Consider the following 56,845-nt stretch of genomic DNA (forward strand, 5'->3'; position numbering starts at 1 on the left):
GCGGGACCAGCACACAGCGGGCCGCGCCGCCGTCGGTGACCGGCGTGAGTACCTCGGGTACGGCGCCGTCGACGGTGAGCTGCCAGCGGCTGAGGTGCCGGGCGTCCCGTACGAACAAGCCGTCCGGGGAGCCGCTGCCCCGGACCCCGCTGATGTCGCCCCGGTCGCCCACGGCGGCGAACGTCGCCCCGCGCACGAGCAGATGGTGCCGGTCCGTCATTCCCGGTCGCCTCCTTCGTTACTTGTGTCGAACGTGCCGGTGGCCGCCTCGGACACGCCCCCGCGGGCGCCCTTGACAAGGTCTTGGTGCAGCTCGTGGTGCAGGTCGAGGGCGAGCGCGGCGGTCCAGCCGAAGCCGGTCGCGCCGCAGGCCTCGCCGGTGCGGGGGTCGACGTACTCCGCGAAACCGGTGGCTTCGGCGAGGTGCAGCACGGCCGCGCGCAGTGCGTCGGCCCGCTCCCGCTCGCCGTGCACGCGCAGTCCCCGTTCCAGCAGCCAGTTCGTGTTGAACCAGGCCGGGCCGCGCCAGTACCGGTGCGGTTCGAAGGCCTCGCCGAGGAGGTCGTAGCTGGGGACGAGCCGGGTGCGGTCGCCGAGCCCGAAGTGCGGCCCGCACAGGGTGCCGACGAGCGCGGTGACGATCTCGCGCGGCAGGCCGGGGAGGATGAGCGGCACCAGCCCGGAGACACTCCGCTCGGGGATCAGCCCGAAGGCACCGGGTCCGTGGGGCGGTGCGGGGTGGTGTGCTTGGGGGGCCGGGCCGGGGCCGTGTGCCTGCCGGGCCGGTCCGCGGCCGTCGGCCGCGCCGTCTCCTGTGCGGACCGGGCTCCCGCCCCGCGCGGCGGCCCGCAGGTCCCGGCACAGGAACATGCCGGCCGCCGGGTCCCACAGCCGCTCCACCAGCGCCGCCGTCAGCCGTTCGGCGCGCGCGTGCCGCGCGGTGCCGGCCGCGCCCAGCTCCTCGGCGATCCGGGCCAGCGCGTACTCGGAGGCGATGAGCAGGGCGTTGAAGGCGGGGTCCTCGACCGTGAACTCCCCGCCGCCGTCGGCGTACCCCGCGTCCCGGTAGTCGGCGGCCAGCCGCACATACCGTCCGTAGTCCAGATCCGTCGGCCGGTCCTCCGGTGCGCCGTGGTCGAGGTCGGCCCGCCGGAAGGAGCGGGCCGGGGCGGGGGTGATCCGGGCGAGCGGGGCGTCCCAGCAGGGGCTGTTGTCCATGCCCTGCTCCCACGGGTGGACGACCGACACCAGCCCCGCGCCGCCCAGGTCCCGCCGGTGCAGCAGATAGCGGTGCCAGGCGGCCAGCCGCGGGTGGACCCGGGCCAGGAAGCCGCGCGCCCGGGACAGGCCGGGGTCGGCGCGGTGCACCAGCCAGGCCGCCAGCGCGTGCACCGGTGGCTGCACGATGCCCGAGGTCTGTACGGTGCGCGGGGCGCCGGCGGTGCGGCCGGCGGTGGCCGAGCGCCAGAAGTCGGGGCTGGGGAAGTAGGCGTCGAGCGGTACGGAGGGATTGAACACGATGTGCGGGACGCGCCCGTCGGCCCACTGGGCGGCCAGCAGCGTCTCCAGCTCGGTCTGGGCCCGCAGCGGTGAGAGGTGCCGCAGCCCGATCGCGATGAACGCGCTGTCCCAGGACCACTGGTGCGGATACAGGTTCCGGGAGGGGACCGTCGAGCGGCCCGTCCAGTTCTCGTCGAGCACCCGGGCCGCCGCGACCTGCAGCGGCGTGCCCGCGGACGGGGGGCCGTACGCGCTCTCGTACTCCGTGGGACGTGCGGTGAGCTGCGTGCTGCGATCCACTCGGGGCTCCCCGAAGACGAAGACGCCCGGCCGGCCCGGCCGGGTTCGGTGGCAACGACCGTAGAGTTACGTCTATTTAACACGCAAAACTCACTATGTAATGCAGTCTTGGGAAACACAAGGGGGTGCGCATGACCGGACGTCCGGGAAGGACCGCCAGAGCCGGCGGCCAGGCCGGCGCGGGAGAGCTGCTCGAACTGGTCCGCAGTGGACGGGCCGTGACGCGCGGTGCGCTCCAGCAGGCGACCGGACTGTCCCGTGCGACCGTCGGCCAGCGCCTGGACCGGCTGTTCCGGGCCGGCTGGCTGCGCGAGGGCGCCGGCGGTCCGGTCGACTCGCCGCTCGGCGGCCGCCCCTCCATCACCCTGGAGTTCGACGGCTCCCATGCCGTCGTCCTCGCCGGCGACCTGGACACCCGGCACGCCCGCGCGGCCGTCCTCACCCTGACCGGCGAGATCCTGGCCGAGCACTCCGGCACGCTGGTCGTCGAGGACGGACCGGAGGCCGTACTCGGTGAACTCGGCCGCTGGTTCGGCGCGTTGCTGGAGAAGGCGGGCCACGCGGCAGCGGACGTCTGCGGCATCGGGCTCGCCGTACCCGGCCCGGTGGACAGCGCGACCGGCCGGGTGGTGCAGCCGCCGATGATGCCGGGCTGGGACGGCTACGACATACGGGGCCGGCTCTCCCGCGCCTTCACCGAGCACACCGGCGCCGGCCCGGCCCCGGTCCTGGTGGACAACGACGCCAACCTGATGGCCTACGCCGAACAGCGCGCCGGGCACCCCGACTGCGCGGCCTTCGTGCTGGTCAAGGTGTCCACGGGCATCGGCGCCGGGGTGGTCGTGGACGGCGCGATCTACCGGGGGGTCGACGGCGGTGCGGGCGACATCGGGCACATCCGGGTCGGCACGGACGCCCTGTGCCGCTGCGGTGCGCACGGCTGTCTCGCCGCCGTCGCGAGCGGGGGCGCCGTGGCCCGGCGGCTGACGGAGAGCGGGGTGCCGGCCGCCTCCGGCGCGGACGTACGGGACCTGCTGGCCGCCGGGCATCCGGGGGCGGCGGCGCTGGCCCGGGAGGCGGGCCGGCAGGTGGGGGACGTCTTGGCGACCGTCGTCACGCTGCTCAACCCGGGTGTGCTGATGATCGCGGGTGATCTGGCCGGAACCCCGTTCCTCACCGGGGTGCGCGAGCTGCTCTACCAGCGGGCGCTGCCGCGCTCCACGGCCCACCTGGACGTCGTCACCTCCCGGCTGGGGGAGCGGGCCGCGCTCATCGGAGCGGGGGCGCTGGTCGTGGAACACCTCTACGCGCCGGAGCGGGTCGAGGAGCGGCTCCTGGCGCTGGGCGTGTGACGTCGGCGTTTCCGGGCCGGCCGGAGTCCGCATGGTGAAATCCGGCGCGCTGTGGCAGCGTGATTCTCGCCACCCTTGATAAGGGTTGCGCTCAGATGAGCGGATCATGAGCGGCTGCACTTCTCCAAGGGGTGGCACTGGGTGCCACCCCTTGATCGTTCATCGATCGAAATCAGGCGTGCCGATGCCCGCTCATCTGAGCGGAAAACCCGCCCCCTGGGAGGTGGATGCGTTCAAGAAGTGAAAACATGTGCCTCGCTCGGCTTGCCAAGCTTTGACTTTCGATCCGCTGGCGGACGAGTGGTTACAGGCGCATGACGCGCAAGTGGACGTACCCATGTGCCTTCGATCTGGGTATGTTCCTGGCCGTCAGGGCAGCCACCGTGGCCTCAAGGAGTCGAGACCCGTGTCGGAAAACAAAGAACCCCACGTAGTGAAGTTCGTTTACGACTTCACCGAGGGCAACAAGGACCTCAAGGACCTCCTCGGCGGCAAGGGCGCCAACCTCGCCGAGATGACCAACCTCGGTCTGCCGGTCCCTCCTGGCTTCACCATCACCACCGAGGCCTGCAAGGTCTACCTGGAGAGCGGTGCGGAGCCCGTGGCACTGCGTGACGAGGTGAGTGCGCACCTCGACGCGCTGGAGTCCCGCATGGGCAAGAAGCTCGGCCAGCCCGACAACCCCCTGCTGGTCTCCGTCCGCTCGGGCGCCAAGTTCTCCATGCCCGGCATGATGGACACGGTCCTGAACATCGGCCTCTCCGACAAGTCGGTGCAGGGCCTGGCCAAGCAGGCCGGCGACGACCGCTTCGCCTGGGACTCCTACCGCCGCCTCATCCAGATGTTCGGCAAGACCGTCCTCGGCGTCGACGGCGACCTCTTCGAGGAGGCCCTCGACAAGGCGAAGGAGGCCAAGAAGGTCACGGTCGACACCGACCTGGAGGCCGCCGACCTGAAGAAGCTGGTCACCACCTTCAAGAAGATCGTCAAGAAGGAGGCCGGCCGGGACTTCCCGCAGGACCCGCGCGAGCAGATGGACCTCGCCATCAAGGCGGTCTTCGACTCGTGGAACGGCGACCGCGCCAAGCTCTACCGCCGCCAGGAGCGCATCCCGCACGACCTGGGCACGGCCGTCAACGTCTGCTCGATGGTCTTCGGCAACCTGGGCCCGGACTCCGGCACCGGCGTGGCCTTCACCCGTGACCCCGCCTCCGGCCACCAGGGCGTCTACGGCGACTACCTGCAGAACGCCCAGGGCGAGGACGTGGTCGCGGGCATCCGCAACACCGTCCCGCTGGCGGAGCTGGAGTCGATCGACAAGAAGTCGTACGACCAGCTCATGCAGATCATGGAGACCCTGGAGAACCACTACAAGGATCTCTGCGACATCGAGTTCACCATCGAGCGCGGCCAGCTGTGGATGCTCCAGACCCGCGTCGGCAAGCGCACGGCGGGCGCCGCCTTCCGTATCGCGACCCAGCTGGTCGACCAGGGCCTGATCGACGAGACGGAGGCGCTCCAGCGCGTCACCGGCGCCCAGCTGGCCCAGCTGATGTTCCCGCGCTTCGACGAGCAGGCGAAGGTCGACAAGGTCGCGCGCGGCATCGCCGCATCTCCGGGCGCCGCGGTGGGCAGGGCGGTCTTCGACTCCTACACGGCCGTGAAGTGGTCCCGCTCGGGCGAGAAGGTCATCCTGGTCCGCCGCGAGACGAACCCCGACGACCTGGACGGCATGATCGCGGCCGAGGGCATCCTGACCTCCCGCGGCGGCAAGACGTCCCACGCGGCCGTGGTCGCGCGCGGCATGGGCAAGACCTGCGTGTGCGGCGCGGAGGAGCTGGAGGTCGACACCAAGCGCCGCAGGATGACGGTGCCGGGTGGTCACGTGGTCGAGGAAGGCGACGTGATCTCGATCGACGGCTCGTCGGGCAAGGTCTACCTGGGCGAGGTCCCGGTCGTCCCCTCCCCGGTCGTCGAGTACTTCGAGGGCCGCATGCACCCGGGCGCCGACGACGCGGACGAGCTGGTCGAGGCCGTCCACCGCATGATGGCCTTCGCCGACCGCAAGCGCCGCCTGCGGGTGCGCGCCAACGCCGACAACGCCGAGGACGCGCTGCGGGCGAGGAGGTTCGGCGCCCAGGGCATCGGCCTGTGCCGCACGGAGCACATGTTCCTCGGCGACCGCCGCGAGCTGGTCGAGCGCCTGATCCTGGCGGACACGGAGGAGGAGCGCGAGGAGTCCCTGAAGGCCCTCCTTCCCCTCCAGAAGAAGGACTTCGTGGAGCTCTTCGAGGCCATGGACGGCCTCCCGGTGACGATCCGCCTCCTGGACCCCCCGCTGCACGAGTTCCTCCCCGACATCACGGAACTCTCGGTCCGCGTGGCCCTGGCCGAGTCCCGCCAGGAGCCGCACGAGAACGACCTGCGCCTGCTCCAGGCGGTGCACCGCCTGCACGAGCAGAACCCGATGCTGGGCCTGCGCGGCGTACGCCTCGGCCTGGTCATCCCCGGCCTGTTCACCATGCAGGTCCGCGCGATCGCCGAGGCGGCCGCGTCCCGCAAGGCGGCGAAGGGCGACCCGCGGGCGGAGATCATGATCCCGCTGGTCGGCACGGTCCAGGAGCTGGAGATCGTCCGCGAGGAGGCCGACAAGGTCATCGCGGAGGTAGAGGCGGCGACGGGCACTTCGCTGAAGCTGGCGATCGGCACGATGATCGAACTCCCGCGTGCCGCCCTGACGGCCGGCCAGATCGCCGAGGCGGCGGAGTTCTTCTCCTTCGGCACGAACGACCTGACGCAGACGGTGTGGGGCTTCAGCCGGGACGACGTCGAAGCGAGCTTCTTCACCGCATACCTGGAAAAGGGCATCTTCGGCGTCAGCCCCTTCGAGACGATCGACAAGGACGGCGTCGGCTCCCTGGTGAAGTCGGCGGCGGAGGCGGGCCGGCGTACCCGTCCCGACCTGAAGCTCGGCGTCTGCGGCGAGCACGGCGGCGACCCCGAGTCCGTCCACTTCTTCCACGAGGTCGGCCTGGACTACGTCTCCTGCTCCCCGTTCCGCATCCCGGTCGCCCGCCTCGAAGCGGGCCGCGCGGCGACGAACTCGGCGGGCAGCGACCACCGCTAGGCCCTCCGGGCCCTTGACCCCGGAGCCGCCGCTGGTCCCCGACCCTCACCGATCGGCGACGGCTCCGGCGCACGAAAGAGGAGAGGCGGCACCCTGTGCGGGGGTGCCGCCTCTCCGTGCATCGTCCGTGGAGACTGTCAAGCTACGTCCCTGACCAGGCAAAGTGACGTTTGCTGACATTGGCTGCCGTTGCACCCGCGCGAAGCCGTTGTGCCCTCGTTGCACCCTCCGGGTGCGGCACCCCGCACCGGGCCTACCGGTAGAACACCGCTACGCCGCCGTGGTGCGAGCAGGCGCCCTGGTGGTGAGCGGCGTACGAGTACGTACCGTCGTTGCAGAGCGCGGTTGCACCGTTCCCGGCGCCGCTGGAGCCGCCCGACGAGCTGGAGCCGCTACTCCCGGACGACCCGCCCGACGAACTCCCGCCGTTCCCCGAATCCGCGGCTGCCGCATGCGCGGTCACGGTCACCTTCACCTTGACCGTCTTCGTCGCCGTCACCGTAGGAGCCGGCTTCGGCTTCGCGGTCTCCGTGGCCGTTGCCGTCGCGGTGACCGTCGCCGTCGGCTTCACCTTGTCCGCCGTCGGCTTCGCATCGGTCCCGTTGTTCTGGCCGCTGCCGCCGGCACCGACACCGAGGAAGAAGGCGAGACCGATTGCAGGCAGCACGTACCGCTTCCGCGCCCATTTCGGGGCCGTTCGTATGGGCGGCTGCGGCGGCATGGTGTACGGGTTACTCATGTGTCCCCCCAGGGCGCGTTGGAGGGAAGACCGTAGCGCCAGATGTGAAGCCGATGTGAAGTTTCCGTGCAGTAGTCACCTATTCGTGACCGCTCCAGCGGTATTCACCGGGGGCGGGCGGCCGTGGCCGTCTCGGACCGCGCCGCGCCGCCGCTGTCCGCTGTCGTTGATGTCAGCGCTGGACGCCACCCGACACCGGCTGGCGTCACTTGCGACGCTTGCGTGTCTTCGCATTGCGTTCGGTGGCGCATCCCGCCTTACGGTGGCGCCATGAGCGATCACTCGGAAGCGCCTGTCATGCCCGTCGAGGCCTACGAACCCCCCTACTACGTGGCCGTCTTCACTACGGTGCGAACCCAGGACCAGAGCGGCTACAGCGAGACCAGCGCACGCATGGAAGACCTGGTCAAGGACGTCCCCGGGTTCCTGGGGATGGACCACGCGCAGACTCCTGGCGGGCTGGGCATCACGGTCGGGTACTTCCGCGACGCCGACGCCCTCGCGGAGTGGCGGAGCGACGCCGAGCACCGCGCGGCGCAAAAGCGTGGGCAAGCCGAGTGGTACCGGAGCTACACGCTGCACGTGGCGAAAGTGGAGCGGAGCCACGGGTTTACCCGAGCGTAGGTCGCGCGGAGCCCGACAGCAGGCTGATCAGCCCAACTCACCCCCTGGGCCGGCAAGCGCCGTCCCTCCAGGCTGTCCGGTGGCGAAGAAGACGGGTGGACCGTGCCCCCACCGGCGAAGCCTGGTGGGGGCACGTCGAGGAGGAGTGGTTACTTTCGGCCGGTGTCTGGTTGTCGATCACCTGATGTGGTGGTGATGAGGTGGGCAGATCGTTTCTTTGCGCTTTCATGGCGTTACATTCCGTGATCGTGCGGTGGCTGTCCGAGCTGCCGGTGATGACGGAGGTATCGGGATGAAGAAGGCGCTGGTGGGCCTGGCGGCGGCCGGTCTGATGCTCACGGCTGCGGGGACGGCGGCTGCGGCTTGGTCCGCGATTCCTGTGCTCAGGTCAGGAGGCGTCGAGTTCGCGGAGAGCCAGTACACCTTCAACCGCGCAGAGGTGAACCACGGCGCCTTCGAGTGGTCCGGCAAGCTCCGCGACGCGAGCAGCAGCGACGGCCACAACGTCTACATGCAGGTCCGCGTTGAGGGCCACGACTGGGTCCGCTACTACGGCAAGCAGAAGCAGTCGGTGTGGATGCACCACTCCAACTGGGACGGTGCTGAGCGCTACACCATGGACGCGTACATGCGCGCGTGCCGCGACCGGGGAAGCCTCCGTCCGGACAACTGCTCTCCCGAGCAGCACTTCGCCAACCACTAGGACTCTTCTGTACATCCAGAGCCCGGACCCCCGCGTTCGGGCTCGCGCCCTCCCTAGGGGAACGCCATCAATACGTCAGAAGTCCTGTCCGCCGCGGGCGTCGACCTCTTCTACGGTGACACTCCCGCGGTACGGAACGCGAAGATCTCCCTCCGTCGCGGTGAGGTCGCCGCGATCACCGGGCAGAGCGGCTCGGGCAAGTCGTCGCTGCTGTATTGCCTGGCCGGAGTGCTGCCCGTCGCCCGCGGCGAGGTCCGATTCGAGGGGCGTGTCCTCGCTGAGCTGCCCGACGAGGAACTCAGTGCCCTCCGCCGCGAGCGGTTCGGGTTCGTCTTCCAGTACGGCGAACTGCTGCCAGAGCTGACCATCGAGGAGAACACCGCCCTGCCGCTCCGCCTTGCCGGACAACGCAAGGCACCCGCGCTCGCCGCGGCGGGCGAGGTGCTCGGTCGGCTCGGCCTCGCGGATCTGCGGCGCAGCCGGCCCTCGCAGGTGTCCGGGGGACAGAGCCAACGCGTCGCCGTCGCCCGTGCGTTGGTCCACCAGCCGGCCGTTGTGTTCGCCGACGAGCCCACCGGCTCCCTCGACAGCGCCAACGCCACGGCCGTACTGGAGGAGTTCCTGGCGCTGGCGCGGTCCCAGGGGACGGCCGTGGTGCTCGTTACGCACGACCAGCAGGTGGCGGCCCGAGCGGACACCCACTACATGATGCGGGACGGTGCTCTCGCCACGCACGCCCGGGAGGCGACGTGAGAGAACTGCTCCTGGGGCTGCGCCTGCTCCTGGGCAGCGGGCGGGGAAACCGGGTGAGGTTCCTCCTCATGACCCTGGGCAGCGCGATCGGCGTGAGCTGCCTCGCCGTGGTCCTGACCATCCCGGGGATCCTGGCAGCCCAGGACGCCCGCATGGCCGCGCGCCAGCCGACCTGCGCCAGGGACTCACAGGGGCACTGCGCGGACGCCAAGGGAGCCCCACGGCAACTGACCAGGACTGACCCGCTCGGCTCGCGCCCCATGACCCGCGTCTTCATCGCAGCCGGAACCAAACACATCGAACCGCCACTTGGGCTGGTGGCAGTCCCGCGACCGGGTGAGATCTTCCTGTCTCCGCGGTTGCACGAGGCGCTCCACAGGGAGCCAGGGCTCGCCCAACTCCTCCCAGGACGGGAACGAGGACTCATCGGCGCCCAAGGCCTTGCCCGTCCTGATGAGTTGTACGCGTACATCGGCGTCCCCCCGCACACGCTCAGGGACGCCGACGTCGTCACGCTCTTCGGCGAGCCCTATCCGCCGAGCCCCACAGTGGAGAAGTCGACCCTCGACATCGTGCGGTACACCCTGGCCGGTGTCGTACTGCTGCCCCTGGCGGTCTTCCTCTCCGTGTGCGCCAGGCTCTCCGCGGCCGCCCGAGTACGGCGGTTGGCCGCGCTGCGCCTTCTCGGCTTGAGTACGAAGGCGGTTCAGCGGGTCAATGCGGCCGAGACGGTGGCTGCCCTGCTGCTCGGTGCCGTGCTCGGCCTCGGAATCTATGAGTTGGTCAACCAAATGATCAGCCGTGCGGGCCTCCCCGGCTTCAAGTGGTATCCGAGCGACGGCACCCTCAGCCTCTCGACGATCCTCGTCTGTCTGCTCGGCTGCCCCGCCCTCGCCTGGTTCGTGGGACGGGCGAGTGCTCGGAAGGCGGCGGCGAACCCGCTGGCCGTACGGCGCAGTGCCGTGCAGAAACCGCCCGGCAAGTGGGGGCTGCTCCCGCTCGTTCCCGGGCTGGGCATCGTCGCCGGGTACTGCGTGGCGGGCGCGACGGGTCATGCGCCGCGGGACACCCACGTGTCCGCCGTCCTCATGCCACTCTCCGTCGTACTGGTCGGTGCCGGACTGGTAGCGGCGCTACCGCTCCTCTCGCAGGTCCTCGCCGGCCGGGTGGCCCGGTCGAGCGGCTCGCTGTCCTTGGGCCTGGCCATGCGGCGCAACGAGGCGGAACCCGGCGGCGCCCTCCGCGTGGCGACGGGCCTGGTCCTGTTGGTGTACGCGGCTTCGCTCGTCCAAGGCGTCCTGATCGAACTCGACCAGGTTTCCCGGCACGACTCACCTGTGCAGATCTACAACATCGGGCTCGACGGTGTGACCGCCGAGGAACAGCACGCTTTGGAGAGCATCAGCGGCGTTCGGGGGCATGGCGTCCGACTGCGCTCATGGACGGATCTCCGCGTCGACACGTACCAACCCGCTCTTGAGGCGGTGATCGCCACATGCGGCCAGCTGCGGGAGTCGGTGCCGAAGGTCGACGGCTGCGTCGACGGCCGTCCCGTCCGGCTGCTGGATGTGGCCAACGGATATCCTCACGACGACGTCAGGCCGGGAGCAACCTTCCCGTTCCACTTCTGGAAAGGCGGACACCGTCGCGTCCAGCGACTGAAAGTGCCACAGGAAATCCTTCGGTACCGCGACTGGGATGACATCCAGGCGATGGACGCGGACCTCCTCCTGCCACCGTCCTTCCTCCCCGCCGGTTACCGTCCCGACGGCGCCAGCCTGATCCTGATCAGTGGCTCGGACCCCGCAACCGTGCGAAACGTATTGGACGGAATCGGCGCCGTCGATCCCACCATCGCCGTAGACCCCTACGGCATCAACGTAACCGCCCTCCAGCAGATCGCCGTCGTCAAGACCCTGCTCGCCATCGGCATGGTGCTCGGTCTGATCATCGGCGTGGCCGCCTACCTGGTCGCGGCCACCGACCGGGCCATGGAACGGAAGCCGCAGGTCACGGCACTGGCCTTGCTCGGCGCGCGGCCGCGCACCCTGCGGGCCGCGCAGGTGGCGCAGGTCGTGGTGCCGTTGACCGTGGGGCTGGTGTTGGCAGTCGTCACCGGGAAGGCCGCCGAGTCCAGTTACCTCGTCACCGGGGGCGGTGCGATCTTCTGGGACGGGAAGGGCGTGCCGCTGCTGCTCGCCTGTGCGCTCGGGGCCGTTGTCGTCGCTGCCCTCGGGTCGTTGCCGTTGGCCGGGCGGCGGATCGATCCGGAGTTGATTCGGCGGGACTGAGCGCCGACAGCAGCGTGGGGCGGTGCCCGGTGCGGGTGCCGCCCCGGGGTGTTGTGGTCGGTCCGCGGTCGACAGGAGGCCGTCCAGCAGGGCGCGGAGGCCGAGGGCGTACGTGTCCTCGGCGGTCAGAGCGGCCCGGCGGCCGGCGTGTCCGCCAGGCGCCCGCTGCGCGACCGCTGGGATCCGATGTCGGTCGCCCGTCGGCGTGGCTCACGTCGGGAGGAGCGCACCGGTTCCGGTATCTGAACCGCACCGCCGGGAGGTGCGAGGGGCGGCCCCCGTCCCGGCCGGCCGCCCCTTCGGCTTCCTCGTCTCCTCCTCAGAAGTTGCCCTGCACATTCACCGGGCCGACCTGGAAGACGCCGGAGCACGTCTGCCAGGGGGCCGGGAGGAGGGCCGCGGTGTGCGAGGCCGGCGGGTAGATCCGCAGGTAGGTGCCGGTGCGCAGGCACGGCCCGCCCACCGGTCCGTTGGTGGTGCGCGCGATCGCCGACGCCGAGTGGGCGGGGGCGAGCGTGACGGTGCCGTAGGGGCTGCCGCTGTGGGTGGCGGCCGGGCCGATCTGGTGGTGCGCGGTGTCCAGGACGCTGACGCCCGGATAGCCGCGCAGGGTGCAGCCGGTCGTACTGGTGTTGGTGAACCGGATCGACCAGTACAGCGACCCCGCCGCGCCCTCCTTGCGGCCCATGGAGAGGTAGAGGTCGCTCGTGGTGCAGGTTCGGACGGCGGTCGAGGCCCGGGCCGCCGCCGCGGGTGCCGTCGGGGTCGCACTCCGCGCGGCTCCCGCGGCTGTCAGTCCGAGCAGGGCGGCGGTCAGTACGGCGGTCGCGCCTCGCGCAGATGCAAACATGTCGTATCCGCCTCCATCGGGCGAATCGGTGGACGAGTGTCACTGTGTTGGATGCACCCGGGGCCGGAAAAGTTGTGCGTCGCCGCCCGGCGGGGCGCCGTCCCGCTCGCCGTCCCCGGGTGTCCCTTCCCGCGTTCCCCGACACACAGCCGCAACCCCTCTTTCGTAATCGGCGTGCAGGGTTGATCGTTGGACCGTGCATCGATGACGAGGATGACCGACGTCAGGGGGCACCGACGATGACGATCAGCCGCAGAGCACTGCTGGCCGCGGGAGCCGGGGCGGCCGGTGCCGGACTACTCGCCGGCTGCGGGTCCGACACCGGGCGCGGGGGCGGGGGCGGGACGGAGCTGTCGCAGTGGTACCACCAGTATGGTGAGGCCGGCACCGAGCAGGCCGTCGAGCGGTACGCCGCCGCCTACAAGAAGGCACGGGTCACGGTGCAGTGGCGGCCCGGGAACTACGACCAGCAGACCGCCGCCGCCCTGCTCACCGGCTCCGGGCCGGACGTCTTCGAGGTGAACGGGCCCACGCTCGACCAGATCCGGGGCGGTCAGGTCGTCGACCTCACCGAGCTGGTCAAGGACGTCCGGGACGACTTCAACCCGGCCGTCCTCGCGCCGAAGACGTACGACGGCCGGGTCTGGGGCATTCCGCAGGTCATCGACATGCAGATGCTCTACTACCGCAAGAGCATGCTGAAGGACGCCGGGGTCGAGCCGCCCGCCACGCTCGACGCCCTCGTGGACGCCGCGAGGAAGCTCACCGGCAGCAAGGTCAAGGGGCTGTTCCTGGGCAACGACGGGGGAGCCGGTGTGCTCGGCGGTACGCCCCTGTACGCCGCCGGGCTCCAACTCGTCACCGAGGACGGCAAGGTGGGCTTCGACGACCCCGCCGCCGCCCGCACCCTCGGCAAGCTGCACCAGCTGTACGCCGGCAAGTCCCTGCTCCTCGGCGCGCCCGCCGACTGGTCCGACCCCTCCGCCTTCATCCAGGGGCTGACCGCGATGCAGTGGTCCGGGCTGTGGGCGCTGCCGCAGATCGAGAAGGAACTCGGCGACGACTTCGGCGTGCTGCCGTTCCCCGGGGACGGCAGCCAGGGGAAGCCCTCCGTGCCCGTCGGAGCCTACGGCGCCGCCGTCAGCGCGCGCGGCAGGCACCAGCAGGCCGCCAAGGATTTCGTGAAGTGGCTGTGGGTCGAACGGACCGACTACCAGGAGGACTTCGCGCTGTCCTACGGCTTCCACATCCCGGCCCGGACCTCCCTCGCCAGGAAGGCGGCCGCGCTGCGCTCGGGTGCCGCGGCCGACGCCGTACGCTTCACCACCGACCACGGCTACGCCCAGCCCCTGCTGTGGACGCCCGCCTCGCAGACCGCCTACCAGGACGCGCTCAGCCGGATCATCACGAGCGGGGCCGATCCGGCGGGCGAACTGCGGGCCGTCGTACGGAAGGTGACCGGCGAGCTCGCCCGGGTGAAGAAGACGTCGTGAGGCGCCGCGGAGCACTCTGGTTCTGGGTGTTCGTGGGGCCGTTCGCGCTCGGGCTGGCGCTGTTCACCTACGTTCCGCTGCTGTGGAGCGTGGGCCTCAGCTTCTTCGACGCCCGCAACACGGTCACGCCGACGCACTTCGTGGGGCTGGACAACTACACGGCGATGGTGCGGGATGACGCCTTTCTCGGCAGTCTGCGGACCTTCCTCCTCTTCACCGCCTTCATCGTGCCGGTCACCTACGTGTGCTCGCTCTCCCTCGCCCTGATGGTGAACCGGCTGCGGCGCGCCCGCGCGTTCTTCCGGTCGGTCTTCTTCCTCCCGGCCGCGTGCAGTTATGTCGTCGCCGCGCTGGTGTGGAAGATGTCGATCTTCAACGGGGTGCGGTTCGGGCTGGCGAACACCGTCCTCGGGTGGTTCGGGGGCGATCCCGTCGCCTGGCTGGCCGGCACCGATCCGCCCTGGTACTGGCTGGTCATCGTCACGGTACGGCTGTGGCTGCAGGCCGGGTTCTACATGGTCCTGTTCCTGGCCGGGCTGCAGCGGATCGATCCGGTGCTGTACGAGGCGGCCGCCGTGGACGGGGCCCGGCCGGGATGGACCGTGCTGCGGCACATCACCCTGCCCCAGCTGCGGGCCACCTCGGTCGCGGTGGTGCTGCTGCTCGTCATCAACGCCTTCCAGGCCTTCGACGAGTTCTACAACCTGCTGTCCGATGCGCGCGGGTATCCGCCGTACGCCCGGCCGCCGCTCGTCTACCTCTACTACACCGCCCTCGGCCAGGGGCAGGACCTGGGGCTCGGCAGTGCGGGCGCGGTGATCCTCGCGCTGGTCATCGCGGTCGTCACGGTGGGGCAGGCGCGATGGCTGAGGCTGGGAAGGACGGACGCCGATGGATGACGCCCTGGTGCGCGCCGGGCGGGCGCTGCGGCTGGTGCTGCTCGTCGTGCTCGCTCTGCTCTTCCTCATTCCCTTCTATCTGCTGGTGCGCAACGGGCTGTCCAGCGAACAGGACATCACCTCGCCCGAATGGACCTTCTTCCCCGGCGAGTTGAGGTGGGGGAACATCCGGGAGCTGTTCGACGACCCGTCCGTTCCGTTCGCCCGCTCGCTGCTCAACTCCGCGCTGATCGCCGTCGCGACGACCCTGGGCACCCTGTTCCTCGCGTCCCTCGCGGGCTACGGCCTCGCCCGCATCCCGTACCGGCACGCGAACAAGGTCTTCTACGGCATCCTCGGCACCTTGCTGGTCCCGGCCGCCGTCACCTTCGTGCCGAGTTTCGTGCTGGTGTCGTCGCTGGGCTGGATCTCCACCCTGCGCGGGCTGATCGTCCCGACGCTGTTCCCGGCGTTCGCCTGTTTCGTCTTCCGGCAGTACTTCCTGGGCTTTCCACGGGAGTTGGAGGACGCTGCGCAGGTCGACGGGCTCGGGTACTGGCGCACGTACTGGCGGGTGGTCGTGCCGAACGCGCGGCCGGTGTTCGCGGCGGTGGGCACGGTCGTCTTCCTCGGCGCGTGGAACTCCTTCCTGTGGCCGCTGGTGATCGGGCAGGACCGGAGCGCCTGGACGGTGCAGGTGGCGTTGTCGTCGTTCACGACGTCCCAGGTGATCCGGCTGCACGAGCTGTTCGTCGCGGCCGTGGTGTCCGTCCTTCCGCTGCTGCTGGTGTTCCTGTGCTTCCAGCGCTGGATCGTGGCGGGGGTGGAGCGGTCCGGGATCGACTGAACCGGGTCAGGCCGTCGAGCCGCCGTCCACCACCAGGTCGGTGCCGACGACCGAGGCCGCGTCGTCCGAGGCCAGGTAGAGCACGGCGGCGGCGACCTCCTCGACCGTGGAGACCCGGCCGAGCGGGGCCTCGGCGCGCATCCGGGCCGCCCGGTCGGCCTCCGTCTCGCCGGGCTTGAAGGACATGTCCGTGGCGGTGGGGCCGGGGCTGACGGCGTTGATGCGCACACCGTCGGCGATGTGGTCCAGCGCGGCGCCGCGGCTGAGCACCGACACGGCCGCCTTGGTGACGGCGTAGCCGGTGGTGCCGCGCAGCCGGCTGTGGACGCCGATCCGGGAGGCGATGTTCACGATGGCCCCGCCGTTCGGCTGGGTCCGCATCTGGGCGACCTCGGCCTGGAGGGCGAGGAGCACGCCGGTGACGTTGATGTCGAGCATCGTCCGCCAGTCCTCCTCGGGCAGGTCCGCAGCGAGCCGCCCGCGTCCGGTCATGACGCCGGCGTTGTTCACCGCCACGTCCAGGGAGCCGAACCGGTCCACGGCGGCGGACACCAGGTCCCGCAGGTCACCGGCGCTGGTGACGTCCGCGGGGACGGCCAGTGCCTTGCCGCCCGCCCGCTCGACGAGCTCCGCCGTCTCCCGCAGCGGCTGCTCGCGGCGCCCGGCGACGACCACGTGCGCGCCCTCGCGGGCGAAGGCGAGCGCGATGCCTCGGCCGATGCCGCTGCCGGCGCCGGTGACGAGGGCGGTGCGGCCGGTGAAGCGATGCGTCATGGTGGTCCCCCGGTTTTTTAACCGATCGGTTCAGTATGAGATGCGAAAGAAGGCGCTGCCGGCCGTGGGTTCTCAGTCGAGCAGCGCCAGTGCCTGCTCCGCCGCGTCCCGCACCCTGGCCGGGTCGGTGGCGGCCTTGCCGACCACCCGCAGGCCCTGGAGCAGGACGAGCAGCATGCGGGCGAGGGCGAGCGGGTCGCGGCCTCCGGGCAGCTCGCCCTGGGCGCGGGCGCGGACCAGCGCGGAGTGCAGCAGCGTCTCCAGGCCGTCCCAGCTCTGCTGCACGCGGCGGGCGGCGGCCGGGTCGTGCGGGGCCAGTTCGACGGCCGTGTTGGTGACCAGGCAGCCCTGCTCCCGGGTGGCCTCCGCCGCGGCCTCGGCGGCGAACCGCCGGACCAGCCCGCGGACGGCCGGCAGGACCGGGCCGGGCGGGGACAGCTCCCGGGTCAGCAGCGGGTTCTGGGCCTGCCCGTACCGGTCCAGCGCCCTCAGGTACAGCTCGTGCTTGCTGCCGAACGTCGCGTACAGGCTCGCCCTGCCGATCCCCAGGTGGGCGACCAGGTCGGCCATCGAGGTCGCCTCGTAGCCGCGCCGCCAGAACAGCTCCAGGGCTGACTGCAGCGCGGCGTCCGGGTCGAATTCCTTGGTCCTGGCCACGTGACGCAGCCTAGGCTTTTCTGAAACGATCGGTCAAGACCGGAGGTTACGCCGTCCGTACCTCGTAGGCGGCCACCCGGACCGCCTCGTCGTCCAGGCACTGCCCGCTGACCAGGTCGAAGCGCTGCTTCAGCAGCGGCGAGGCCACGAACGGGCGGTCCTGGTGGGTGCCGGTCAGACCGCGGGAGAGGACGGCCGCGCCGGTGAAGGGGTCGCGGTTGTCCACGGCGTACAGCCGGTCGGCGCGGTCGCGGAAGAGGGCCACCTGACGGCCGTCCGGCAGCAGGGCGGCCACCCCGCGGCCGGGGATGAGCGTGCTCAGGTCGCAGGCCGTGAACCAGTCGTCGCCGGCGAGCCGGAGCTGGACCTTCAGGTCGGTGGTCTCGACAGCCAGGGTCATCGGGCGCTTCCTTCCAGGACGTCGTCGGCGGGCCGCGTACCGATGGACAGCAGCGGCAGGTCGGGCTTGATCTGGTCGCGCTCGGGGACGAAGGCGACGACCGGGTCCGGGGTGTCCGGGGCGTTCACGAAGGACACGAACCGGGCGAGCTTCTCGGGGTCGTCGATGGTCTCGGCCCACTCGTCGCGGTAGTGGGCGACGTGCGCCCGCATCAGCTGCTCCAGCTCGTCGCAGATGCCGAGCGAGTCGTGCACCACCACGTCCCGTACGTGGTCCAGGCCGCCGGGGATCCGCTCCAGCCAGGTGCTCGTGCGCTCCAGGCGGTCGGCGGTGCGGATGTAGAACATCAGGAACCGGTCGATGAGGCGCACGAGTTCGGCGTCGGACAGGTCCTGGGCGAGCAGGTCCGCGTGGCGCGGGGTGGCACCGCCGTTGCCGCCGACGTACAGGTTCCAGCCGTTGGAGGTGGCGATGACCCCGAAGTCCTTCGACTGGGCCTCGGCGCACTCGCGGGCGCACCCGGAGACGGCGGACTTGAGCTTGTGCGGCGACCTCAGGCCCCGGTAGCGCAGCTCCAGGTCGATCGCCATCCTGACGGAGTCCTGGACGCCGTACCGGCACCAGGTGGAGCCCACGCAGGACTTCACCGTGCGCAGCGCCTTGCCGTAGGCGTGCCCGGACTCGAAGCCGGCGTCCACCAGCCGGGCCCAGATCAGCGGCAGCTGCTCGACGCGCGCGCCGAACATGTCGATCCGCTGGCCGCCGGTGATCTTCGTGTAGAGGCCGAAGTCCCGGGCGATCTCGCCGATCACGATCAGCTTCTCGGGGGCGATCTCACCGCCGGGGATGCGCGGCACGACCGAGTACGAGCCGTTCTTCTGCAGGTTGGCGAGGAAGTGGTCGTTGGTGTCCTGCAGGGCGGCCTGCTCGCCGTCCAGGACATAGCCGCTCGCGCCGATCGTCGGGGCGAGGGAGGCGATGATCGAGCCCACGGCCGGCTTGCAGGTCTCGCAGCCGTCACCGCCCCGGGCGCCCTCGCGGCCGTAGCGGTCCAGCAGTTCCTGGTACGACGTGATGCGCAGCGCGAGGACGATCTCGTACAGCTCCTCGCGGGTCTGGGCGAAGCAGCCGCACAGGCCCTTGTCGACCTCGATGCCGGACGCCTCCAGCTCGGCGTCGACCAGCTGGCCGAGCACCTTGACGCAGGAGCCGCAGCCGGTACCGGCCTTGGTGCACTTCTTCACCTCGGGCACCGAGGTGCACTTGTGCTCGGTGACCGCGCCGCGGATCGTGCCCTTGCTGACGTTGTGGCAGGAGCAGATGACCGCCTCGTCCGGCAGCGCGGACGGGCCGAGCTGGGCCCCCGAGTCGGCTCCGGCGGGCAGGACGAGCGACTCGGGGGAGACGGGAGGTACCGAGCCGGTGAGCGCGCGCAGGGTGCCGTACGCCTCCGCGTCACCGACCAGGATGCCGCCGAGCAGCGTGTCGTCCGCGCCGATGACCAGCTTCTTGTACAGGCCGGCGCGGGAGTCGGAGTAGACGACGTCCAGGCAGCCCTCGGTGGTGCCGTGCGCGTCGCCGAAGGAGGCCACGTCCACGCCGAGCAGCTTCAGCTTGGTGGACAGGTCGGCGCCGGTGAAGGCGGCCTCGTCCCCGGCGATGGTGGCCGCGGCCGTCTCCGCCTGCTCGTAGCCGGGCGCCACCAGGCCGTACACCCGGCCGTCCGCCGCCAGCGCGCACTCGCCGATCGCGAACACGTGCGGGTCGCCGACCGTACGGCACTGCTCGTCGACCGTGATGCCGCCGCGCTCGCCGACCGCGAGGCCGCAGTCCCGGGCCAGCTGGTCGCGGGGGCGGACACCGGCGCTGAACACCACCAGGTCGGTGGCCAGTTCGGAACCGTCGGACAGCTTCATGCCGCTGACCGAGCCGTCCGCGCCGGTGACGATCTCCTGCGTGCCCACGCCCGTGTGCACGGTCAGGCCCATGCCCTCGATGGTCCGCAGCAGCGCCGCGCCGCCGCCCTCGTCGACCTGCACCGGCATCAGGCGCGGCGCGAACTCCACGATGTGCGCGGTCAGTCCGAGGCCCTTCAGCGCGCCGGCCGCCTCCAGGCCGAGCAGGCCGCCGCCGACCACGGCGCCGGTGGTCGCCTTCGTCTTCGCGTACTCCTCGATGGCGAGCAGGTCCTCGATGGTCCGGTAGACGAAACAGCCCTCGGCGTCCCTGTTCGGCACCGGCGGCACGAAGGGGTACGAGCCGGTGGCCAGGACCAGGGTGTCGTACGCGAAGACCCGGCCGGACCGGGCCGTGACCTTCTTCGCCCCGCGGTCGATCGTCTCCGCGGGGTCGCCGACGTACAGCTCGATGCCGTGCGTGTCGATGAACTCCATGTCGGTCATGGAGAGGTCCTCGGGCGTCCTGCCCGAGAAGTACGAGGTGAGGGCGACGCGGTCGTACGCCGGACGCGGCTCCTCGCACAGCACGACCACGCGGTGCGTGGCGGTCAGGCCGCGCTCGGCGAGCGCTTCGAGGAAGCGCTGGCCGACCATGCCGTGGCCGACGAGCACGATCGTGGGGGTGTCCGTGCGGGTGTCCGTGGACATCAGGAGCCTCCGTCATGGGTGAGCAGGTGGAGCAGGGGGCCGTCGTCGGGGAGCGGCTCTGCTCCCTCCCAGGCGCGGGCGAGCGCGCCGACGGTGCCGAGTTCGCCGACGAGGACCCCGCCGACCAGGCGGTCGTCGCGGACGACGACCTTGCGGTAGGTGCCGCGGGTGGCGTCCGCGAGCCGTACGACGTCGTCGCCGGGGCGCGCCTCGGTCTCGCCGAACGCGGCCAGGTCGAAGGGGGAGCCCGGACCGGTGAGGGTCAGCCGGGTCAGGGAACGGGTGCCGGAGTACCGGGCACCGGGGTTGCCCGCGAGCAGTTCGGCGAGCGCGTCGGCCTGTTCCAGCGCCGGTGCGGCCAGTCCGTAGACCGTGCCGTCGTGCTGGACGCAGTCGCCGACGGCGCGGATGTGCGGGTCGGAGGTGCGCAGTTCGTCGTCGACGAGGATGCCCTTGCGCACGGCGAGACCGGCCTGTTCGGCGAGCCCGGTGCGCGGCCGTACCCCGCAGGCGAGGACCACGAGATCCGCGTCGAGGGCGTAGCCGTCGGCCATCTCCACCGAGCGGACCGCGCCCGCGACCGAGCGCACGTCCCGCACCCGGCACTCGGTGTGCACCTCGACGCCCAGCTCGGTGAGGTGCCGCAGCACCAGCCGGGAGGCGTCCGGGTCGAGCTGGCGCTCCATGAGCCGTTCGGCCTGCTGGGCGAGGACCACCTGTGCGCCGCGCACGGCGAGCGCGCGGGCGGCGGAGACGCCGAGCAGCCCGCCGCCGATGACCACCGCGCGCACGCCCGGCCGGACCGCCTCGGCCAGCCCCAGGCAGTCGTCCATCGTGCGGAAGGCGTGGACGCCCTCGGGAAGCCGGTGGCCGGGGGTGAACAGCCCGCGCAGCGGCGGCAGCACCGGATTCGACCCGGTGGCGAGGACCAGCGTGTCGTATGCGATCGAGGAGCCGTCGGCGCACTCGACGGTCCGGGCGTCCCGGTCGATCCCGGTGACCCGGGCCCGGAGCAGCCCCGCCGGTGCCGGGAGGCCGATCACCTCCGGGGCGTAGCGGCCGGCCAGCACCTCGGCGAGCAGCACCCGGTTGTACGGCGGGTGCTCCTCCTCGCCGACGAGCAGCGCGGGCGTGCCCAGCTCACCGAGCCGCCGGGCGAGCCGTACGCCCGCGAGGCCGGCGCCGATCACCACCACACGCGTATTCGAGGTCATGCCCTGAGCGTGCGGTCCCGACGTTACCCGGCCGCATCACCTCTGTTTCCCGTGAGGAACGCTGCCCTCAGCTGCCGCTGCGGGGGTGTGTGAGGTCGGTCCGTCGTCCGGCTGCGGCGCTAACGGCTGCCCGTCAGATGCGCGAACACCACGACGTTGCCCTGGTAGCCGGTGGCCTTCGAGTAGCCGCCGCCGCAGGTGATGACCCGGAGCTCGGGGCGGGGAGCCGCGCCGTACACCTTGTCGTCGGGGAAGTCGCGGGCCTCGTACACCTCCACCGCGTCCACGGTGAACACGGCCACGCTGCCGTCCCGGCGGTCCACCTCGATGCGGGCGCCCCGCTTGAGCGCGCCCAGGTCGTAGAAGACGGCGGGGCCCTCCGTGTTGTCGACGTGCCCGGCGACGATCGCGGTGCCCGTCTCACCGGGCATGGTGCCGGACTCGTACCAGCCGGCCAGGTTCTTCTCCCGGGCGGGCGGCACGTCGAGGCTGCCGGACGGGGTGAGGGACAGGCCCATCAGCGGGGCGTTCACGCGGATCGCGGGGATGCGGATGCGCAGGGGCGGGGACGGCGCGAGCGCGGGGGCCGTGAGGCGTTCCCCGCCCGGGTCCGGGCGGCCCTCGGCGGCGGCCGGCTGCGGCGGCGAGTCGGCCCCGGCACCGCAGCCGAGCAGCCACACCCCGCAACCGAGGGCCACGACGGTGAGCGCAGCTATCGCGGTGTCACCGAGCCGGTCACGCCGGGCGCTCCTGCGCATACGAATCCCTCTCCCGGGGGCGCGACCCCCGACTCCCGGAGCCGAACTCTGAATCCGGGGCAATCCGAACCCCGGGTCCCGGAGACGGACCTCGGACACGGATCCCGAACCCTGGACACGGACCCCGAACCCCCGGGTACGGACCCCGAAGGTCCCTTCCCCCTCCGGGCCGCGAGGGGCATCGGACCCGGAGGGGGAGGGGCATGCGGTACCGGATGACGGACAGCGGAGGGTGTCCGTCAGATCCCGTCGCCTCTCGCCCGGCGATGCAGGAGCCAGGTACCGCCCGCGGCGGCGACGGCCAGTGCCGCCACACCCGCCGTGGTCTGCACGGGGCCGGGGCCGAGTGCGCCGCCGACCCCCGTCTTCACACTTCCCCGCGGCTGCACCTGCTCGGGCGCCGCGCTCAACGCCACCACCAGATCACCCTTGACCTGCCGGTCGCCCACCGCACAGGTGGCGACGATCTCGTACGTCCCCGGCTGTGCGCTCGGCGGCACCTGGAACTGGCCGATCGCCTCGCCCTCGTGCGAGCTGGGCGCCAGCGTGAAGGTGCCGGCACCGACCGCGCCGGCGTCCCCGGTGGCCGAGCCCTTGTCCCCGCACGCGGCGGTGTTCACCGTGACCTGGCTGCCGGGAGTCACGGTGGAGGGGTACACGTCCAGGCTGCCGGTGCCGACGGCGTGGGCGGGTGCCGCGGCTGCCACGACGAGCGCGGTACCGGTCAGCAGACGGGCGGTGCGGCGCATGGTGCTCCCCGGGGCTTCGGGTCTCGGTCCGTTCGTTACCGAGGTAAGTCGCAGTCCGGGAGTTCCGCTCCCTGAAGGGCCGTCAGAAATGCGGTGAACGGGTGTCGCCCCCGCCCCCACACGGCCTAGCCCGCGCGATGTCAGAGCAGGTCACAGGCGTGTGCCGGCCCGTCCGAGAGCACGGTGCGAAGAGAACACGAATGGACGAGAGGGCCGGTGCCCGGCCAGGCACCGGCCCTCTCCCGGTTCACGCCGCTCAGTTCACTTCGGCGGCACTCAGTTCACGTTGACGGCGCTCCAGGCCGCCGCCACCGCGTTGTACTCCGTGCTGCCCGCGCCGTACAGGTCCTTCGCGGCGTTGAGGGTGGCCGTGCGGGCCCCGGCGTAGTTCGTCGAGGAGGTCATGTAGACCGTCAGCGCCCGGTACCAGATCTTGCCGACCTTGTCGTGGCCGATGCCGGTGACCGTGGAGCCGTTGTACGTCGGCGAGTTGTAGCTGACGCCGTTGATCGTCTTCGGTCCGCTGCCCTCCGCCAGCAGATAGGCGAAGTGGTTGGCGACGCCGGAGGAGTAGTGGACGTCGAGGTTGCCGACCGAACTGCTCCAGTAGTCCGCCGAGTTGCCGTCCTTGGACGGCTTGTCCATGAAGCGCAGGGCGGGCTTGCCGAAGCCTGGCTTCACGATCTTCTCGCCGATGAGGTAGTCGCCGGGGTCGGAGGGGTTGTTCGCGTACCACTCGACCATCGTGCCGAGGATGTCCGAGGTGGCCTCGTTGAGCCCGCCGGACTCGCCCGAGTAGGTCAGCGCGGCCGTCTTGGACGTCACGCCGTGCGTCATCTCGTGGCCTGCCACGTCCAGCGCCACCAGTGGCCCGAAGGTGGTCCCGTCACCGTCGCCGTACGTCATGCAGAAGCAACTGTCGTCCCAGAAGGCGTTGTTGTAGTTGCTGCCGTAGTGCACGCGGTTGTACGAGCCCTTGCCGTCGCCCGCGATGCCGCTTCGCCCCTGGACGTTCTTGTAGTAGTCCCAGGTCTCGTTGGTGCCGTACTGGGCGTCGACGGCGGCCGAGGCGCGGTCGGCGGTGGTGCCGCTGCCCCAGTGGTTGTCGGCGTCCGTGAACAGCGTCGCGGGCGCCCGGCTGAAGCAGATGCCGAAGAAGCACAGGTCGGTCTTGCCTTCCGCGTCACCGGTGTAGGTGTTGCCGCGGGTCGGGTCCTTGAGCTGGTACGACGATCCCGACTGGGTCGTCTCCAGCGGCACCGTCCCGCTGTAGAGCGACTTGCCGTCACCGGCGGCGGTCTCGATGCTGTCCCAGGCGTCGATCTGGTGGCCGGTGCGGGCGTCGGTCAGCACGGTCCGGGCGACCGGGTTGCCGAGCGAGTCCCGGCCGGCGGCGTTGGTGCGCCAGGCGAGCCTCGGGGTGCCGTGCAGGGCGTCGACGATCAGCTCGGGCTTGGCCTTGACCTGCTTGAGCGCGTTGCCGAGGTGGGCGGCGCGCAGGGCGTTCACGGCGAGGTCGGCGGCCTTGGGCGCTGAGACCTCCGGGACGACCGAGCTGAGCGATATCGGGCTGCGGGTCGCCCGGTTCGCGCTGCGGTAGGCGCCGTCCCGGGCCAGGTGGACCACGAAGTCGCCGCCCAGTACGGGCAGTCCGTGGTACGTGCGGTCGTAGCGGACGTGCTGGGTGCCGTCCTTGTCCACGATCACGTCGCGGACGCTGGTGTGCTCGGCGGAGGTCAGGCCCAGGCTCGTGGCGTGGGCCAGGAGCGCCGACGCCGCGTTCTGGATCGCGGTGGCCCGGGTCGGTCTGGTGTCGGCGTGGGCGGCGGGGGAGAGGGCGACGGTCAGCAGGGTCGCGGTGGTGAGGGCGACGCCGGCGGTGGTGGTGAGACGACGGGTACCTCGGACGTGCTGGCGTATCCGGCTCATCTGTCTCCTCGGGGAGGCGCCGATCTAGGCGTGGGGGTGGCGCTGATGTCCCCAGAGATTTAAGGAGCCATGACATGTCATGTCCATAGCCCCGTCATGGAGATGTGTGAGGAGCCGAAGGGGGTACAGAATCGTTTCCGTGATCACTGAGGAGCCCGAGCGGTCCGGGACCCCGCTGCCGCCCCCGCTGCCGTTCTTCGTCTACGGCACGCTCCGCCCCGGCGAGGCCAACCACGACCTGTTCCTGCGGGGCCGCACCGCCTCGCAGGAACCGGCCCGGCTGCCCGGCGCGGCGCTCTACGACGGCCCCGGCTACCCCTACGCCGTCGAGCGGCCCGGCGGCGGGATCCGGGGTGAACTGGTCACCGCCCGGCCGGAGGCCTACCCCGGGCTGCTCGCCGCCCTGGACCGCCTGGAGGAGTACGTGCCGGGCGACCCCCGCAACCTGTACGAGCGGGTCGTCCGGCAGGCCGTACGCACCACCGACGGGACGCCCGTCCCCGCCTGGGTCTATCTGGCCGCCCCGCGCGTCGCCGGCGCTCTGCGCACCGGGGGAAGGCTGATCGAGGGCGGGGACTGGCTGTCCCGGCGCTGAGTCAGCCCAGCAGCGCCAGCCCCTCGGGCACGGCGATCCCGAACTCCTCCTGAGCCACGCGGCGTGCCTCCGCCTCGTCCGTGAGCGTGCGCCCGGTCACCGTGCCGTCGGCGCGGGTCTCGGTCAACCGGGCGCCGTCCAGGGAGAGATGGCGCTCGGCGGTGGTGCGCTGGAGGTAGGGGCGGCGGGTGAAGGGGGAACGCGGGCTGGTGCCGACGAACCAGTTGAAGACCTCGAAGTCCGGTGCGGCGAACGGCTCCAGCGTGAAGGCGTACTGACCGACCCACTCCCGCGCCCGGCGGTCGTACGCCTGCAACTCCCACAGCTCCAGCGGGCCCTCGTGCGGCAGCGGCACCAGCCGGTGCCGGCGCCCGCCGCCCTCGGACTCCTCGCCGGTCACCAGCGGCACCGGCACGAGCAGCGCACCCTCCGCACCGAAGCCGACGTCCGCGAGATACGTCAGCTCCTCGCCCGGCACCGAGACCCGCAGCATCGCATGGGTGCGCGGCCGGCTCTCGGGCGTCTCGGCACCCAGCACCACCCGCCCGGCCAGTGGTGTCACCCCGAAACCCAGCCCCTGAAGCGCCAGCCGGAGCAGGGTGTTGTGCTCGTAGCAGTAGCCACCGCGCCGGCCGTGGACCATCTTGGCCATCAGATCGGCCGGGGCGAGCGAGGGGGCCCGCCCGGACACGGCGTCCAGGTTCTCGAAGGGCAGGGACAGCGCGTGCGCCAGATGCACACCCCGCAGCGTCTCCAGGCCGGCCCGCCGGCCGCCCCACCAGCCGATGCGGTCCAGATAGGCGTCGAGGTCGAACTGTTCGAAGTCGGACATACGCCGAACCTACGCGAGTGCGGGCCGCCCCAACGCGTCCCCCGGCCCGATCCGCGCTACTCCCGTGGCCCTACGACCTCGACCCGCACCGCGCACGACTTGAACTCCGGCATCCGGGAGGCCGGGTCGAGGGCCGGGTTGGTGAGGGTGTTGGCGCGGCCCTCGCCCGGCCAGTGGAACGGCATGAAGACGGTGTCGGGGCGGATGGCCGAGGTGATGCGGGCCGGGGCCACGGCTCGGCCCCGCCGGGAGACCACCGTGACCGGGTCGCCCTCGGCCGCGCCGATGCGGGCCGCGAGGCGGGGGTGCAGTTCCACGAAGGGGCCGGGAGCGGCGGCGTTCAGCTCGGCGACCCGCCGCGTCTGCGCCCCCGACTGGTACTGCGACACCACCCGGCCGGTGGTCAGCACCAGCGGAAACTCGGCATCGGTCTCCTCCGCCGCCGCCCGGTGGACCACGGCGGCGAACCGGGCCCGGCCGTCCGCGGTGGCGAACCGGTCGAGGAAGAGGCGCGGCGTTCCCGGATGGACCGCGGGCAGAGCACGCTCGGAGGACACGGCGGCCTCGGTGTCCGGGGCTGGGTCGTCGGAGGGGGTGGGATCCGGGGGCATGGGGGTCTGGGGGTTCGGGGCCGGATCGTCGGCGAGGGCGGGATCCGGGGACACCGCGGCCTCGGTGTCCCGGGCCGGATCGTCGGGCAGGGCGTCGAGCAGCGCGTCCTCGCCGTCCTCGCCGTCTTCGGCGGTCTCCCGCCCGCCGCCGGTCCCGCCGTCGCTCCACGGGGCGCCGTCCATCGGACGGGTGGTCTCGCCGTCGCTCCGCGGGGCGCCGTCCATCGGACGGGCGGTCCTTCCGTCGCTCCGCGGGGCGCCGCCCGTCGGACGGGTGATCCCTCCGTCGCTCCACGGGGCGCCGCCCGTCGGACGGGTGGTCTCGCCGTTGGTCCGCGGGGCGCCGCCCGTCGGACGGCCGGCCGCTCCCGCACGGCCCCCGCCGCCACCCCGCGCAGCCGGCCCGGCTCCGTCGTCGGCGTGTTCGGCCACAGGCTCCGGACACGGCCAGAACACGCCGTTCTCCTCCGCCAGGCGGCGGTAGGTGATGCCCGAGTAGTCGGCGGGGCCGCCCGCGCTTGCCCGGCGCAGTTCCTCGAAGACCTCCTCGGGGTCCGTCGGGAAGCCCTTCTCCACGCCGAGGCGGGCCGCCAGCTCGTGCAGGACGTACAGGTCGCTGTGGACCCCGGGCGGCGGGGCGACCGCCCGGCGGCGCAGCAGGACCCTGCCCTCCAGGCTGGTCGTGGTGCCCGTCTCCTCCGCCCACTGGGTGACCGGCAGCACGACGTCCGCCAGCTCGGCCGTCTCGGACAGGACGACGTCGGCCACCGCCAGGAAGTCCAGCGAGCGCAGCCGTTCCTCGACGTGGGCCGCGCGCGGCGCCGACACCACCGGGTTGGAGCCCATCAGCAGCAGCGCCCGTATGTCCGTGCCGAGGGCGTCGAGGAGCTCGTACGCGCTGCGCCCGGGGCCGGGAAGGGAATCCGGGTCCACGCCCCACACGCCCGCCACGTGCGCCCGCGCCGCAGGGTCGTCCAGCTTGCGGTAGCCGGGCAACTGGTCGGCCTTCTGCCCGTGTTCGCGCCCGCCCTGCCCGTTGCCCTGCCCGGTCAGGCACCCGTACCCGGACAGCGGGCGGCCCGCCCGGCCGGTCGCCAGGCACAGGTTGATCCACGCGCCCACCGTGTCCGTCCCCTTGGACTGCTGCTCCGGCCCGCGCGCCGTGAGGACCATCGCCGACTCCGGCTCGCAGAACAGCCGTACCGCCTCGCGGAGCTGGGGAACGGACACCCCCGTGATCCGCTCCACCTGCTCCGGCCAGTGCGCCATCGCCGCCGCCCGTGCCTCCTCCCAGCCGGTGGTCCGCTCCCGGATGTACTCCTCGTCCGTCCGCCCCTCGGCCACCACCAGGTGCAACAGGCCCAGAGCGAGGGCGAGGTCCGTGCCCGGGCGGGGGGCCAGGTGCAGGTCCGCCTGCTCCGCCGTCCGCGTCCGGCGCGGGTCGACGACGATCAACGTGCCGCCGTTCTCGCGCAGTTCGGTGAAGAAGCGCAGGGAAGGCGGCATGGTCTCCGCGAGGTTCGACCCGACGAGGATCACGCACCCCGTCTTCGGGATGTCCTCCAGCGGGAACGGCAGCCCCCGGTCGAGCCCGAACGCCCTCGTCCCGGCCGCCGCGGCCGACGACATGCAGAACCGGCCGTTGTAGTCGATCTGCGAGGTGCCCAGCACCACCCGGGCGAACTTCCCGAGCGTGTACGCCTTCTCGTTCGTCAGCCCGCCCCCGCCGAACACCCCCAGCGCGTCCGCGCCGTACTCCCGCCGCGTGCTCCCGAGCCGCTCGGCGATCAGGTCCAGCGCCTCCGCCCAGCCCGCCTCGGCCAGCCGGCCCCCGGACCGCACCAGCGGCGAGGTCAGCCGCACCGCGGGTGACAGCACCTCGGCCGCCGTACGGCCCTTGCCGCACAGCGCGCCCCGGTTCACCGGGAAGTCCGTCCGTTCGGTCACCTCGACGCCCCCCTGCGGCAGGGGCGTGACGTTCATCCCGCACTGCAGGGCGCAGTACGGGCAGTGGGTGGGCGTCGAGGCGATCGTTTCCATGCCGCCAGCGTGCGTCGGCCGTGTTACGGACCCGGGCCGCTTCCGGTTACACGCCCGGCACGGCGACCTCCCCGCCGGGCCGGTGACGCGGTGAGGTCCCTACTGCCGGCTCAGCGAGCGGCTGACGCCCGCCGCGATCGTCGTCGCCAGCACCCAGCCGGTGACGATCAGCAGATACGACAGCCACTGGTACCACCCCACCGGCGCGTACGCCCCCTCCTGGCCGAAGTCGATGATCGGCAGCAGCAGGTCCAGGGTGTAGAAGAGCGGGTTGAACGCGGGTGCCTCGGACGGCTTGAGCGCGGGCGGATGGTGCAGGGCGAAGGCGAGCGTGCCGGTGCACAGCAGGAGCAGCAACCAGCCCGCGGCCCGCATCGGGCGGAAGCCGTAGCCGACGGCCGCGTCCTGCAGCCAGCCCCACAGCCGGGCGTACGGCGGCAGGGTGCGGCGGTGCCGGCGGAGCTTGGCCAGCTGCACGGTGCGCGCGGCGGCGTCGTCGCCGACGGTGCGGTAGGCCGTGGTCAGCTGCTCGTAGGGGTAGGGAAGATAGCCGTCGGCCTCGCGCTCCAGCAGCGGCAGCCGCTGCTCGGCGGGCAGGTGCGGCGCCAGGACGCGATAGCCGAGCCCGTCGGTCTGCACGCGCTGGGGCCACACCTCGGGCGGCACGTGCAGCAGCTCCACCTGGGCGCGGCGCAGATTCACGGATCCCTCGATCGGCGCGGCCTCCCGCAGCCACAGCTCGCCGATGACACCGCTGCTGGCGCGCAGGGCCACTCCGTCCGGATGGGACAGGCGGGCGTAGGCCAGGTTGAGCTGGTGGGGAATCCGGGCGCCGCGCAGATTGCACCGCCCGTGGGTGCGCAGCCGCATCCCCCGCAGGTCGGTGCCGACCGACAGGGTCTCGGCGTCCAGCGCCGTGCCGCCGGGGTTCCGCAGCACGGCGTCGTCGAGGTTCACCTGCCCGCCCACGGTGGTCCCCTTCAGCCGGACCTCGCCGTGCGCGTCGAGCCCGACGGCCAGCACGTCCGCGCCCACCTCGGCGTGGCTCAGGTGGAGGACGGGTTCCTCGCAGACCCGGTCGGGGCGGCCGAGCCTCGCCTGGTTGGCGAAGACCGCGCCGGAGATCTTCGCGCCCGCCAGCCGTACCGGACCCGCGATGCGGCAGCAGGTGATCCGCAGCACCCCGTCGACGCGGAGGGTGCCCGCGGTGAGCCCCGGCAGGACCGAATCCGTCAGCACCAGGGCGGGGATGCTCGCCCCGTACAGGTTCGGGGCCTCGTCGAAGTGGCAGGCCCGCAACCGGACCGGGTGGCCGACCGTCCCGTACATCAGATGCAGCACCCCGGTGATCCGAGCGCCCCACACCTTCAGCCCGGCGATCCGCCCCTCCCGTACCGGCCCGCGCAGCAGCAGTTCCCGCAGCACCTCCGCCCGCAGCGTGCGCTCCGGACCCCATGCGGCGCCCTGCTCCGGGTCCTCGTCCTCGCTCTCCCGGAAGTCGACCCCCTCGCCGAGCGGGAAGGCGTCCCACACACGGCGCTCGGCGGGCGTCAGGTCCGTGATCTCCATGCTCAGTCCCGCGCCCCCGCCAGCGCCTCGGTGACCCCGTGCTCCCGCGGCCCGAGGAACGTCGGATCGGGGCGGAACACGGCGTCCAGCACCGCCTTGCCCGCCGCGAACACCTCGCGTGTCCCGCCGTAGTACCAGGTCACATCGTGCTTGTCGGCGACACCGACCCCGTACGAATCCACCCCCGCCGCCTCGCACAGCGCCACCGCCCGCCGGATGTGGAAGCCCTGGCTGATCAGCACGGCCCGGTCCACCCCGAAGATCTTCTTGGCCCGCACACACGAGTCCCAGGTGTCGAACCCGGCGTAGTCGCTGACGATCCGCCGCTCCGGCACCCCGTGCCGGGTCAGGTACGCACGCATGGCGTCGGGCTCGTCGTAGTCCTTGCGGCTGTTGTCGCCGGTGACCAGGACGACCTCGACCCGCCCGGCCCGGTACAGCTTCGCCGCCGCGTCCAGCCGGTGGGCGAGATACGGCGACGGCTCCCCGTTCCACAGCCCGGCCCCGAACACCACGGCGACCTGCGCCCGCGGGGCGTCCGCCGTCGTCCGCAGCCGGTCCGCCGTGGACACGTACAGCCAGGTCACCGGCAGCAGAGCCAGCACGCACACGGCCATCACGGCCTGCACCAGCCGGCGCTGCCCCGTGCGGCTGCGCGGCAGCCGCGGTCGACGGATCTTCACAAGGCCCCCAGGGATCGGTTCCGACCGGTTCCGACCATGGAGGACGTCACCGGCAGCCGTCCGGTTCGCCTCACATCGCGCATCCGTACGACGTGAAGCCACGGAAAACGCCCGTGACGGCTCGGCAACGGCCCCGCAATCCGACCCCGGCAGGATCCTTTCATGACGGCGTCGCACCTTCCCAGCTCCGAGTCCCGCGTCCACCTCGACAGCACGGCGCACCTCATGAACAGCATCAGCAGCCAGCTCGTCGGCCGGCTCCGGCTGGTCTCCCCGCTCGGCCACCGCCGCGCCGCCCCGCCCGCCCTCGTCCTGGTCGGCCACGGCAGCCGGGACCCGCGTGCGCTGGAGACCGTACGGGCCCTGCGGGACCGGGTACGCGAACTGCGCCCCGGCCTCCCCGTCCACCTGGGCCACATCGAGCTGAACGCCCCCCTGCTCCCGGACACCCTCGCCGCACTCGGCGACACCCCCGCCGTCCTGGTCCCGCTGCTCCTCTCCCGCGGCTACCACGTCAAGCGGGACATCCCGGAGATGGCCGCCGCGGCGAAGTCGAGCACGCGGGTGGCCGCCCCGCTGGGGCCGCACCCGCTCCTGGTGGAGACCCTCCACGACCGCCTGACCGAGGCCGGCTGGCCCACGGCGATGGACGCGGCCACCCGCCGCGCGAGCGCGGTCGTCCTGGCCGCCGCCGGCTCCCGCGACCCCGACTCGGCCACCGACACCCGCCGCACGGCCCGCCACCTCGCCGACCGCCTGGGCGTGCCGGTGGTCCCCGCCTACGCCTCGGCGGCGACCCCGACCGTCCCGACAGCGGTACGGGCTCTGGCGGCGAGGGGTCGGCACCGGGTGGCGATCGCTTCGTACTTCATGGCGCCGGGCCGCTTTGCGACACAATGTGCGGAAGCAGCACCGTGGCTGGCGTCGGCCCCACTGGGCGCGCACCCGGCGATGGCCCGCCTGATCCTGCACCGGTACGACGAGGTGAGGGTGATGCGAGAGCCGGAATTGGCCTCTGCTTGAAAGCGGGGGAGGCGGTAGCGCCCTAGGGGCGCGGGGCTGTATCGATGTGCGGCTCCGCCGCGTGGGCGCGAGGAGCCACAACGCACCCGCAGCCGCCCGAAAACCGATCTCGGCAGACGCCTGGGCATATCGTCGAAGAATGGAAGGCACCCCCGACGGAACCTACGACCCGACCGCAGCCGAGCGTTGGGCCCCCGAGCCCGACAAACGCCCCGGCCGCACCGCCTTCCAGCGCGACCGCGCCCGCATCCTCCACTCCGCCGCCCTCAGAAGGCTGGCCGGCAAGACCCAGGTCGTCACGCCGGGCACCCACAGCCAGGTCTGGGACGCCAGCCCCAGAACACGGCTCACCCACTCACTCGAATGCGCCCAGGTGGGCCGGGAACTCGGCGCGGCCCTCGGCTGTGACCCCGACCTGGTCGAGGCCGCCTGCCTCGCCCACGACCTCGGCCACCCGCCCTTCGGCCACAACGGCGAACAGGCCCTGAACGCCTTCGCGGACGACTGCGGCGGCTTCGAGGGCAACGCCCAGTCGCTCAGGATCCTGACCCGCATCGAGCCCAAGCGGTTCACCCCGGAGGGATCCGTCGGCCTCAACCTCACCCGCGCCACCCTCGACGCCGCCACCAAGTACCCCTGGCCCCGCGGCGCCCACCCCACCGACCCGGCGTCCCCGAAGTTCGGCGTGTACGAGGACGACCGCCCGGTGTTCGACTGGATCAGAGCGCACGCCCCCGGCACCCGCACCTGCTTCGAGGCCCAGGTCATGGACTGGTCGGACGACGTGGCGTACTCGGTGCACGACGTCGAGGACGGCCTGCACGCCGGACACATCGACCCCAACTGCCTGCACGCCGAGCCCGAGCGGCAGGCGGTGTTCGAGGTCGCCGTCGGCCGGTACGTCCCCGCCGGCACCGACCCGGCCGAACTCGGCGCCGCGCTCGACCGGCTCCTGGACGAGGAGTGGTGGCCGCACGGCTACGACGGCACGGCGGTCGCGCAGGCCCGCCTGAAGGACGCCACCAGCCAGCTCATCGGCCGGTTCTGCCTGGCCGCCGAGAGCGCCACCCGCGCCGCGTACGGCAGCGGCCGGCTCACCGGCTACGGCGCCGAACTCGTCGTACCCCGCGAGGCCCGCATGGAGTGCGCGGTGCTCAAGGCGGTCGCGGACCGGTATGTGATGCAGCGCGCCGAGCAGGAGCGGCTGCGCGCGGACCAGCGGGTCGTCGTGGCGGAGCTGGCGGAGGCGCTGACCGCCCGCGCGCCGGACGGGCTCGATCCGCAGTTTCGGGCACTCTTCGACGGGGCAGGCGACGACCACGCTCGCAAGCGGGTGATCGTCGACCAGATCGCCTCCCTCACCGACGCCTCGGCGCGCTCGCTGCACGCGAGACTGACGGGGCATATGTGAGAGGAAAGTGACCGGCGGTGGCCTGATCGGGTCACCCCCTCTTCCCGCAGCACGCCGCGTGCGGGACGCTCGCATGTGGCGGCACCCCTACGAGGAGGCATCAAGTGGTCGACGCGGATCAGACATTCGTCATCGTGGGAGGCGGTCTCGCCGGTGCGAAGGCGGCCGAGACGCTCCGGGCGGAGGGCTTCACCGGCCGGGTGATACTGATCAGCGACGAGCGCGACCACCCCTACGAGCGCCCGCCCCTGTCCAAGGGCTATCTCCTCGGCAAGGAGGAGCGCGACAGCGTCTTCGTGCACGAGCCCGCCTGGTACGCGCAGCACGACATCGAGCTGCACCTCGGCCAGACCGTCGACCGCATCGACCGTACGGCGAAGACGGTCCGCTTCGGCGACGACGGCACCCTCGTCCGCTACGACAAGCTGCTGCTCACCACCGGTGCCGAGCCCCGCCGCCTGGACATCCCGGGCACGGACCTGGCGGGCGTGCACCACCTGCGCCGGCTCGCGCACGCCGAGCGGCTCAAGGGCGTGCTCCAGCACCTCGGCCGGGACAACGGGCACCTCGTGATCGCCGGCGCCGGCTGGATCGGCCTGGAGGTCGCCGCCGCGGCCCGCGAGTACGGCGCCGAGGTCACCGTGATCGAGCACGGTCCGACCCCGCTGCACGGCGTCCTCGGCCCCGAGCTGGGCGGCGTCTTCGCCGAGCTGCACCGCGAGCACGGCGTCCGCTTCCACTTCGGCAGGGAGCTCACCGAGATCGTCGGCCAGGACGGCATGGTCCTCGCGGCCCGCACCGACGACGGCGAGGAGCACCCGGCGCACGACGTGCTGGCGGCGATCGGCGCGGCCCCGAGGGTCGGCCTCGCGGAGGCGGCGGGGCTGGAGATCGCCGACCGGGCGGCCGGCGGCGGCATCGTCGTCGACGAACGGCTGCGCACCTCCGACCCCGACATCCACGCGGCCGGCGACGTGGCGAACTTCCCGCTCGCCCTGTTCGGCACCCGGCTGCGGGTGGAGCACTGGGCGAACGCGCTGAACGGCGGCCCGGAGGCGGCCCGCGCGATGCTCGGCCGGGACGTCACCTACGACCGTGTGCCCTACTTCTTCACCGACCAGTACGACCTGGGCATGGAGTACAGCGGCTGGGCGCCGCCCGGCTCGTACGACGAGGTGGTGATCCGGGGCGATGCCGGGAAGCGGGAGTTCATCGCGTTCTGGGTGAGGGAGGGACGCGTGCTCGCCGGGATGAACGTGAACGTGTGGGATGTCACAGAGCAGATCCAGGGCCTCATCCGCTCCCGGGCCCGGGTGAACATCGAGGCACTCTCGGACCCCCACGTACCCCTGGACAGTCTCACCTCCTGACTCCTTCGCGCACCGGCACTGTCACCGCGCCACCGTAGAATTCACGCGTGGCAGGACGGATCAACGACGAGGACGTGAAGGCGGTTCGGGACGCGGTCCCGATCGACGCCGTGGTCTCCGAGTACCTCCAGCTGCGCAACGCGGGCGGCGGCAACCTGAAGGGCCTGTGCCCGTTCCACGACGAGAAGTCGCCGTCCTTCCAGGTCAGCCCCAGCAAGGGACTCTTCCACTGCTTCGGCTGCCAGGAGGGCGGCGACACCATCACCTTCGTCATGAAGGTGGACCACCTCTCCTTCTCGGAGGCGGTCGAGCGCCTCGCCGCCCAGGCCGGCATCACCCTGCGTTACGAGGAGGGCGGGTACAACCCGGCCCACCAGCGCGGCGAGCGCATCCGCCTGGTCGAGGCGCACAAGATCGCCGCGCAGTGGTACGCCGAGCAGCTCGCCACCGGCCCCGAGGCCGAGACCGGCCGGATCTTCCTCGCCGAGCGCGGCTTCGACCAGGCCGCCGCCGTCCACTTCGGCGTCGGCTACAGCCCCCAGGGCTGGGACCACCTCACCCGCTATCTGCGCGGCAAGGGCTTCACCGACAAGGAGCTGATCCTCTCCGGCCTCTCCCAGGAGGGCCGCCGGGGACCCATCGACCGCTTCCGCGGCCGTCTCATGTGGCCCATCCGGGACATCGGCGGCGAGGTCGTCGGCTTCGGCGCCCGCAAGCTGTACGAGGCGGACAACGGCCCGAAGTACCTGAACACCCCCGACACGGCGATCTACCGGAAGAGCCAGGTGCTGTACGGCATCGACCTGGCGAAGAAGGACATCGCGAAGGCCAGCCGGGCGGTCGTGGTCGAGGGCTACACGGACGTCATGGCCTGCCACCTCGCCGGTGTGACGACCGCGATCGCCACCTGCGGTACGGCCTTCGGCGGCGAGCACATCAAGATCCTCCGCCGCCTCCTCATGGACAACGGCTCGGCCCGGGTGATCTTCACCTTCGACGGCGACGCGGCCGGGCAGAAGGCCGCCCTGCGCGCCTTCGAGGACGACCAGAAGTTCGCCGCCGAGACGTACATCGCGATCGCGCCGGACGGCATGGACCCGTGCGAGCTGCGCCTCGCGAAGGGCGACGAGGCGGTGGCGGACCTGGTCGAACCCCGCACCCCGCTCTTCGAGTTCGCGCTCCGCCAGATCGTCAGCCGCTACGACCTGGACACCCCGGCGGGCCGTGCCGCCGCCCTGGACGAGGCGGCGCCGATCGTGGCCCGCATCAAGAACAGCGGCGCCCAGCACGAGGTCGCCGTGGAACTGGCCGGGATGCTCGGGATCCTCGACACCCAGTTCGTGGTCCGGCGGGTGGCCCAGCTGGCCCGCTGGGCGCGGGACCGCGGCGGCAAGGCCCCGCAGCAGGACCGCTCCCGCGGCCAGGAGCAGTGGGCGGCGCCCGCGGCCCGCCCGGCGAGCGGCGGCCCGGCCCTCACCCTGCGCAACCCCGTCTACGCCGCCGAGCGCGAACTGCTCAAACTCGCCCTGCAGCGCCCCGAGCTGGTCTCCCCGGCGTTCGACGCCTACGGCGTGGACGAGTTCACCGCGCCCCCCTACGCGGCCGTACGCCAGGCGATCGCCGAGGCGGGCGGCGCCGAGTACGGCGTCGCGGACCCGCAGGAGTACCTCGTCCGCGTCCGCGAGGCCGCACCGGACGACACCGTCCGCGCGATGGTCACCGAGCTGGCCGTCGAGCCGATCCTGCGCCGCACGGTCGACGAGACCTACGCCGGCACGGTCCTGGTGCAGATCCGCCGCCGTGCCGTCGAGCGCCGCATCCGCGACATCCAGTCCCAGCTGACCCGCCTCTCCACCGGCGGCGACCCCGCCCAGCTGGCCTCGGTCCAGAACGAGATGTGGATCCTCCAGCAGTACGACCAGGCGCTGCGCGAGCGGGGCGCGGAGGCACTGTAGGGGCGGACACCAGAGCGCGGAGCAGCTTGCCGTGCTCTCTCCAGCACCTTGCTGTGCTCCAGCTGTGTCTGCCGCAGAGCCTGTAGGAGCTGAACGACCTCACCCATGTCCGCCGTCCTCCCCTGTTCCCCCACAGTCCAGTGGCCCGCAGTTGCCCATCGCATAGTCCAACGACCTGAGTAACCGACCGGTCACGAAGCGGACGCAAAAAGTCACCGCAAGCCCCTCGTGGCGGGGATGCGTCTTCCCCCACACTGGGGGCGGTGCCCGAGTCCTCGGAGCGCAGGCCGTCGACTCTCCACTCCCGAAGTACCGCTGCCGCACACCTTCAGCAGCGATCATCCTGGAGGTCGCCCCCGTGCAGACCCAGACCCTCACCCAGACCGACAGCGCCACCAGCGCCACCAGCACCAGCGCGGACGAACCGGACGCGGAGACGGACGTCCTCATGGCCGTACCCCCGCAGAGCCGCGGCGCCCTGCACCCCGAGTCGGTGCCCGCCGAACCGGCGGAACCCCCGGCGGAAGCGCTCACGGACGAGCCCGAGGAGGCCGATGAACCGCTGGAGACCGCCGAGCCCGTCGAGACCCGGGTGCCGGCCCGGGCCGACACCGGCGGCCCCTCGGCCGACCTGTTCCGCCAGTACCTGCGCGAGATCGGCCGTATCCCGCTGCTCACCGCCGCCGAGGAGGTCGAACTCGCCCGCCGGGTCGAGGCCGGCCTGTTCGCCGAGGAGAGGCTGAGCAACACCCCTGATCCGGACAGCCAGTTGGCCCTCGACCTGGACCGGCTGGTCGTCATGGGCCGCATGGCCAAGCGCCGCCTCATCGAGGCCAACCTGCGGCTCGTCGTCTCCGTCGCCAAGCGGTACGTCGGCCGCGGCCTGACCATGCTCGACCTGGTCCAGGAGGGCAACCTCGGGCTGATCCGGGCCGTCGAGAAGTTCGACTACGCCCGGGGCTACAAGTTCTCGACGTACGCCACCTGGTGGATCCGCCAGGCCATGTCCCGGGCCCTGGCCGACCAGGCCCGCACCATCCGCGTCCCGGTCCACGTGGTCGAGCTGATCAACCGGGTCGTCCGCGTCCAGCGCCGCATGCTGCAGGAGCGGGGCTACGAGCCGACCCCCGAAGAGGTCGCCGCCCACCTCGACCTGCCGCCCGAGCGGGTCTCCGAGGTCCTGCGTCTCGCCCAGGAACCGGTCTCCCTCCACGCCCCGGTCGGCGAGGAGGAGGACGTGGCCCTCGGCGACCTGATCGAGGACGGCGACGCCGCCAGCCCCGTCGAGTCGGCGGCCTTCCTGCTGCTCCGTGAGCACCTGGAGGCGGTCCTGTCCACGCTGGGGGAGCGGGAGCGGAAGGTCGTCCAGCTCCGCTACGGCCTCATCGACGGCCGCCCCCGCACGCTGGAGGAGATAGGCCGGCTGTTCGGGGTGACGCGGGAGCGGATACGGCAGATCGAGTCCAAGACCCTCAACAAGCTCCGGGACCACGCCTTCGCGGACCAGCTGAGGGGTTACCTGGACTGAAAGGGGCCGCCCGTCGGCGGCCCCTCCCGCGGTCAGTCCACCTCGGCGACCGCCTGCGCGAACTGCGCCTTGTACAGCCGGGCATACGCACCGTCGGCCGCCAACAGCTCCGCATGCGCGCCCTGTTCCACGATCGCCCCGTTCTCCATCACCAGGATCGTGTCCGCATCCCGGATCGTCGACAGCCGGTGGGCGATCACGAACGACGTCCGCCCCGCCGCCAGCTTCGCCATCGCCTTCTGGATCAGCACCTCGGTCCGGGTGTCGACCGAACTCGTCGCCTCGTCCAGCACGAGAATCGTCGGGTCGGACAGGAACGCCCGCGCGATGGTGATCAGCTGCTTCTCACCCGCGCTGACCCCCGTACCCTCGTCGTCGATCACGGTGTCGTACCCGTCGGGCAGCGTCCGGATGAACCGGTCGGCGAGTGCGGCCCGCGCGGCGTCCTCGATCTCCCCGCGGGTGACCTCCCTGGCCGCCCCGTACGCGATGTTGTCCGCGATGGTGCCGCCGAACAGCCAGGTGTCCTGGAGCACCATCCCGATGCCGGCGCGGAGTTCGTCGCGGGACATGCGCCGGATGTCCACGCCGTCCAGGGTGATCCGGCCGCCCGACACGTCGTAGAACCGCATCAGCAGATTGACCAGGGTCGTCTTGCCGGCACCCGTCGGGCCGACGATCGCCACCGTGTGACCGGGCTCCGCCGTGAGCGAGAGGTCCTCGATCAGCGGCTTCTCCGGGTCGTACCGGAACGACACGTGCTCCAGGCGCACCCGCCCGCGCAGTTCCTCCGGCCGCTCGCCCGGTACCGGATCCGCCTCCTGCTCCTCCGCGTCCAGGAGTTCGAAGATCCGTTCGGCCGAGGCGACACCGGACTGCACCAGGTTCGCCATCGACGCGACCTGCGTCAGCGGCATCGAGAACTGCCGCGAGTACTGGATGAAGGCCTGGACGTCACCGATGGACAGGGCGCCCGAAGCGACGCGCAGGCCGCCGACGACCGCCACCAGCACATAGTTCAGGTTCGACACGAACATCATCAGCGGCTGCATCACACCGCTGTTGAACTGCGCCCTGAACGAGGCCTCGTACAGCGCCTCGTTCTGCTCGGCGAACTGCTGCGCCGACTCCTCCTGCCGGCCGAACACCTTCACCAGGGTGTGCCCGGTGTACATCTCCTCGACGTGCGCGTTCAGCTTGCCGGTGGAGCGCCACTGCTGCACGAAGTGCGGCTGCGACCGCTTGCCGACCCGGGTGGCCACCAGGAACGACAGCGGCACCGTGACCAGCGCGACCAGCGCGAGGATCCAGGAGACGTAGAACATCATCGCGAGCACGCCGATGATGGTCAGCAGCGAGTTGATCAGCTGGCCCATCGACTGCTGGAGCGTCTGTCCGATGTTGTCGATGTCATTGGTGGCCCGGGAGAGCACCTCGCCGCGCTGGCGCTTGTCGAAGTACGACAGCGGCAGCCGCGACAGCTTCGTCTGCACGGCCTCGCGCATGCGGTACATCGTGCGGTTCACGGCCCGGTTGACCAGCCGGGTCGCCACCGCCATGAGCAGACCGGCGACCAGGAACGTGCAGAGCGCGAGCAGCAGGACGTCCCCGACGGCACCGAAGTCGATGCCCTTGCCGGGCGTGAAGTCGGTGCTCTTCAGCATGTCCGCGATGGAGCCCCTGCCATGGGCCCGCATCTGGTCGAGGACCTGTTCCTTGGTGGCCCCGGCCGGCATCTGGCGGCCGATGATGCCGGCGAAGACCAGGTCGGTGGCCTTGCCGAGGATCTTCGGGCCGATGACGTTCAGGGCCACGCTGACGACCACGCACAGCAGCAGGCCGTAGATCGTGAAGCGCTCCGGCCGGAACTGGGAGACGAGCCGTTTGCCCGACCCCTTGAAGTCCATCGAGCGCTGGTCGGGGCCGCCTCCGGCCATCATGCGTCCCATGGGCCCGGCCATCAGGCGGCCTCCGCTTCCGTCAGCTGGGAGAGCACGATCTCCCGGTAGGTCTCGTTGCCCGCCATCAGTTCCTGGTGCCGGCCGGAGCCGACGACCCGGCCCTCGTCCAGCACGATGATCCGGTCGGCGTCCCGGATGGTGGCCACCCGCTGGGCGACGATGACGACGGTCGCCTCGGCGGTCTCGCGGGAGAGCGCGGCGCGCAGGGCCGCGTCGGTGGCGTAGTCGAGCGCGGAGAAGGAGTCGTCGAAGAGGTAGATCTCCGGGCGCTGGACGAGCGTGCGGGCGATCGCGAGGCGCTGCCGCTGACCGCCGGAGACGTTCGTACCGCCCTGCGCGATCGGCGCGTCCAGGCCGCCCTCCAGCTTCTGCACGAAGTCCTTGGCCTGCGCCACCTCCAGCGCGTGCCACAGCTCCTCGTCGGTGGCGTCCGGATTGCCGTAGCGCAGGTTGGTGGAGACGGTGCCCGCGAACAGGTAGGGCTTCTGCGGCACCAGGCCGACCGTCTTCGCCAGCAGCGCGGGGTCGACCTCCCGCACGTCCACGCCGTCGACCAGGACCTCGCCCTCGGTGGCGTCGAACAGCCGCGGGACCAGCCCGAGCAGCGTGGACTTGCCGCTGCCGGTGGAGCCGATCACGGCGGTCGTCTCGCCCGGCCGGGCCACCAGGTCGACGGCCTTCAGCACCGGCTCCTCGGCACCCGGATAGCGGAAGCCCGCGCCCCGGATCTCCAGGTGGCCGTGCCGGCGCAGCTCGGTGACCGCGGCGGTGGGCGGCACCACGCTGGAGTCGGTCCCGAGGACCTCCTGGATGCGCTCGGCGCACACCTCCGCGCGCGGCACCATCATGAACATGAAGGTGGCCATCATCACGGACATGACGATCTGCATCAGATAGGCGAGGAACGCGGTCAGGTCGCCGATCTGCATCCCGCCGCTGTCGATGCGGTGCGCGCCGAACCACACCACCGCGATCGACGACAGGTTCACCACCGTCATGACCATCGGGAACATCAGCGCGAGCATCCGGCCGGTGGCCAGCTGCATCTCGGTCAGGTCGCCGTTGGCCCTCCCGAACCGTTCCTGCTCGTACTGGTCCCGCACGAAGGCGCGGATCACCCGGTTGCCGGTGATCTGCTCGCGCAGCACCCGGTTCACGGTGTCCAGACGGACCTGCATCGACCGGAACAGCGGCCGCAGCCGGCGCACGATGAGCGTCACGCAGATCGCCAGCACCGGCACGACGGCGACGAGCACCCCGGACAGCGGCACATCGAGGCCGAGGGCCAGTACGATCCCGCCGACGCACATGATGGGCGCCGACACCATCAGCGTGAACGTCATCAGGGCCAGCATCTGGACCTGCTGTACGTCGTTCGTCGTACGCGTGATGAGCGAGGGCGCCCCGAAGTGGCCCACCTCACGCGGGGAGAAGGACTGGACCCGGTCGAAGACGGCACCGCGCACGTCCCGGCCGAGCGCGGCGGCGGTGCGGGCGCCGAAGTACACGGCACCGATGTTGCACACGACCTGCGCCAGCGAGATGCCGATCATCAGGGCGCCGAAGGACAGGATGTAACCCGTGTCGCCCTTCACGACACCCTTGTCGATGATGTCGGCGTTCAGGGTGGGCAGGTAGAGGGTGGCGCAGGTCTGCAGGAACTGCAGCAGCACCAGGACGGCTATGGGTTTCTTGTAGGGCCTGAGATAGGTCCGCAGAAGTCGTATGAGCACGCTGGTCTCTCGGAGTCGGCGGGTGGGGCTGGTCGGTTGCCCTTGGCCCCTATCGTCGGACACTCCACCCGCGTTACCTCAACCGATTAACCCAACAGCGGTCCAAGGTACGGCCCGGGCTCAGCCATCGGCCCTACGCCTCACGCGCGAAACGCCCCCGGATGGGTCTGTTCCCGCACCGCCGTGAACTGCTGCCGCACCGCCTGCCCCACGGCCAGCTCGTCCCCCGGCTCCAGGACCTGCGCCGCCGCGCCCTGCCAGGCCGGCGGGGTACGCGGATCGAGTGTGCCCTGCGACACACCGAGCGCCCAGGCCGCCTGCCGGGCCGCGCCGATCGCCGCGTAGTCCGCGGGCTGCGGTACGACGACCTGCGCGCCGAACAGCGAGGGCGCCGAGGCCTGTACGGCGGGCAGTTCGGCGGCCGGGCCGAGCAGGAAGACCCGCCGCACGTCCACACCCCGCCCGCGCAGTACGTCCAGCGCGTCGCCGAGCCCGCACAGCATGCCCTCGAACGCGGCCCGCGCCAGGTGCTCGGGCTTCATCGACTCCCGCCTGAGCCCGGCGAGCGTCCCGGCGGTGTGCGGCAGATGGGGGGTCCGCTCACCTTCCAGATAGGGCAGCAGCACCAGCCCGTGAGCCCCCGGCGTGGACTTCACCGCCAGCTCGGACAGGCTCTCCAGGTCGCCGAGACCGAGGAGTTCGGCGGTGCCGCGCAGGGTCCGTACGGCGTTCAGGGTGGTCACGACCGGCAGGTGCATGCCGGTGGCGTCGGCGAGGGAGGTGATCATCCCGGACTGGTCGGCGAGCGCTTCCGGGTGCACGGCCATCACGGACCCGGAGGCGCCGAGGGACACCACCGCGTCCCCCAGCCCGATCCCGAGCCCGAACGCGGCGGCCATGGTCTCCCCGGTGCCGGCGGAGATCAGCAGCCCCTCCGGGGTCGTACCCGCCGCGTCGGACGGGCCGATCACCTCGGGCAGCATCGCCTGATGGCCGAGCGCCAGCTCCACCAGGTCCGGCCGGTAGGCGCCGGTCGCGGCCGACCAGTACCCGGTCCCGGAGGCGCCCCCGCGATCAGTGGTCCTTCTCACGGGCCGCCCGAGCAACTGCCACACCAGCCAGTCGTGCGCCTGGAGCAGTACGGCCGTCCGGCGGGCGTTCTCGGGCTCGTTCTTCGCGAGCCAGCGCAGCTTGGTGACCGGCTGCGCGGCCGACGGGACGCACCCGACGGCCTGCGCCCAGGCCTCCCGCCCGCCGAGCGCGTCGACGAGATCCGCCGCCGCGACCTGCGCCCGTTTGTCGCCGCCGACCAGTGCCGGGCGCACGGTGTTGCCCTGGGCGTCCAGCGGGACCACGGCGTTCTGCTGGGCCGACACGCCGATGGCCTGCACGCCCTCCAGCAGGCCGCCCCCCGCGGCCTCGCCGAGGGAGAGCAGCCAGGCCTGCGGGTCGACGTCGCTGGGCCGCCCCTCCACCGGGTGCGGGGCGTACCCCTGCCGCAGTACGGCACCGGTGTCCGTGTCGCACACCACGATGCGCGTGAAATCCGGTGAGCTGTCCAAGCCGGCGACTATCCCCATGCGGAGAATTTTGCAGCATCACCGCGCCTGCTACGGCCGAGGGCGCCCGGGGACCTTCTAGGTGTTGCTCGTTCCCCAGTCGTCCTCGGGCGTGCCGTCCACATTCCGCTCCCGGAGGGACCGCACCCGCTGGGCCACGGTCTCGGGGACCCGGTCCCCGACCGTGTGGCTGATCGTGTGGCTGACCGTGTGGAAGGCCCGGCCGGCGTACTGGCGGCCCTGCTGGGCGGCGGTCTCGGCCGTGTTGCGCACGGCGGGGTTCTGCGCGATCCGCTGAGCGGACTTCTTCAGCTGCTCGTAGCGCTCGCGTCCGGCCCTTGTGCCGAGTACGTAACCGAGGGCCAGTCCGGCGACGAACGTGAGCCGGTAGCGCATGGCTGCCACCCTTCCCTTGCCTGGGTCTGCTGGTGAGACGTGGGCGCCGGGGAGAACCGATTGGCGGAGCACCCCCCTGCTTGCGCTAATGTATGTGTCGCAGCGAGCGCCCGCCTCCTGGCGAATACCCAGGCAGGCACGTTCGATGCAATCGAGGCGATCCTCCGTAGCTCAATTGGCAGAGCAGCCGGCTGTTAACCGGCAGGTTACTGGTTCGAGTCCAGTCGGGGGAGCTTCGGTCCTCCGTAGCTCAATTGGCAGAGCAGCCGGCTGTTAACCGGCAGGTTACTGGTTCGAGTCCAGTCGGGGGAGCGCAGTGAACGAGGACCCCTTGGGGGTCCTTTTTCATGCCCGCGGGAACCGCCGCGCCCGTGCCGATGTCCTCAAGGTCATGAGCAGCGCGGAAGCCGACCATCCGAAGCAGGAGATCGTATGAGCGGCTATGCTGCGGCAGACGGCGCGCACACTTGTACGCGACACGCCGCTATGGGGCGGTAGCTCAGCCGGTTAGAGCAGCGGACTCATAATCCGTCGGCCGTGGGTTCGAGTCCCACCCGCCCCACCAGGTACTACCTGTGCAGAAACGTCTCGGCCAGCGCCTTGGCTGGTCGGGCCGGTAGCTGAGAGATCATGGCGGTCTGTCCCGATCATGTAATCAGGCGTGTTGGGACGATGTTGGGACGCTGGTCACGCGGCGGGACGACGTCCCTCGTGCAGACCATCGTCCTCAGCAGCTCCACCGGCCTCGGGCGCCTCGTGCTGCGGGTCCGGTGGCGCCGGCTTGTCTCGCCGGGGACCGGCCTTCTTCGAGCGGGGTACGACCGCTCGTGGGCTCCGCCTCGGCCGTCAGGAGCTGCGGCAGGACGCTCGTGTACGTGTCTGAGGTGATCTGACGAGAGCAGTGCCCCAGCCGCTCCTGGACGACCTTGATGTCCGCCTTGCCGAGCAGCGCCAGCGTGGCCGACGGGTGAGGAAGCGTTCGCCGTTCTCGCGGGTCCAGACCCGATTGCTCTCAACGCGCGTGTCAGGGCGTCGAGCGTGACGGTACGGACGCTGTCCTGTCACGTGGTCGCCGCGCTTGACGCCGCTGCCCGGGAACGAGCTGAGGGTGGCGTTGACGCGGTGCATCGTGGCGGCGCTGGTGATCTTCCGCTTCCCCTTGCGGCCCTCGCGGAGGGCGGCGTTGGCGTCGAGGTACGCGCGGCGTGTGGCGCGGCGCTCCTCCTTCTTCCCCGCGGCGCGGACCCATGCCGCGGGGCCGGCATCGTGAGCTTCCTGCAACTCGACTATTCGGGCATGGTGGATCAGCCGCTCAGCGTTCTCCCGCTCGATCGCGTCGTACGTCGCTTCGATGGGCCGCAGCTTGAGGTCGCGCCGCTTGATGGGCCCCAGGTGCGGTTCGCGGTGGAGCCGGACTCTGCGCCGCTTCCTTCGTCGCGGACCCGCCTCGCCGCACGCGCTGTCGCTCGCCGCCCCCTCCTGCTCCGAGGTCGAAGTAGAAGTACCAGCGGCCGTGGCCCTTCTGCTTGAGCTTGCCGCCGCCCGGCTCGGCTCGCGCGCCGCGCCGGCGGGTGTATGACGCTGTCCCCGCCGCCGCGCAGGCCTGACACCTACGCCGCCAGGCCTGTGCATGGTCAAAGGCTACGAGGAGGTCTCCAGCTCGTGGTGGTCGGTGCGTGCCGGTCACAGAGCGCGCAGGAAGGAGAGCGAGGGCATGAAGAAGTACTCACCGCCCTTCATGGTCACGGCCCGCACCATTGCAGGGACTTCCTGGCCCTCCGCCTCGCCCCACACCCGCGGCCAGGTCGCCGCGGGGCGATCGCCTTGCCCGATGACCTGGTCGAGACCGGGGGCCGACTCACCCTCACCGGGCTCTGGGAAGCCGGGGTTGTTGGCCCAGGTGTGCTGCGTGAACTCGAACTGTTTGTTCAGATCGGAGTTGAATGCCATGAACAGCAGGCCGACGCCGGTCTCGGGAAGGTCGCCCTCGGACCGCTCGCCATAGGTCTGCCCGCGCCGCGCCATCAGGTGGCGGCGTTCGGCTTCCGGTGGCTGCCCGAAGCCGCCGGAGCCGCGCGGGTTGGTCTTGCGGATGTGTGCCTGGTACGGACACTTGTCGGCGGCGCCGTCGCTCGCGTAGTTGAAGTTGTTCATCACCGGGCTGTGTGCTCCGGGCATGGCCTGCAGCGTGAGCGGAGTGCCGTCCTTGAAGCGGCCGACGAGCATGGCACCGGCTCGCTCGCGGTCGTTGTTCTCAAGCTTCAACGCATCGGCGAGGGCGTCCTCCGCCTGCCTGAACGCCAGGACGTTCTGCTCCAGCTTGCGCAGCACGAAGTAGCTGCCGAAGTCCGTCGCGGGGTCGGGTGCGGCCGGATCCGCGACCAGGACGCGTTCCAGTGGCTGGGTCGGGTCCCATACGGAGACTCCGTCGGTCCGGCGGAGCTCTTCCTCCCGGTCCTCGGTGAGGAACAGCGGCTGGCTGCGGCCGTCGACATAGCCGAAGTGCTCGATCCCCTCACCGTTCGCGTTGTGCATGCCGCGGCCCGTCTCCCTGCCGAGCACACGGATCGAGCCCGTCAGCAGACCCTCGATCTCCTGGCGCTTGCTGTCCACCGGGCCGGCTTCGGCGCCGCCGACCAGGACGACGGCGTGGATCGTCTCCTGAAAGCCGGCTTCCCACTGCGCGACCTCCGGGTCTCCCAGCTTTCCCCGGGTCCCGTCGTCCCGCATCCCCCTCCTGAACGCCTCATCGGAGGGAGCCCGGTCCGCCAGTTCCAGCTGTTCGTAGCCCGCGAATGTCAGTCCCACACCGACGTAGGGCACGTCCGACACGTCTTTCGGCCCGTTCTCCTTGAAGGCCTTCACTTCCTGAAGTTGCGTCTTGGCCGACTTCACCAGCGGGGCCAGCCCGGTCAGGAACGCCCGCGCCTCCGCAATGGCTTCCGCGCCCTGGCCGAACTGCAGCAGCAGGATGTGAAGGTGTTCGCGTACGTGGCCCTTCAGAATATTGGCCTGCAGATTCTGCAGCATCGTGTCGGCGTCACCGGTGGCGTTCTTCCACGACAGGGGATTGCTGAGATCGACGGGCATGCGGGCCCCTTTCATCGAGCCTGGAACGTGACGTCTTCCGGGCCGGCCTACAGGGTGGCCGGTGCCGGAACAGAAGCCCGCACCGTGGATGGGGCCTTCTGACCTGGATCAGTCGGAGGCAGCAGAAGGCTGTCGTGGGCGGTGCAGGACCTGATGTCCAGCCTGGTGGATCATTCAGTGATACGCGACTTGGCCATCACGTCATCAGTTGCTCCCGACTGCCGACTTGTGTTCACCTGAGCACGAGGTTGCCCGACAGCTTCGCGAGTGAAGGCGGGCTCCAGGAGCGCCGTTCCTCTTCCACGGTCACCTCCGCGGAGGCCTGTCGTGCCGGTTTGCACTCCGAAGAGCCGCGGCCAAACAGGTGAATGTGACAGGAGTCGGCACGGGAATCCCTACCGGGTCACAGGAATTCCTCCCCGAGCACCGCTTCGACGTATCGCAACCCATGCCGACCGTACGGATGAACTCTGCCAGCGCGGTCTCGCACCTCCAGTGACGCACACCCGCCAATGAATCAGAATCCCCCGTGAGCGAGAAGGAGACCACTGTGTCCACGGTTCTCAACTATCGAAGCAACATGATCGTCGAACTGATGCGGATGCCCGCCGAGGAACACGACGAGCTGTGGCTGAAGAACGCGCTGCAGCAGGCGGTCCTGCTGGAGCTGGCGACGCTTCCCCCTTACTTGTGCGGTCTCTGGTCGATCGAAGATCCGGACCGTGACGGCGACGTCGCCGAAACGATCAAGGAAATCATCTTCGACGAGATGTCCCACATGGGCCTGGTCTGCAACATGCTCACCACCATCGGCGGCGCCCCCCGGATCGCCGACGCGGCACTGGTGCCGAAATATCCCGGCCCACTGCCCGGCGGCGTACGGCCCGAGCTGTCCGTTTCCCTCACCGGCCTGACCAGGGAGGCGGTCGACATGTACTCCCAGATCGAGAGGCCCGACGACCCTGTCGTCGAGGACGCGGAAGTCCACACGTCCATCGGGGCCTTCTACACGCAAATCCTTGAAGCGTTCCGGAACCAGCCGCAGCTCATCAAGGGAACCAAGCAGGTCACCAGGGACATGTCGTCGCTCCACGGCAAGGGGAACGATGTCGTCGCACTCACATCGCTGGATGACGTAGAAGCTGCCATCACCATCATCAAGGAACAGGGGGAAGGAACCACCGCGTCGCCGGACAACCCCTTCCCGGGGCAGCCGGGGGAACTGGCCCACTTCTACTCCTTCCGGGAGATTTTCCACGGCCGAAAACTGGTCCTGGTGTCAAGCGACCCGCAGCGGTTCGACTTCCAGGGCGACGAGATTCCCATGCCACGGACCTCCCGCATGGGGACAGTCCCCAGCGGTGGCTGGGAGCAGGGAGGGGTTCCGGTCTCCAGTGAGGTGCGTGGAGTCCTTGACACCTTCAATCAGCACTACAGTGCGTTGCTTCGGTCCCTCGAAAGCGCCTGGCAGGCTGATCCGTCAAGTACGCCAACACCGGCACATTTGCTGAACCAGGCCGTCAGGGAGATGGGCAAACTGGAGGATCCGGCGCGGCAGCTGATGCAGATCCCACTGTCGGATGGCAGCGAGATGACCTTCGGTCCGGAATTCCGGTACGTCGAGGCCGGAGGGTGACAGAGAAGATCGGAACGGCGCACAATACGCCCCCCTTCACGGCACCGTGACACAGCTTCACCGTTGTATCGATCACACACCCGACGTTCAGGAGGCACTCGGAACATTGCGTCATCCGTCCTCCCGCACCGGCGCACCCGGCCTGGTCCGCGGGCCCGACCTGCGGTGGAGGGAGGGGTGAGGCTTCCGCCTCAAGCCGGGCCGACACCCGTGCTCGCGCAGCTCACGGATTCGTTCTGCCGGGCTCGGGCGGAGAGCTCCTCGCAGGCGTCGAGCTTGGCGATGTGGACGGCGGCTGTCAGCGCCTCGCGGGTAGCGAAGCGCCGGTAGACCGTGCGCCGGTCGACCGCCCCGGCTGCCGCGCTCGCCGCGATGCTCATGCCGGGTCGAGCGGCGACAACGGGCCGGTCTTGGCCCCGCTTCGGTGGGCCAGAGGCGGCGAAGGCGAAGACTGTGACCTGGGCCCTGAAATCTTCTGTGCGGCGCCTCGGGGCGGCGCGAGCGCACCGATCATTTCGTACCTGGTGGTCGTGACGTCTGCGGTCTCTTCTGCGGTGGGGCTGAGGACGCGAAGTCGTATACCTCCGGCAGGGTGACGGGAGCTCCGCTGAAACTCCACTTTGCCGCCGGTTTTGACCAGCCGCTTCTGGACGTAGAGCTCCTTGAACAGGTAGTAGTGCGCGTGTCCGCTGCCCCCTCCTCCGGCGGCTGATCGGGGGAGCCCTGCGTCCCCTCTCCCTCGCGCTTGATCCGGTCGATCGTGTCGACCGCGTCGGCGACCGTTCTGATCGGCTTCGCGGATGATCGTGTCGTAGAAGGCGCCGATCGTGGCAGGCGGCCGCCCGCGCAGGAGGGCGATCGGGGGGAACTCCGGGTACTCGATCTGCATGAACACCGTGAGCTGGTCCGCACGGCACCCTCACGCAGGGCTTGCAGACGGGGCGCGGGGCGAACGGCAGCAGCGGTGGGAGACGATGGTGGGACGAACACGGCACCTTCGTGGATCTTGAAGCGTAGAGAACTCCGTGATCCACAGGGGGCCGTGTTCGCCTGCCTCTGGGCCGCCGCCGACATCAACCCACCCAAGTCGAACGGGCCGGGCAAACGCCGGGGCCCTGGTAAGGAACCCGCCAACTTGGGCGGTGGATTCCGAGCCGCGTTGCTGCTGACACAGCCCTCGCCGAGCACCCTCCAATCCGGTGCCGTTGCACGCAGGCGTCGTGAATTCGCTGTGCTCCTGGATGAGTTCCGTCGTACCGCGGTGCTGGTACCGGTGAATGAGGACGAGGCTCCGCTGACGGGCGATTTCGGCGGGGTCCGCTGGACCTATGCCTTCTCCGATGAGCGTGCGCTGGCCCGTTTCGCGTTCGCGCGGGGCGAGGGCAGGCGTGAGTGGGCGTTTCAGCGGTGGCTCGGGGCGCGGTTGTTGGATGCGGCGGTGCCGGCGGTGGGGGTGCCGTGCGGGGTGGCGCTGGATGTGGGGTCCGAGGGTGAGGGCGCGCTGTTCCCGCCGGTGCGCGGGATCGTGCCGGACGCGGTGGCGGTGGACGTCGAGGCACGGGCGACAGCGACGGGGGATGCGCGGTGACCGGTGAACGCGGCAAGGACCTGAAGGCGGAAGGTCTGGCGCTGATCGCCAAGGGCCTGACCGACGCCCTGGCGGAGTTGAAGGACATCGGCATGATGAGCATCCTCGACCGGCACGGGCTGTGACGGTGGGCGGGCCCGGCGCCTGCTACGTGATCGAGTATGCCTGGGCGTCGGCCCCGCCGGGACCGCCACGTCCGCGGAGTCTTCCACGGAGACCTCGTACGGCCAGGTGATGCGCCGTCGCGGCGGCCGTCTCGGAGGTCGCCGCGACGGTCCTCCCTCAGGGGTGGGCGGCCCCGTCGGGCCGGCGCCCGGGGTGCGGTTCACCGCCGCAGCCGTCTGTCGCGCCCCGCTTCCGAAGGCGCGCACACCGGCCTGCGAGTCCACCGAGCCCTCCCGGCCGGGTCCGTGCGACCCGGCCGCTCCCCGTGCATCCGCGACAGTGTGAACTCCCGCTCGTCACACGGATGATGCGTGCGCGGCCTGGCGCGCTGTCCCGGCCTCGTTACACTGCGACACGTTCGATCAAGAGCGCAAGTGACGGGAACGGGGGCGCCGTTCGAGAGGGAGGGGACGTGCGACGACATGCCGGGCCGCCGCCGATCCTTCACAGAGTTCTGGCAGGAGGCTCTCGAACGCCGTCCTGGTTTGCCGATAGGCTCGGACCGGATCGCAACCGGCCGGCGGGCGTCGCGGACGTGGCGCAGGGCGATATGACCGCGCGCCTGGAGGACACCCTGCCCGCCGCACTCCCCGCCTTATCCGGCACGCCCCTGGTGCGGGCGTGCCCGGCGTCCGGCCGTGCCCCGCTCTCCCCGTCGGCCGTGCCCGTTTCTCGCGGGAGGCGCGTCGGAGTGCGGGAGGTCCGGCGTTCCCGGGCTCCGGCCTGTCATGCTCGCGTCCAGATGGGGGTCCTTCGGGCGGCCGGCGGCCGGTCACGTCCGCTGCGCCGGCCGCAGCGCCGTCCCGCCTGGCGGGGGCCGCCACTGCCGTCCACCCCTTTCACTGACCGGTTCGCGGCTCGGACACTCTGCAGAGGACTTGATGACCGATCTGATACTTGCCGTCGGTGCCGTGGTCGCGGTGGCGGCCGCAGGGACCGCGGCGCACTTCCACCGCGCCTATCGACGCGAGCGACGCAGGGCCGACCAGCTCCAGGGCCATGCGGAACAGCTCACCGGGCAACTGCGCGCCGTGGAGTACGCGTTGGGGCAGTTGGCCGCGGACGTGCTGCCCGCGGTCGCCGCTCCCGTCCCCGGCGGGCACCGCGGTGCCGACCTGCCCCTGCCCCCACCGCTGACCCACACCCCGCTCGCCGAACGCCTCCGTGACGTCGCCGGGCAGGCGGTCGCCACCGTGCTGCGGGTGCGGGAGACCGCGCAGGCCGCGGCCGACCACCGGATCGCCGAGATCCGCTCCGCGGCGGAGCACGAGATCGCCGGCGCGCGCCGGGAGTCGCGGGAGGCGACGCGTGCGGCCGTGCGCAGCTTCGCGTCCAACGTGGTGGCACGCGCGTCGCGGCTGAGCCGGGAGATCAGCCAGGGGGTCCGCTCCCACCAGGACGACGAGGCGTACGCCACGCTGGTGCACATCGACCACATCGCGCAGCAGATGCTGCTCACCGCACAGGGCTACGCGGTACTGGCCGGCGACCGACTCTCCCGGCGCTGGCCGCAGACCTCCCTCACCGATGTCATCCGCGCGGCGATGGGCCGCATCGAGGGCTACCAGCGGGTGGAGCACCAGGAGCTGGACACCGTCGCGGTGCAGAGCCGCGCGGTCGAAGCCGTCGTACACGCCCTGGCGGTGCTGCTGGACAACGCCCTGCGCTATTCCCCGCCGACCGCGCGGGTGCACGTCTCGGTGGAGGAAGGCCATCACGCCTGCTTCCTGACCGTGGACGACGCCGGCCTGCGGATGGACGACGAGCGGCTGCTGTGGGCCAGCGACATCATGTCCGGCAAGGACCGCGACGACATCACCCAGCTCGGCGCGCATCCGCAGACGGGCCTCAGGGTCGCCTCGCTGCTCGCCGAGAACTACGGCTTCCGGGTCGAGCTGAGCGCGCCGAACATCTACCAGGGCACCCGGGCGGTGCTGGTACTGCCGAAGAACCTCCTGGTGTTCTCCACCGCCGGTGTGCCGGCCGCCGCTGCTGCGCCCGCTGCCATTGCCAGGCCCGCCGCCGGCGCCACGGCCGCGGCCGTCGCCCCGCCCGCGGCCGTGCCGGCCCCCCGGGAATCCGCCGCCCCGGCGGCTGCCGCGACCACCGCGAGCGGACTCACCGTCCGCCGACGCCCGGCCAGGACACGCAGCGCGCCCGCGCCGGAGCCCGACACGCCGGCCGTGCCGGGCCGGCCGAGCGTCGCCGCCGCCTGGGCGGCCGGCAGTCGCCGAGGGCGCCAGACCGACGAAAACACCGGACTTACCGAAGGAAACTGACCATGCGCGACACGCACAGCAACAGCCTGGGATGGCTGCTCGACCAGGAGCTCGGCTGCGTCGAGGGCGTTGAGTACGCGGTGCTGATGAGCGGCGACGGCCTGCTGCAGGCCCGCACGACGACCATCGGTCAGGAGGACGCGGAGAAACTCGCCGCCGTGACCGCGTCGCTGCGCGCCGCCGGCAAGGCGTGGGACGAGCACGTCGGCGGCAAGGGAATGTGCCAGTTGCTCATCGAGTCGCAGGGCCGCATCGGGCTGACGACGGCGGCGGCGCACAACACGATGCTGTCGGTGGTCACCACCGGCCCCGAGGCCGATGTGGGTCTGATCAGCCATCACATGGTGCGGCTGGCCGCACGGCTCGGGCACGAGATGGGCGTCTCGGACCGCCACCCGGCCTCGGAAGGCGGCACCGCGACATGACGGGGCCGCGGCATGACCCCGACCTGATCAGGCCCTACGTCCGTACCGGCGGACAGGTCCGCCCCAGCCGGGAGGTACGTCTGGAGACGGTGCTCATCGCCGCGTCCGGCCCCACCGAGACGCTGGCGCCGGACGCCCGCAGGGTGATGCGCCTGTTCGCCGGCGGGCGGGGCGGTCTGGCCGTGGCGGACATCGCCGCGGCGCTGGAGCTGCCGCCCTCCACCGTCCGGATCCTCGTCTCGTCGTTGATGGACAGCGGCCATCTGGCCAGCCCCACCCCCGTCCAGGGCGGCCGGCCCGGACGCGACCTGCTGGAGGAGGTGCTCCGTGGACTCCGCGAACTGGTCTGACCGGCCCGCCGTTCACTATCTGGCCCCTGCCGTGACCCGGTCGGCGAAGATCGTCGTCGCCGGGGCGTTCGGGGTCGGCAAGACCACCTTCGTCGGCAGTGTCTCCGAGGTGGCACCGCTGCGCATGGAAGAGCCGATCACCCAGGCGAGTGTCGGCGTGGACGATCTGCGCGGCACACCGCACAAGACGACCACGACGGTCGCCATGGACTTCGGACGCATCCATCTGCTCGACGACCGGCTGGTCCTGTATCTGTTCGGCACTCCGGGCCAGACCCGCTTCCGCCCCCTGTGGGAAGGGCTGACCGAAGGAGCGCTGGGTGCCCTGGTGCTGGCCGACACCCGGGACCTGGAGGGCTCCCACGAGGTGCTGAGCCTGCTGGAGGAACAGCAGACACCGTACGCCGTTGCCATCAACGTCTTTCCCGACGCGCCCCGTTACCCCCTGCACGAGGTCCGCCAGGCACTCGCGCTGGACCCCGACACACCGCTGGCCGAGTGCGACGCCCGTGACCGCCGGTCCTGCGTGTACGCGCTGATCACCCTCATCGAGTTCCTGACCGCCCGCCCCCTTCCCGCCCCCTTTGTGGAGCCTCGCTCATGACCCCCCACAAGCCCGTTGCGGCCGTCCCGTCGGCGCCGGTCGCGCTCTACGACGCCGGGTTCGCCGCCGGCGCCCATTCGGCCTGCGTGCGCACGGGCCGCGGCTTGGGGCCGCTGGTCCTGTGCCTGTCCGCCCGCCCCCTTCCCGCCCCCTTTGTGGAGCCTCGCTCATGACCCCCCACGAGCCCGTTGCGGCCGTCCCGTCGGCGCCGGTCGCGCTCTACGACGCCGAGTTCGCCGCCGACCCCCACTCCGCCTACGAGCGCATGCGCCGCGTCTTCGGGCCGCTGGTGCCCGTGGAGCTGGCCCCCGGCATCCCCGCCACCCTGGTCATCGGCTTCCACCAGGCCCGGCGCATCCTCAACGACCCGCTGCACTTCCCCGCCGACCCGCGGGTCTGGCAGCAGGGCGTCCCCGAGACCTGCCCGGTGCGGCCGATGATGGAGTGGCGCCCCAACGCGCTGCGCTCGTCCGGGACCGAGCACGCCCGCTACCGGGCCGCGAACACCGCGAGCCTGCAGGCGGTCGACCAGCACGAGCTGCGGGCCCTGGTCGAGAAGGCCGCCACCGCGGCCATCGACGGCTTCCGTGCCCGCGGCCACGCCGACCTGCTCACCCAGTACTCGTGGCCCATCGCCTTCCAGGTCCTGAGCGCGCTGCTGGGCTGCCCCGACGAGATCGGCCGGCGCATCGCCGAGGGCATGGCCAAGATGTTCGAGGCGGAGGCCGAGACCGCCGCGCAGGGCAACGTAATGCTCGGCCAGGCGCTCGCGGAACTCGTCGCCCTGCGGCGGCAGTACCCCGGCGACGACATCACCTCCCGGCTGCTGGCCCACTCCGCCCGCCTGGACGACGTGGAGATGCTGCACCAGCTCGTCACGCTCTACGGCGCGGGCATCGAGCCGATGACCAACCTGATCAGCAACACCGTGCTCAAGATCCTCACCGACGAGCACTTCGCCGCCGGCCTGCACGCCGGCCAGCCCGTGCGCGACGCCCTCGACACGGTCCTGTACACCGACCCGCCGATGGCCAACTACTGCATCAGCTACCCGCCGTACCCCATCGACGTCGAGGGGGTGCTGCTGCCCGCCCACCAGCCCGTCCTCATCTCCATGACCGCCTGCAACAACGACCCGGCGGTCACCGGCGGGGTCACCGAGGGCCAGCTCGCCGGCAACCGCGCGCACCTGTCCTGGAGCATCGGCGCGCACACCTGTCCCGCCCGCACCCACGCCTACCTCATCGCCGAGACGGCCATCACCTGGCTGCTGGACGCGCTCCCCGAGCTGGACCTCGCCTGCTCCGTGTCCGAACTGACGTGGCGGCCGGGGCCGTTCCACCGCGCCCTGGAAGCCCTGCCCGTCCGTTTCCCCGCTGCCGTCTGATTCCCCGCTGTCGTCTGAAGGAGACCAGCATGTCCCAGCACACCCCGCTCGTGCTCGACCCCTCCGGCGCCGCCCGGCACCAGGAACACCGGGACCTGCGCGCCGAGGGCCCGGCCACCCGGGTGGACATCCTCGGCGTACAGGCCTGGGCGGTCACCGACCCCGCCCTCCTCAAACAGCTGCTGACCAGCCCCTCCGTCTCCAAGGACGCACGCGCGCACTGGCCCGGCTTCGAACAGGCGGTCACGACATGGCCGCTCGCCCTGTGGGTCGCGGTGAAGAACATGTTCACGGCCTACGGCGCCGACCACCGCAGGCTGCGGCGGATGGTCGCCCCCGCCTTCAGCGCACGACGCATCGCCGAACTGCGCCCGGCCGTCGGGACGATGGTCACCGAGCTGATCGACGACCTGGCCGCGCTGCCCGCCGGAGAGGTCGTGGACCTGCGCGAACGCCTGGCCTACCCCCTGCCCATCTCCGTGATCGGCCACCTGATGGGAGTGCCGGAGGACCAGCGGACCGACTTCCGGCAGCTCGTGGACGCCGTCTTCGACACCACGCTCACGCAGGAGCAGTCCCAGGCCAACACCGTGCGGCTCTACGCCGTCCTGGACGACCTGATCGCCACCAAGACCAGCACCCCCGGCGACGACATGACGTCCCTGCTCATCGCGGCCCGTGACGAGGAGTCGGACGGCACCGGCTTCACCGGCGAAGAACTCCGCGACACACTGCTCCTGATGATCAGCGCCGGGTACGAGACCACGGTGAACGTCATCGACCAGGCGATCGTCGCCATGCTCACCCTCCCCGACCAGCTCGACCTCGTCCGCACCGGCAAGGCCGGCTGGGGCGACGTCGTGGAGGAGACGCTGCGGCACGAACCCGCCGTGAAGCACCTGCCCCTGCGCTACGCCGTCACCGACATCGAGCTGCCCGACGGGCGGACCATCGCGCGGGGCGAGCCGATCCTCGCGTCCTACGCCGCCGCCAACCGCCACCCGGACTGGCACGGCGACACCGCTGACACCTTCGACGTCACCCGTACCGTCAAGGAACACCTCGCCTTCGGCCACGGTGTGCACTTCTGCCTCGGCGCTCCGCTGGCCCGGCTGGAGGTCACCGAGGCCCTCGGACAGCTCTTCGCCCGCTTCCCCGACATGACACTCGCGGTCCCCGCCGGCGAACTGCGGCCCGTGCCCTCCCTGATCAGCAACGGCCACCAGCAACTCCCGGTACGCCTGCGCCCGTGACCTAGGGCCTCTCGTTTGGATCTTGCCGGGCTCGCGGACCCTGGCACCGCGCCTCGCGGCGTTGTCGTCGGTTGCCATGGCTCCGCCATGTCGCCCTCCTCCGCCTTGCGATGCACGGCACCAGACCCCGCTCCCTGATCCGGCCTGATCCAAACGAAAGACCCTAGTAGTGCTTCGTTAGGTTCTGGCTCTGGTTCTGCTGGTCGGCAGGGGTCGGCCGCAGGTGGTGCAGGTGCCGGTCCAGCACCTCAGCAGGTC

At 71.2% G+C, this 56,845-nt stretch carries 46 protein-coding genes, 3 tRNA genes and 1 pseudogene (1 of these 50 cut by a window edge); 28 read left to right on the forward strand and 22 right to left on the reverse strand.

All coding sequences use genetic code 11. The features are described from left to right. Both ABT171_RS27670 and ABT171_RS27675 read right to left on the reverse strand, forming a co-directional pair. On the reverse strand, positions 1–220 hold the 5' portion of the coding sequence (locus tag ABT171_RS27670) for an amylo-alpha-1,6-glucosidase (RefSeq protein WP_351248370.1). Its footprint begins 1,718 nt before the window's first position; the window shows 220 of its 1,938 coding nt (coding positions 1–220); its start codon is at positions 218–220; its stop codon lies off the left edge, out of view. After that, on the reverse strand, positions 217–1,800 hold the full coding sequence (locus ABT171_RS27675) for an MGH1-like glycoside hydrolase domain-containing protein (RefSeq protein ID WP_351248372.1): 1,584 nt from the start codon (positions 1,798–1,800) through the stop codon (positions 217–219). Before ABT171_RS27675 ends, ABT171_RS27670 begins: the two co-directional genes overlap by 4 nt. Positions 1,801–1,931: 131 nt before the next feature. On the opposite strand from ABT171_RS27675, the gene ABT171_RS27680 reads away from it, so the two are divergent. Together ABT171_RS27680 and ppdK are read left to right on the forward strand one after the other, a co-directional pair. Beyond that, a complete protein-coding gene (locus ABT171_RS27680) occupies positions 1,932–3,152 on the forward strand; it encodes an ROK family protein (protein ID WP_351248374.1) in 1,221 nt (406 codons plus the stop codon). A gap of 406 nt (positions 3,153–3,558) precedes the next feature. Further along, positions 3,559–6,279: a pyruvate, phosphate dikinase gene (ppdK, locus tag ABT171_RS27685; protein ID WP_351248376.1), complete on the forward strand. Its 2,721-nt coding sequence runs from the start codon at positions 3,559–3,561 to the stop codon at positions 6,277–6,279. A 253-nt stretch (positions 6,280–6,532) separates the two neighbouring features. On the opposite strand, the gene ABT171_RS27690 is transcribed toward ppdK, so the two are convergent. Beyond that, a complete protein-coding gene (locus ABT171_RS27690) occupies positions 6,533–7,018 on the reverse strand; it encodes a DUF3761 domain-containing protein (RefSeq protein WP_351248378.1) in 486 nt (161 codons plus the stop codon). A gap of 270 nt (positions 7,019–7,288) precedes the next feature. Here ABT171_RS27690 and ABT171_RS27695 point away from each other — a divergent pair, with 270 nt between their 5' ends. The 4 genes from ABT171_RS27695 (at position 7,289) to ABT171_RS27710 (ending at position 11,389) form a co-directional block, all read left to right on the forward strand. Then, positions 7,289–7,642, forward strand: coding sequence for an antibiotic biosynthesis monooxygenase family protein (locus ABT171_RS27695; protein WP_351248380.1), 354 nt, complete (start codon positions 7,289–7,291; stop codon positions 7,640–7,642). A gap of 292 nt (positions 7,643–7,934) precedes the next feature. Continuing rightward, positions 7,935–8,345 (forward strand): hypothetical protein, encoded by a 411-nt coding sequence (locus tag ABT171_RS27700; protein ID WP_351248382.1) that lies wholly within the window; start codon positions 7,935–7,937, stop codon positions 8,343–8,345. A gap of 66 nt (positions 8,346–8,411) precedes the next feature. Continuing rightward, on the forward strand, positions 8,412–9,098 hold the full coding sequence (locus tag ABT171_RS27705) for an ABC transporter ATP-binding protein (RefSeq protein ID WP_351248477.1): 687 nt from the start codon (positions 8,412–8,414) through the stop codon (positions 9,096–9,098). Continuing rightward, positions 9,095–11,389: an FtsX-like permease family protein gene (locus ABT171_RS27710; RefSeq protein WP_351248384.1), complete on the forward strand. Its 2,295-nt coding sequence runs from the start codon at positions 9,095–9,097 to the stop codon at positions 11,387–11,389. The genes ABT171_RS27705 and ABT171_RS27710 overlap by 4 nt, the downstream gene beginning before the upstream one ends. 319 nt (positions 11,390–11,708) lie before the next feature. Here ABT171_RS27710 and ABT171_RS27715 read toward each other — a convergent pair whose 3' ends face one another. Continuing rightward, entirely contained in the window at positions 11,709–12,239 is a 531-nt protein-coding gene (locus tag ABT171_RS27715; RefSeq protein ID WP_351248386.1) for a DUF4232 domain-containing protein, read from the reverse strand. Between the two features lie 239 nt (positions 12,240–12,478). Between ABT171_RS27715 and ABT171_RS27720 the strand changes: the two genes are divergently transcribed. The 3 genes from ABT171_RS27720 to ABT171_RS27730 are packed head-to-tail and all read left to right on the forward strand — an operon-like array spanning position 12,479 to position 15,457. Continuing rightward, the gene (locus ABT171_RS27720) at positions 12,479–13,732 is read left to right on the forward strand and encodes an ABC transporter substrate-binding protein (RefSeq protein ID WP_351248388.1); all 1,254 of its coding nucleotides are present in this window, start codon (positions 12,479–12,481) and stop codon (positions 13,730–13,732) included. Further along, the gene (locus tag ABT171_RS27725) at positions 13,729–14,631 is read left to right on the forward strand and encodes a carbohydrate ABC transporter permease (protein WP_351248390.1); all 903 of its coding nucleotides are present in this window, start codon (positions 13,729–13,731) and stop codon (positions 14,629–14,631) included. The genes ABT171_RS27720 and ABT171_RS27725 overlap by 4 nt, the downstream gene beginning before the upstream one ends. Next, positions 14,624–15,457: a carbohydrate ABC transporter permease gene (locus ABT171_RS27730; protein ID WP_351248392.1), complete on the forward strand. Its 834-nt coding sequence runs from the start codon at positions 14,624–14,626 to the stop codon at positions 15,455–15,457. Before ABT171_RS27725 ends, ABT171_RS27730 begins: the two co-directional genes overlap by 8 nt. Before the next feature lie 6 nt (positions 15,458–15,463). On the opposite strand, the gene ABT171_RS27735 is transcribed toward ABT171_RS27730, so the two are convergent. From ABT171_RS27735 to ABT171_RS27770, 8 genes are all read right to left on the reverse strand, one after another. Beyond that, entirely contained in the window at positions 15,464–16,231 is a 768-nt protein-coding gene (locus ABT171_RS27735) for an SDR family NAD(P)-dependent oxidoreductase (protein ID WP_351248394.1), read from the reverse strand. A gap of 72 nt (positions 16,232–16,303) precedes the next feature. Beyond that, positions 16,304–16,888, reverse strand: coding sequence for a TetR/AcrR family transcriptional regulator (locus tag ABT171_RS27740; protein ID WP_351248396.1), 585 nt, complete (start codon positions 16,886–16,888; stop codon positions 16,304–16,306). A 46-nt stretch (positions 16,889–16,934) separates the two neighbouring features. After that, complete coding sequence (gene nirD / locus ABT171_RS27745; RefSeq protein ID WP_351248398.1) at positions 16,935–17,288, reverse strand: nitrite reductase small subunit NirD; 354 nt, start codon at positions 17,286–17,288, stop codon at positions 16,935–16,937. Next, entirely contained in the window at positions 17,285–19,894 is a 2,610-nt protein-coding gene (gene nirB / locus ABT171_RS27750; protein ID WP_351248399.1) for a nitrite reductase large subunit NirB, read from the reverse strand. Before nirB ends, nirD begins: the two co-directional genes overlap by 4 nt. Further along, positions 19,894–21,108 carry an NAD(P)/FAD-dependent oxidoreductase gene (locus ABT171_RS27755; protein ID WP_351248401.1) on the reverse strand — a complete coding sequence of 405 codons (1,215 nt, stop codon included), beginning with the start codon at positions 21,106–21,108 and terminating at the stop codon, positions 19,894–19,896. Before ABT171_RS27755 ends, nirB begins: the two co-directional genes overlap by 1 nt. 119 nt (positions 21,109–21,227) lie before the next feature. Next, a complete protein-coding gene (locus tag ABT171_RS27760) occupies positions 21,228–21,866 on the reverse strand; it encodes a class F sortase (RefSeq protein WP_351248403.1) in 639 nt (212 codons plus the stop codon). A 239-nt stretch (positions 21,867–22,105) separates the two neighbouring features. Further along, a complete protein-coding gene (locus ABT171_RS27765) occupies positions 22,106–22,615 on the reverse strand; it encodes a hypothetical protein (protein WP_351248405.1) in 510 nt (169 codons plus the stop codon). A 276-nt stretch (positions 22,616–22,891) separates the two neighbouring features. After that, positions 22,892–24,544: a M4 family metallopeptidase gene (locus ABT171_RS27770; RefSeq protein ID WP_351248407.1), complete on the reverse strand. Its 1,653-nt coding sequence runs from the start codon at positions 24,542–24,544 to the stop codon at positions 22,892–22,894. A 139-nt stretch (positions 24,545–24,683) separates the two neighbouring features. On the opposite strand from ABT171_RS27770, the gene ABT171_RS27775 reads away from it, so the two are divergent. After that, the gene (locus ABT171_RS27775; protein ID WP_351248409.1) at positions 24,684–25,139 is read left to right on the forward strand and encodes a gamma-glutamylcyclotransferase family protein; all 456 of its coding nucleotides are present in this window, start codon (positions 24,684–24,686) and stop codon (positions 25,137–25,139) included. A gap of 1 nt (position 25,140) precedes the next feature. On the opposite strand, the gene ABT171_RS27780 is transcribed toward ABT171_RS27775, so the two are convergent. The 4 genes from ABT171_RS27780 to ABT171_RS27795 all read right to left on the reverse strand — a co-directional run bounded on the left by ABT171_RS27780 (position 25,141) and on the right by ABT171_RS27795 (position 30,874). After that, positions 25,141–25,971: an arylamine N-acetyltransferase family protein gene (locus tag ABT171_RS27780; RefSeq protein ID WP_351248411.1), complete on the reverse strand. Its 831-nt coding sequence runs from the start codon at positions 25,969–25,971 to the stop codon at positions 25,141–25,143. 56 nt (positions 25,972–26,027) lie between these two features. After that, complete coding sequence (locus ABT171_RS27785) at positions 26,028–28,622, reverse strand: molybdopterin oxidoreductase family protein (protein WP_351248413.1); 2,595 nt, start codon at positions 28,620–28,622, stop codon at positions 26,028–26,030. Positions 28,623–28,721: 99 nt separating this feature from the next. Then, positions 28,722–30,191 carry a membrane-associated oxidoreductase gene (locus tag ABT171_RS27790; RefSeq protein WP_351248415.1) on the reverse strand — a complete coding sequence of 490 codons (1,470 nt, stop codon included), beginning with the start codon at positions 30,189–30,191 and terminating at the stop codon, positions 28,722–28,724. 2 nt (positions 30,192–30,193) lie between these two features. After that, positions 30,194–30,874 (reverse strand): SanA/YdcF family protein, encoded by a 681-nt coding sequence (locus ABT171_RS27795; protein WP_351248417.1) that lies wholly within the window; start codon positions 30,872–30,874, stop codon positions 30,194–30,196. A gap of 162 nt (positions 30,875–31,036) precedes the next feature. Between ABT171_RS27795 and ABT171_RS27800 the strand changes: the two genes are divergently transcribed. From ABT171_RS27800 to ABT171_RS27820, 5 genes and pseudogenes are all read left to right on the forward strand, one after another. Continuing rightward, complete coding sequence (locus ABT171_RS27800; protein ID WP_351248419.1) at positions 31,037–31,897, forward strand: sirohydrochlorin chelatase; 861 nt, start codon at positions 31,037–31,039, stop codon at positions 31,895–31,897. 139 nt (positions 31,898–32,036) lie between these two features. Then, entirely contained in the window at positions 32,037–33,308 is a 1,272-nt protein-coding gene (locus tag ABT171_RS27805; RefSeq protein WP_351248421.1) for a deoxyguanosinetriphosphate triphosphohydrolase, read from the forward strand. 104 nt (positions 33,309–33,412) lie between these two features. Next, the gene (locus ABT171_RS27810; protein WP_351248423.1) at positions 33,413–34,678 is read left to right on the forward strand and encodes an NAD(P)/FAD-dependent oxidoreductase; all 1,266 of its coding nucleotides are present in this window, start codon (positions 33,413–33,415) and stop codon (positions 34,676–34,678) included. A gap of 47 nt (positions 34,679–34,725) precedes the next feature. Continuing rightward, positions 34,726–36,633 (forward strand): DNA primase, encoded by a 1,908-nt coding sequence (dnaG, locus tag ABT171_RS27815; RefSeq protein ID WP_351248425.1) that lies wholly within the window; start codon positions 34,726–34,728, stop codon positions 36,631–36,633. A 237-nt stretch (positions 36,634–36,870) separates the two neighbouring features. Continuing rightward, positions 36,871–38,161, forward strand: a pseudogene (locus ABT171_RS27820) (RNA polymerase sigma factor). A gap of 32 nt (positions 38,162–38,193) precedes the next feature. On the opposite strand, the gene ABT171_RS27825 reads toward ABT171_RS27820, so the two are convergent. The 4 genes from ABT171_RS27825 to ABT171_RS27840 form a co-directional block, all read right to left on the reverse strand. Further along, positions 38,194–40,122 carry an ABC transporter ATP-binding protein gene (locus ABT171_RS27825; protein WP_351248427.1) on the reverse strand — a complete coding sequence of 643 codons (1,929 nt, stop codon included), beginning with the start codon at positions 40,120–40,122 and terminating at the stop codon, positions 38,194–38,196. Continuing rightward, positions 40,122–41,855: an ABC transporter ATP-binding protein gene (locus tag ABT171_RS27830; RefSeq protein WP_351248429.1), complete on the reverse strand. Its 1,734-nt coding sequence runs from the start codon at positions 41,853–41,855 to the stop codon at positions 40,122–40,124. Before ABT171_RS27830 ends, ABT171_RS27825 begins: the two co-directional genes overlap by 1 nt. A gap of 140 nt (positions 41,856–41,995) precedes the next feature. After that, entirely contained in the window at positions 41,996–43,435 is a 1,440-nt protein-coding gene (locus ABT171_RS27835) for a xylulokinase (RefSeq protein ID WP_351248431.1), read from the reverse strand. A 57-nt stretch (positions 43,436–43,492) separates the two neighbouring features. Next, positions 43,493–43,810 (reverse strand): YtxH domain-containing protein, encoded by a 318-nt coding sequence (locus tag ABT171_RS27840; RefSeq protein ID WP_351248433.1) that lies wholly within the window; start codon positions 43,808–43,810, stop codon positions 43,493–43,495. A 160-nt stretch (positions 43,811–43,970) separates the two neighbouring features. Between ABT171_RS27840 and ABT171_RS27845 the strand changes: the two genes are divergently transcribed. From ABT171_RS27845 to ABT171_RS27855, 3 genes are all read left to right on the forward strand, one after another. After that, positions 43,971–44,043 (forward strand) — tRNA-Asn (locus tag ABT171_RS27845). Positions 44,044–44,049: 6 nt separating this feature from the next. Further along, positions 44,050–44,122 (forward strand) — tRNA-Asn (locus tag ABT171_RS27850). A 176-nt stretch (positions 44,123–44,298) separates the two neighbouring features. Beyond that, a tRNA-Ile gene (locus tag ABT171_RS27855) sits at positions 44,299–44,375 on the forward strand. Positions 44,376–45,493: 1,118 nt separating this feature from the next. Here ABT171_RS27855 and ABT171_RS27860 read toward each other — a convergent pair. Next, positions 45,494–46,900 carry a Dyp-type peroxidase gene (locus ABT171_RS27860; RefSeq protein WP_351248435.1) on the reverse strand — a complete coding sequence of 469 codons (1,407 nt, stop codon included), beginning with the start codon at positions 46,898–46,900 and terminating at the stop codon, positions 45,494–45,496. 529 nt (positions 46,901–47,429) lie between these two features. Between ABT171_RS27860 and ABT171_RS27865 the strand changes: the two genes are divergently transcribed. Further along, positions 47,430–48,536 carry a ferritin-like domain-containing protein gene (locus ABT171_RS27865; protein ID WP_351248437.1) on the forward strand — a complete coding sequence of 369 codons (1,107 nt, stop codon included), beginning with the start codon at positions 47,430–47,432 and terminating at the stop codon, positions 48,534–48,536. Between the two features lie 191 nt (positions 48,537–48,727). On the opposite strand, the gene ABT171_RS27870 is transcribed toward ABT171_RS27865, so the two are convergent. Beyond that, the gene (locus tag ABT171_RS27870; protein WP_351248438.1) at positions 48,728–48,916 is read right to left on the reverse strand and encodes a hypothetical protein; all 189 of its coding nucleotides are present in this window, start codon (positions 48,914–48,916) and stop codon (positions 48,728–48,730) included. A gap of 851 nt (positions 48,917–49,767) precedes the next feature. On the opposite strand from ABT171_RS27870, the gene ABT171_RS27875 reads away from it, so the two are divergent. The 9 genes from ABT171_RS27875 (at position 49,768) to ABT171_RS27915 (ending at position 56,587) form a co-directional block, all read left to right on the forward strand. Beyond that, complete coding sequence (locus ABT171_RS27875) at positions 49,768–50,124, forward strand: SseB family protein (protein WP_503076867.1); 357 nt, start codon at positions 49,768–49,770, stop codon at positions 50,122–50,124. Continuing rightward, entirely contained in the window at positions 50,121–50,249 is a 129-nt protein-coding gene (locus ABT171_RS27880; protein ID WP_351248442.1) for a hypothetical protein, read from the forward strand. Before ABT171_RS27875 ends, ABT171_RS27880 begins: the two co-directional genes overlap by 4 nt. Before the next feature lie 921 nt (positions 50,250–51,170). After that, a complete protein-coding gene (locus ABT171_RS27885; RefSeq protein WP_351248444.1) occupies positions 51,171–52,568 on the forward strand; it encodes an ATP-binding protein in 1,398 nt (465 codons plus the stop codon). A 2-nt stretch (positions 52,569–52,570) separates the two neighbouring features. Beyond that, positions 52,571–52,993: a roadblock/LC7 domain-containing protein gene (locus tag ABT171_RS27890; protein ID WP_351248446.1), complete on the forward strand. Its 423-nt coding sequence runs from the start codon at positions 52,571–52,573 to the stop codon at positions 52,991–52,993. Next, positions 52,990–53,343, forward strand: a complete 354-nt coding sequence (locus ABT171_RS27895; protein ID WP_351248448.1) for a DUF742 domain-containing protein — start codon at positions 52,990–52,992, stop codon at positions 53,341–53,343. Before ABT171_RS27890 ends, ABT171_RS27895 begins: the two co-directional genes overlap by 4 nt. Beyond that, entirely contained in the window at positions 53,321–53,947 is a 627-nt protein-coding gene (locus tag ABT171_RS27900; protein WP_351248450.1) for a GTP-binding protein, read from the forward strand. Before ABT171_RS27895 ends, ABT171_RS27900 begins: the two co-directional genes overlap by 23 nt. After that, positions 53,944–54,120: a hypothetical protein gene (locus ABT171_RS27905; RefSeq protein WP_351248452.1), complete on the forward strand. Its 177-nt coding sequence runs from the start codon at positions 53,944–53,946 to the stop codon at positions 54,118–54,120. Before ABT171_RS27900 ends, ABT171_RS27905 begins: the two co-directional genes overlap by 4 nt. Then, positions 54,117–55,334 carry a cytochrome P450 gene (locus ABT171_RS27910; protein ID WP_351248454.1) on the forward strand — a complete coding sequence of 406 codons (1,218 nt, stop codon included), beginning with the start codon at positions 54,117–54,119 and terminating at the stop codon, positions 55,332–55,334. Before ABT171_RS27905 ends, ABT171_RS27910 begins: the two co-directional genes overlap by 4 nt. A gap of 29 nt (positions 55,335–55,363) precedes the next feature. Further along, entirely contained in the window at positions 55,364–56,587 is a 1,224-nt protein-coding gene (locus ABT171_RS27915; protein WP_351248456.1) for a cytochrome P450 family protein, read from the forward strand. Positions 56,588–56,845 lie beyond the last annotated feature (258 nt).

The sequence above is a fragment of the Streptomyces sp. NPDC001851 genome, assembly GCF_040297165.1.
Classification (GTDB): Bacteria; Actinomycetota; Actinomycetes; order Streptomycetales; family Streptomycetaceae; genus Streptomyces.

Bases quoted from the DNA above. Each gene is read 5' to 3' on its own strand.
- ABT171_RS27715 (WP_351248386.1), bottom strand. From the start codon at position 12,239: ATGTTTGCATCTGCGCGAGGCGCGACCGCCGTACTGACCGCCGCCCTG.
- ABT171_RS27785 (WP_351248413.1), bottom strand. From the start codon at position 28,622: ATGGAAACGATCGCCTCGACGCCCACCCACTGCCCGTACTGCGCCCTG.
- ABT171_RS27695 (WP_351248380.1), top strand. From the start codon at position 7,289: ATGAGCGATCACTCGGAAGCGCCTGTCATGCCCGTCGAGGCCTACGAA.
- ABT171_RS27790 (WP_351248415.1), bottom strand. From the start codon at position 30,191: ATGGAGATCACGGACCTGACGCCCGCCGAGCGCCGTGTGTGGGACGCC.
- ABT171_RS27690 (WP_351248378.1), bottom strand. From the start codon at position 7,018: ATGAGTAACCCGTACACCATGCCGCCGCAGCCGCCCATACGAACGGCC.
- ABT171_RS27840 (WP_351248433.1), bottom strand. From the start codon at position 43,810: ATGCGCTACCGGCTCACGTTCGTCGCCGGACTGGCCCTCGGTTACGTA.
- ABT171_RS27735 (WP_351248394.1), bottom strand. From the start codon at position 16,231: ATGACGCATCGCTTCACCGGCCGCACCGCCCTCGTCACCGGCGCCGGC.
- ABT171_RS27825 (WP_351248427.1), bottom strand. From the start codon at position 40,122: ATGGCCGGGCCCATGGGACGCATGATGGCCGGAGGCGGCCCCGACCAG.
- ABT171_RS27870 (WP_351248438.1), bottom strand. From the start codon at position 48,916: ATGAGCATCGCGGCGAGCGCGGCAGCCGGGGCGGTCGACCGGCGCACG.
- ABT171_RS27890 (WP_351248446.1), top strand. From the start codon at position 52,571: ATGCGCGACACGCACAGCAACAGCCTGGGATGGCTGCTCGACCAGGAG.
- ABT171_RS27780 (WP_351248411.1), bottom strand. From the start codon at position 25,971: ATGTCCGACTTCGAACAGTTCGACCTCGACGCCTATCTGGACCGCATC.
- ABT171_RS27910 (WP_351248454.1), top strand. From the start codon at position 54,117: ATGACCCCCCACGAGCCCGTTGCGGCCGTCCCGTCGGCGCCGGTCGCG.
- ABT171_RS27680 (WP_351248374.1), top strand. From the start codon at position 1,932: ATGACCGGACGTCCGGGAAGGACCGCCAGAGCCGGCGGCCAGGCCGGC.
- nirD (WP_351248398.1), bottom strand. From the start codon at position 17,288: ATGACCCTGGCTGTCGAGACCACCGACCTGAAGGTCCAGCTCCGGCTC.
- ABT171_RS27915 (WP_351248456.1), top strand. From the start codon at position 55,364: ATGTCCCAGCACACCCCGCTCGTGCTCGACCCCTCCGGCGCCGCCCGG.
- ABT171_RS27860 (WP_351248435.1), bottom strand. From the start codon at position 46,900: ATGCCCGTCGATCTCAGCAATCCCCTGTCGTGGAAGAACGCCACCGGT.
- ABT171_RS27905 (WP_351248452.1), top strand. From the start codon at position 53,944: ATGACCCCCCACAAGCCCGTTGCGGCCGTCCCGTCGGCGCCGGTCGCG.
- ABT171_RS27885 (WP_351248444.1), top strand. From the start codon at position 51,171: ATGACCGATCTGATACTTGCCGTCGGTGCCGTGGTCGCGGTGGCGGCC.
- ABT171_RS27700 (WP_351248382.1), top strand. From the start codon at position 7,935: ATGAAGAAGGCGCTGGTGGGCCTGGCGGCGGCCGGTCTGATGCTCACG.
- ABT171_RS27765 (WP_351248405.1), bottom strand. From the start codon at position 22,615: ATGCGCCGCACCGCCCGTCTGCTGACCGGTACCGCGCTCGTCGTGGCA.
- ABT171_RS27730 (WP_351248392.1), top strand. From the start codon at position 14,624: ATGGATGACGCCCTGGTGCGCGCCGGGCGGGCGCTGCGGCTGGTGCTG.
- ABT171_RS27755 (WP_351248401.1), bottom strand. From the start codon at position 21,108: ATGACCTCGAATACGCGTGTGGTGGTGATCGGCGCCGGCCTCGCGGGC.
- ABT171_RS27835 (WP_351248431.1), bottom strand. From the start codon at position 43,435: ATGGGGATAGTCGCCGGCTTGGACAGCTCACCGGATTTCACGCGCATC.
- nirB (WP_351248399.1), bottom strand. From the start codon at position 19,894: ATGTCCACGGACACCCGCACGGACACCCCCACGATCGTGCTCGTCGGC.
- ABT171_RS27720 (WP_351248388.1), top strand. From the start codon at position 12,479: ATGACGATCAGCCGCAGAGCACTGCTGGCCGCGGGAGCCGGGGCGGCC.
- ABT171_RS27805 (WP_351248421.1), top strand. From the start codon at position 32,037: ATGGAAGGCACCCCCGACGGAACCTACGACCCGACCGCAGCCGAGCGT.
- ABT171_RS27895 (WP_351248448.1), top strand. From the start codon at position 52,990: ATGACGGGGCCGCGGCATGACCCCGACCTGATCAGGCCCTACGTCCGT.
- ABT171_RS27770 (WP_351248407.1), bottom strand. From the start codon at position 24,544: ATGAGCCGGATACGCCAGCACGTCCGAGGTACCCGTCGTCTCACCACC.
- ABT171_RS27760 (WP_351248403.1), bottom strand. From the start codon at position 21,866: ATGCGCAGGAGCGCCCGGCGTGACCGGCTCGGTGACACCGCGATAGCT.
- ABT171_RS27800 (WP_351248419.1), top strand. From the start codon at position 31,037: ATGACGGCGTCGCACCTTCCCAGCTCCGAGTCCCGCGTCCACCTCGAC.